This is a genomic window from Mycobacterium canetti CIPT 140010059 (assembly GCF_000253375.1).
GTDB classification, from domain to species: domain Bacteria; phylum Actinomycetota; class Actinomycetes; order Mycobacteriales; family Mycobacteriaceae; genus Mycobacterium; species Mycobacterium tuberculosis.
Window position 1 is genome coordinate 3,683,396 of record NC_015848.1, and the last position, 57,671, is coordinate 3,741,066.

Consider the following 57,671-nt stretch of genomic DNA (forward strand, 5'->3'; position numbering starts at 1 on the left):
GCGTACTGGTAGGCGGCCTGCCCGGCCTTGACGAAGCCGCGCAGCGCGTTGGGCACCTGATCGACGGGTCCGGCAGTAGAGGCAGCGCGCGGCCCATCACCCGGCACCATCAGCACCGCATCGAACGCACCGGCGAGGCCAGCCCCCGAAGCGGGGTCGGTTTTCGACGTCAGAGTGTTGCGCGCAAGCTGCAGGCTACTGTCCAGTGAGCGCGTCTCCTCACCGTTGACGATCCCGCTGACGGTGGTGCGTGCCCGCTCGATCTGGTCGATCGCCGCCCTGACCTTGATGTCGAGGACACGATTGGTGACCTGGCTGGTCAGCACAAAGCCAAGCGCCAGGATGACGGCCAGCGACAGTCCAAGGGTCAGCGCCACGACCCGCAGCTGCAGCGATCGGCGCCACGCGACAGCTACGGCTCGACTCAACGCACTGAGGCCCCGTGTCATCGGGCCAGAGCGACCCCGGCGACCCCGAATGCGTCGGCGCGAGCCGAAGATCATCGGCGCCGCTCCTTAGCATCGCTGCGCTCTGCATCGTCGCCGGCGCGGATCACGGAGGTCCGGCCTTGTACCCCACTCCTCGAACGGTCAGCACCACAGTCGGGTTCTCGGGATCCTTTTCGACCTTGGCCCGCAGACGCTGGACATGCACGTTCACCAGCCTGGTATCGGCTGGGTGCCGGTAACCCCATACCTGTTCGAGCAGCACATCACGAGTAAACACCTGGCGCGGCTTGCGCGCCAATGCGACCAACAGGTCGAATTCCAGCGGTGTCAACGAGATCTGCTCACCGTTGCGAGTGACCTTGTGCGCCGGTACGTCGATTTCTACGTCGGCGATGGACAGCATCTCGGCGGGTTCGTCGTCGTTGCGGCGCAGCCGCGCTCGCACCCGCGCAACCAGCTCCTTGGGCTTGAACGGCTTCATGATGTAGTCGTCGGCGCCCGACTCCAGACCCAGCACCACATCCACGGTGTCGGTCTTTGCGGTGAGCATCACGATCGGAACACCGGAATCGGCGCGCAACACCCGGCACACGTCGATGCCGTTCATACCGGGCAGCATCAAATCCAATAGCACCAGATCGGGGCGCAGCTCGCGCACCGCGGTCAGAGCCTGAGTACCGTCGCCGATGACCGCGGTGTCGAAGCCTTCCCCCCGCAGCACGATGGTGAGCATCTCAGCCAACGAAGCGTCGTCGTCAACGACCAAAATCCTTTGCCTCATGGTGTCCATGGTGTCACCACATCGGGACAAAACTGGCGCACCACACGGGCGTTTCTTGCTTGATTAGGGCAAATACCCTCAACTTGGCACGTCTGGAGGCGCCAAAGTCGCCGCTAGTCGGCCCGGATCAACATCGGCGCCGACAACCAGCCACCGGCCGCCCCACCCTTGGGCCGCCAACTCGGCGTAGACCGCACCGGTGCGCTGCTGAAGTTCAGCGTCGCGTTCGTAATTGTCGCGCGCCCGACCGGGGTCACGCTGGGCACGGCCGCGGGATCGTTCCCCGGCGAGCTCGGCAGAGACCGCAAGGAGCACCTGCCAGTCGGGCTTGGGCAACCCGAGTCTTGCAAATTCGATCCGCTGAACCCAGGCCGTTGCCTTCCCGGCCGCGTTCTCATGTAGGCGCGCCGCGCTGTAGGCCGCGTTGGAGGCGACGTAGCGATCCAGGATCACCACGTCGTGGCCGCGACACAGCCCCTGGATCGTGTGGGCCGCGCCGGCGCGGTCGAGCGCGAACAGCGTCGCCATCGCATACACCGACGATGCGAGGTCACCGTGCTCGCCGTGCAGCGCCTCCGCTGCGATGTCGGCGGCCACCGACTGTCCGTAGCGCGGGAACGCCAGTGTGGCCACCGATCTCCCGGCTGCTCGAAAGGCCCCGGACAGCTTTTCCACCAACGTCCGCTTGCCAGCGCCGTCAACACCCTCAATCGCGATTAGCACGGCGCGGCCCTGTCGGTGGCGGCGCGAGCAGACGCAAAATCGCCCTTTTCGTCATGAAAATGGGCGATTTTGCGTCTGCTCGCGGGTGGGAGGCACTCAGTAGCGGTAGTGGTCCGGCTTGTAGGGACCCTCGACGTCGACGCCGAGGTATTCGGCCTGCTCCTTGGTCAGCTTGGTCAGGTGACCGCCAAGGGCCTCGACATGGATTCGAGCCACCTTCTCGTCGAGGTGCTTGGGCAGCCGGTACACCTCGTTGTCGTACTCGTCGTTCTTGGTCCACAGCTCGATCTGGGCGATCGTCTGGTTAGCGAAGCTGTTGCTCATCACGAACGAGGGGTGCCCGGTGGCATTGCCCAGGTTCAGCAGCCGCCCCTCGGACAGCACGATGATCGAGCGGCCCGTGTCGCCAAAGGTCCACAGGTCGACCTGAGGCTTGACGTTGACCCGTGTCGCCCCGGAGCGCTCCAGCCCGGCCATGTCGATCTCGTTGTCGAAGTGGCCGATATTTCCCAGGATCGCGTGGTCCTTCATCGCCTTAATGTGCTCGAGCATGATGATGTCTTTGTTGCCGGTCGCGGTTACGACGATGTCGGCGTCCCCGATGGCCTCCTCGACGGTGACCACGTCGAAGCCCTCCATCATGGCCTGCAGCGCGTTGATCGGGTCGATCTCGGTGACGGAGACCCGCGCTCCCTGGCCCTTCATCGCCTCCGCACAGCCCTTACCGACGTCGCCGTAGCCGCAGATGAGGACCTTCTTACCGCCGATCAGCGCGTCGGTGCCGCGGTTGATGCCGTCGATCAGGGAGTGCCGAGTGCCGTACTTGTTGTCGAATTTGGACTTGGTCACCGAGTCGTTGACGTTGATCGCCGGGAAGGCCAGATCCCCGGCCGCGGCGAATTGGTAGAGCCGCAGCACGCCGGTGGTGGTCTCCTCGGTGACGCCCTTGACCGACTCGGCTATCTTGGTCCACTTGTCCTTGTCGGTCTCGAAGCGGGTCCGTAGCAGGTTCAGGAAGACCTTCCACTCGGCGGGGTCGTCCTCCTCGGCGGGCGGCACCACGCCGGCCTTCTCATACTGCATGCCGCGCAGCACCAACATGGTGGCGTCACCGCCGTCATCGAGGATCATGTTGGCCGGCTTGTCGGGGTCCGGCCAGGTGAGCATCTGCTCGGCGGCCCACCAGTACTCTTCGAGCGTCTCGCCCTTCCACGCGAACACCGGGACACCCTTGGGCTCGTCGGGGGTGCCGTGCGGGCCGACCACGACGGCGGCGGCGGCGTGATCCTGGGTGGAGAAGATGTTGCACGAGGCCCAGCGGACTTCGGCGCCCAGCGCGGTGAGGGTTTCGATCAACACCGCGGTCTGCACCGTCATGTGCAGCGAACCCGAGATCCGGGCCCCCTTCAGGGGTTGCACCTCGGCATACTCGCGCCGCAGCGACATCAGGCCGGGCATCTCGTGCTCGGCGATCCGGAGTTCTTTGCGGCCGAAATCCGCTAGTGACAGGTCGGCGATCTTAAAGTCGATGCCGTTACGAACGTCAGGGGTCAGCGAATTTTTGGTCACCAAATTTCCGGTCATAGGGGCTTTCATCCTTCTTTGGGGGCTCACAGGGATCCGAGCGGGCTACTTAGCCTAGGTACGCTCTTGCAGTCACTGTAGCCGCCGTCGGTCAGCCCCGCAGGTCAGGGGACATTGATCACACCGTGACGCTCCGCGAACGGCGTTATCAGCCGTGCTAGGTCCGCTGCGACATCATGGTCGGCCTCGGGCGGCATCGACACGTAGCTCAAGCACAGCCGCACGATCGCACGCGAGAGCACATTGGCGTCGTTATCGGTGGTGGCCACCCAGGTATCGGTGAAGGCCGGCGCCAGCCGGGCCGACGCGCGGGTGATGATCGGCGCGCTGTCGGTGGTGATCAGTTGCAGCAGATCGGGCTTGGCGACACCGGTCAACAGCGAGATGACCAACGGATCTGCCGCCGACTCGGCGAAGAACGACCGAAAGCCCTGCAGGAACGCTTCGTAGAAGTTGCCGACGTTGGCGTCCAACGATGCATGGACGTTGTCCACTAATCGGTCGGCCAGGCGCAGCGCGTATCCCTGCGCCAGGCCTTGCCGGGAACCGAATTCGTTGTAGATGGTCTGCCGGCTGATGCCCGCCGCGCGGGCCACGTCGGACAGCGTGATGGCGGACCAGTCGCGGGTCAGCAGCAGATCCCGCATCGCATCCAGCACCGAATCCCGCAACAGGGCCCGCGAGGCCTCGGCATAGGGTATCCGCTTCACAGGCGCGACAGTAGCGCTTGGAGTGCTCACGAGCGAGCCACCTCCACCATCTCGAAATCCGACTTTGCCGCACCGCAATCCGGGCAACTCCAGTCATCGGGGATGTCGTCCCAGCGGGTGCCGGCCGCGATGCCGTCCTCCGGCCAACCCAGCGCCTCATCGTACTCAAAGCCGCATTGGATACAGCGGAACAGTTTGTAGTCGTTCACTTAGTTACCCTCCTATCTTTTCGAAATCGACCTTCTCGCGCACCGCGCAGTCCGGGCAGCACCAGTCGTCGGGAATTTGATCCCAGCCTGTGCCGGCTGGGAAGCCTTCCCTGGCATCACCGTTGGCCTCGTCGTAGACGTAGTCGCAGACCGGGCACCGGTAGGCGGCCATCATGCCGAGGCTCCGTAACGGGCGAGTGCCTTCTCCCGCACGCGCGGGTGCAGGTTAACCCGAGTGATATCGCCGCCGTAGTGCTCCAGCACCCGGTGATCCATTACCTTGCGCCACAACGGCGGGAAGTAGGTCAGCGAGATCATCGATGCATACCCACTGGGCAGGTTGGGCGCACCCGCCATGCTCCGCAGTGTCTGATAGCGGCGAGTGGGGTTGGCGTGGTGATCGCTGTGTCGCTGCAGGTGGTAGAGGAACAGGTTGGTGACGATGTGGTCGGAGTTCCAGCTGTGCACCGGGGCGCAGCGCTCGTAGCGGCCGTTGGCGCTCTTCTGCCGTAGCAGTCCGTAGTGTTCGAGGTAGTTGACGGCCTCTAACAGGCTGAAGCCGAAGACTGCCTGGATGATGACGAACGGGATCAGCGCCGGGCCGAAGACCGCGATCAGCCCACCCCACAACACCACCGACATCAGCCACGCGTTGAGCACGTCGTTGCGCAGATACGTCATGGGATTCCAGGGGCTGACGCCGAGCCGACGCAGCCGTTGGGCCTCCAAATGAACGGCCGAGCGCAAGCCGCCGATAACACTGCGGGGCAGGAACTCCCACAATGTCTCGCCGAACCGCGCCGACGCCGGGTCCTCCGGTGTGGACACCCGGACGTGATGGCCACGGTTGTGCTCGATGTAGAAGTGCCCGTAGCAGGTCTGGGCGAGGGTGATCTTGGACAGCCACCGCTCCAGCGAATCCTTCTTGTGCCCCATTTCGTGGGCGGTGTTGATACCGACGCCGCCAAGCACACCGACCGACAGCGCCACCCCAAGCTTGCCCGCCCAGCTCAAGGCGCCGTCAAAGCCGAGCCAACTGAGGTTTGCGGCGGTGAACAGGTATGCGCCCAGCACCACGCTGAGGTACTGGAACGGGATGTAGATGTAGGTGCAGTAGCGGTAGTACTTGTCATTCTCCAGCCGGTCGGTCACCTCGTCGGGCGGGTTCTGCCCGTCGGGCCCGAAGCGTAGGTCAAGAAGCGGCAACAAGACGTAGAGCAGGATCGGTCCGATCCACAGCGGCGCCTGCGCGGCGGCGTGCCAGCCGAGCTGGTTCATCCCCCAGATCAGCGGCAGCATCACCACCAAGGCCGTCGGGGCGATGAGGCCCATAAGCCACAGGTAACGCTTCTTGTCCCGCCACTCCTCGACTTCGGGCGGCCGGGGGGCTTCGGGTCCACCAGAGCCGATTTGCGTGGTCATATGCCAGACCTCCTCATGAGCCACACCACGTTGGGATTTGACAATAGAGCAGATTACGTCTTATGTCTAGACATATAACGCAATTTGTAAATACGCGGCGAAGCTAGTTCAACACCTCCGGGTCGCGCTCTCTCGAGCTTGCCGAAGGCCCTGCGCCGAGTGCCGGCGCCCGTAGCCGACATAAATCGCGGTTCCGGCCACCAGCCAGATCCCGAACCGGATCCAAGTCAACGCGGTGAGGTTCAGCATCAGCCACAGGCACGCGCACACTGCGGCGATCGGAAGTAACGGCACCCACGGAGCTGTGAACCCCCGCTGAAGGTCGGGCCGGGTCCGGCGCAGCACGACCACTCCGGCCGAGACGAGGATGAACGCGAACAGTGTCCCGACGTTGACCATCTCCTCAAGCTTGGTGATCGGAAACACCGACGCCGTCGTGGCCACCAACACCGCGACCAGCACCGTGACCCGGACCGGGGTGCCGCGCGAACCGGTCTTGGCCAATTGCCGCGGCACCAAGCCGTCGCGCGCCATGGCGAACAGCACGCGGCATTGCCCAAGCATCAACACCATCACCACCGTGGTAAGCCCGGCCAGCGCGCCGACGGAGATGATGCCGCTGGCCCAGTACACCCCGTTGGCCTGGAACGCGGTGGCCAGATTTGCCGGCCCGCGGCCCGGTACGGTCCGCAGTTGGGTGTATGGAACCATGCCCGACAGCACCACCGATACCGCGACGTAGAGAAGGGTCACGACCCCCAGCGACGCGAGAATCCCTCGAGGGACGTCTCGTTGAGGACGCTTGGTCTCCTCGGCCATGGTGGCCACGATGTCAAACCCGATAAACGCGAAGAACACGATCGATGCCCCGGCCAGCACGCCGTACCATCCGTAGTGGCTGCCTTGGGCTCCGGTCAGCAACGAGAAGACGGATTGATCGAGCCCGCCGCCGTGGTGCTGGACTTCGGGCTCGGGAATGAACGGCGAGTAGTTGGCGGCCCTGATGTAGAAGGCACCGACGACCACCACCAAGACGACCACCGACACCTTGATTGCGGTGACCACCGCGGAAAATCTCGACGACAATTTGGTGCCCAACGCGATCAGGGTCGCCACCAACGTGACGATCACGAGCGCACCCCAGTCGAGCTGCAGCGATCCGAGATGGCCTGTGCCATTACCGAATCCGAACACGGTGCCCAAGTAGCTGGACCAGCCTTTGGCGACCACGGCCGCACCCATCGCCAGTTCCAGCACCAGATTCCAGCCGATCACCCAGGCCAAGAACTCCCCGAAGGTGGCATAAGAGAAGGTATAGGCGCTGCCGGCCACCGGCAGCGTCGAGGCGAACTCGGCGTAGCACAGCGCGGCCAGCGCACAGGTCGCCGCCGCGATCAGAAACGATATCCAGATGGCCGGGCCGGTGATATCGCCAGCGGTCGACGCGGTAACCGTGAATATTCCGGCGCCAATCACCACCGAGACGCCGAAAACAACCAGGTCCCACCAGGTGAGGTCCTTGCGCAGCCGAGTGGTGGGCTCGTCGGTGTCGGCGATTGACTGTTCTACCGACTTCATGCGCCGTCGACCGGCCATGCACCCGTCCTCTCGCACTCGTTGTGACCGCACAGTACTGGGTACTCTGCGAGGATGACGGGTCGCGTAGGGAACCCGAAGGACCACGCCGTGGTGATCGGAGCTAGCATCGCCGGGTTGTGCGCCGCGCGGGTGCTCTCGGACTTCTACTCCACGGTGACGGTTTTCGAGCGCGACGAGTTGCCGGAAGCGCCGGCGAACCGGGCCACGGTCCCTCAAGACCGACACCTGCACATGTTGATGGCCCGCGGGGCGCAGGAATTCGACAGCCTGTTCCCCGGCCTGTTGCACGACATGGTGGCCGCGGGCGTGCCCATGCTTGAGAACCGGCCGGACTGTATCTACTTGGGCGCCGCCGGCCATGTCCTCGGGACGGGGCATACCCTGCGCAAGGAGTTCACCGCCTACGTGCCCAGCCGGCCGCACCTGGAATGGCAGCTGCGGCGACGGGTCCTGCAGCTCTCCAACGTCCAGATTGTGCGGCGCCTGGTCACCGAGCCACAGTTCGAGCGCAGGCAGCAGCGAGTGGTCGGCGTGCTGCTGGATTCCCCTGGTAGCGGCCAAGATCGGGAACGCGAAGAGTTCATAGCTGCCGACCTTGTCGTCGACGCAGCCGGCCGGGGTACCCGACTGCCGGTTTGGTTGACGCAGTGGGGATATCGGCGGCCGGCCGAAGACACCGTGGACATCGGCATCAGCTATGCCAGCCACCAATTTCGCATTCCCGACGGGCTGATCGCCGAGAAGGTGGTGGTCGCCGGCGCCTCACACGATCAGTCGCTGGGGCTAGGCATGCTGTGCTACGAGGACGGCACCTGGGTCCTCACCACCTTCGGGGTGGCCGATGCCAAACCGCCGCCGACTTTCGACGAGATGCGTGCACTCGCGGACAAACTGCTGCCGGCCCGCTTCACCGCCGCGCTGGCGCAAGCCCAACCGATCGGCTGTCCGGCGTTTCATGCTTTCCCAGCCAGCAGATGGCGTCGCTACGACAAGCTGGAACGTTTCCCGCGCGGAATCGTCCCGTTCGGCGATGCGGTGGCCAGCTTCAATCCCACCTTCGGGCAGGGCATGACGATGACCTCACTGCAAGCCGGCCACCTACGACGGGCGCTCAAAGCCCGCAACTCAGCTGTGAAAGGCGACCTGGCCGCCGAACTCAATCGGGCCACCGCCAAGACCACCTATCCGGTGTGGATGATGAACGCAATCGGCGACATCAGTTTCCACCACGCCACCGCTGAGCCCCTTCCCCGATGGTGGCGCCCAGCCGGTTCGCTGTTCGACCAATTCCTCGGGGCCGCAGAAACCGATCCTGTTCTCGCCGAATGGTTTCTGCGACGGTTTTCGCTGCTGGACAGCCTGTACATGGTGCCGTCGGTACCGATCATCGGTCGCGCCATTGCTCACAATCTGCGATTGTGGCTAAAAGAGCAGCGTGAGCGCCGGCAACCCGTCACAACCCGACGGTCGCCCTGAACAGCTTGGCGGGTTGGCCGGCGGTCAGCCGGATCGGGCCGTCGTCGGCCGCCACCCAGGCGGCCGTGCCGCGCTGTAGCGTGAGCGACCCGCACTTCCCGTGCACCGTCGCCGAACCCTCGGTGCATAACAAGATCTGTGGACCGTCATGGCCGGACGACGCGTCGACCTCGTGGCCGAGGTGATCGCCGTCGAGCACCAGTAGCGTGGCCGCGAACTCATCGGTGGGCGTCTCAAAGACCAGCCCCAGCCCCTCGCGCCGGATCGGGGGCCGCAGCCGAGCCTTCGGCGTGGGGGCGAAGTCCAGCACCCGCAACAACTCGGGCACATCGACGTGCTTAGGGGTAAGTCCACCGCGTAACACGTTGTCGGAGTTGGCCATCACTTCCACACCGAAACCACGCACATAGGCGTGCAGGTTGCCGGCCGGCAGGAAGATCGCCTCCCCAGGAGCCAAGCTGATGCGGTTGAGCAACAACGCCGCCAGCACACCGGCGTCGCCGGGATAACGTTCGCCGAGTTCCAGCACTGTCTTGGCTTCGGCGCCAAATTCCGTTGCGCCGGAGCTGACGTACTGGATAGCGCCGTCCAGCACGGCAGGCACCAGCACGTCGATGTCGGGCTGGGGTGCGGTAATCCAGGTGGTGAACAGCGCACGCAAACCATCGGCATCGGACCCCTCGCTCAGCAAGTCGATGAACGGGTCGAGGTCGGATACGGCCAGCGCCCGCAGCAGCTCGGTGGTGCGAGCCGCCTCCCGGAATCCGGCCAGCGCCTCGAACGGCTGCAGCGCCACCAATAACTCTGGCTTGTGACTGGTGTCGCGGTAGTTGCGGACGGGTGAGGACACCGGAATGCCCATTCGCTCTTCCCGCAGGTAGCCCTCAACCGCCTGCTCGGCGCTCGGATGGGCCTGCAACGATAGTGGCTCGTCGGCCGCCAACACCTTGACCAAGAACGGCAACACATCGCCGAATCGCGCGCGCGACGCGGAGCCGAGCTGCCCCTCCGGATCCGCGACCAACGCTTCGAGCAACGAGGTTTGGCCATGCGGCGTCTGCAGCCAAGCCGGATCACCCGGGTGTGCACCGAACCATAGTTCGGCCTCGGGGTGAGCGGCCGGCACCGGACGCCCGGTGAATTCGGCGATAGCGGTGCGCGATCCCCAAGCGTAGGTGCGTAACGCGCCACGTAGCAGTTCCACCGGCGATCTATCCTCGCACCAGTCGCAGATACACGGCGGCCATCTCCAGCCGAACGGCCAATACCGCCCCCCCGGATCCCACGGGGGCGTCGAGCAGCTCCGGCACATCCTCAGCCGCGACCAGATAGGCGTCATCGAGCCCGGCAACCCGAGCGGCCACCACCGTCCGCTCGCCGGCCAGCGCCAGCGCCAACACCCGCAGCCGCTGCGGTGCCGGCCCATCGATTTCCTCGTCATGGAACAGCGCATCCGGCGGCGTCCCGGCACGTAGCGCCACAACCGCATCCGAAAGCCTGGTAGCGGCCACAACCTGGTTTGCGATCCGCAGCATGACCGAACTCCCATGCCGGGCCAGCGCCAGCGTCGCGGCATTGTCTCCAGCCAGGGCCAGCTGGCAACCGGAAACGCGAGCGGCAAGTGCCTTGGCCGGGTTGGTGAACACCTCTCGGCCGGCGCTGTTGCGGAGCGCCTCAGCATCCAGCTCGTCTGCCAGCGACGCCAGATCGATGCGCAGCTTGGGATCCACGGTTTGCAAGGCCGCCAGACCCGCGGCCAGGTACCGGGACAACCCGAACTCGTCAGGAACCCGCAGCCGCGGTTCCAGCACCGCGACGCGACCGGCCGTGCTGTCCCGCAGCGGACCCTCATACGGTGCCACCACGACAACCCGCGCGCCCCTGCGCACCCCGATCGCGGCGGCCCCGACCAGCGCCGGGTCGCCGGGGTCGTCGCCGGCAACGATCAGCACGTCAAGCGGCCCGACCCAGGGCGGCGCCGCACTGGCGAGCACGATCGGCTCGGCGGCCCCGGCACCTAGCGTCGAGGCCAGGATGGTCCCGGCGGTCTCAGCGGTCCCCCGGCCGGTCACCCAGATCACCGAGCGGGGACGGTCACTACCGCGCAGCAAGTCCAGTTCGCCCTCGTCGGCCGCGGCAGCGATGGCACGCACCTGTGCGCCGGCCATCGATGCGGCCCGCAGCAGGGCACCCCGGTCGGCAGCGATCAGGCCTTCGGTGTCCTCGAGATCGATCGCCCGGGCGACGTTCACGGTCCGGCCTTCGCATGTGCGCTCTGGGCAGCGATTTCAGCGCTGACCTGACGTACCACCGCGTCAACGTCCCCGACGCTGCGGCCCTCCACATTGAGCCGCAGCAACGGCTCGGTGTTTGAGCTGCGCAGGTTGAACCAGCTGTCGTCGCCTAAGTCAACCGTCACGCCATCGAGGTGATCAATACTGACAATCCGGTTGCCGAACGATTTCAACACGGCCTCCACACAGGCCGAAGAGTCGACCACGGTGAAGTTGATCTCGCCGGAGGATTCATAGCGTTGGTAGTCCGCGGTCAACTCCGACAGCGGTCTGCTCTGCTCACCGAGGGCGGCCAGCACATGCAGTGCGGCCAGCATTCCGGAATCGGCACCCCAGAAGTCACGGAAGTAATAGTGCGCCGAATGTTCACCACCGAAAATCGCCCCGGTCTCGGCCATCAGTGCCTTGATATAGGAGTGCCCAACCCGCGAACGCAGCGGCGTACCGCCGCGCTCGGCGACCAGCTCGGGCACCGCGCGGGAGGTGATCACGTTGTGGATGATGGTGGCGCCGATCTCCCGGTTGAGTTCCCGCGCGGCCACCAATGCGGTAACCGTCGACGGCGAGACCGGCTGGCCGCGTTCGTCGACCACGAAGCAGCGGTCGGCGTCGCCGTCGAAAGCAAGCCCGATATCGGCGCCGGTGTCACGCACATAGGCCTGCAGATCCACCAGGTTCGCCGGGTCCAGCGGATTGGCCTCGTGATTGGGAAACGATCCGTCGAGCTCAAAATACAAGGGCAACAAGGTGATCGAGTCGATCACCCCAAGGACCGCCGGCGCGGTGTGACCGGCCATGCCGTTGCCGGCGTCCACGGCCACCCGCAACGGACGTAGCCCCGAGGTGTCCACCAGCGATCGCAGGAACGCCCCGTAGTCGACCAGCACGTCCTGGTCGGCAATGGTTCCGGGCGTCCCGTCGTATCGTGCGACGCCGGCGATCAGGTCGTCACGGATGGCGGTCAGCCCGGTATCGGCTCCGACTGGTTTGGCGGCGGCCCGACACATCTTGATGCCGTTGTATGCCGCCGGGTTGTGGCTCGCGGTGAACATCGCTCCCGGGCAGTCCAACAGCCCCGAGGCGAAATAAAGCTGATCGGTGGACGCCAAACCAACTCGCACCACGTCGAGGCCCTGCCCGGTCACCCCGGCCGCGAACGCGTCGGCCAGCGACGGCGAACTGTCCCGCATGTCGTGACCGATCACCACTGGTCGCGCATCCTCGGTCCGCATCAACCGCGCGAATGCGGCGCCGAGATCGGTAACCAGCGACTCGTCGATCTCTTCGCCGACCAGCCCGCGTACGTCGTAAGCCTTGATAACGCGGTCCACAGCCGCGGCGGGCCAAGACATGCGCGGGCTCCTGACAACCTAGATTTTCTGCGACTCTTGGCCGCCAGCCTATCGGCCCGCGAACGACGCGGGCCGAATCGGTCTCGAACAGCATGGGAAGACTAGTCGGCGGGGTCGGGCAACACCCGTAGATGTCCGCGCCGGCGCCCGGCCCCAGGCTCGGGCGGCGCAAGCACGCCACCCCCGGTGGGCGCTCCGGTCGCCGCAGCGGGAAAATCGTCGAAACCATGCAGTGGCGCGCCATTTCCGCCTGGATGATGCCGGCGCCCCGCGCTCGGGCCACCCTCGCGCACCGCGTCCGCCAGGGCCACCAGGTCGTCCTCGTCGGGGTGGCTGGGCAGCGGCCCGGCGTGACGCACGAGTTCCCACCCGCGCGGTGCAGTGATGCGACCGGCATGGCCGACACACAGATCCCACGAATGGGGCTCCCGCGCAGTGGCAAGCGGACCGATCACCGCCGTCGAGTCCGAGTAGACGAACGTCAACGTCGCCACTGCATAGTGCGGACACCCGGGCCGGCAGCAGCGACGGGGTACGTTCACGACCGAAAGGCTATCGTGCACCAACGCCGCCGAAGCGCCGGACACGCGCATCCGTCCACGCCGCGATGTTTAACCGTTACCATCGGCGCGTGAGCGATTCCCGCAGCTCCTCGTGGAGCCGTCGGTCGCGGGGCGGGTCGGTAGCGCGGCGAGCAATCCGGCGGGGCCGCGAGATGCGCGGGCCACTGCTGCCGCCGACAGTCCCGGGGTGGCGCAGCCGGGCCGAGCGGTTCGACATGGCAGTGCTGGAAGCCTACGAACCCATCGAGCGACGCTGGCAGGAGCGGGTGTCGCAGCTGGACATCGCGGTCGACGAGATCCCGAGGATCGCAGCCAAAGATCCCGAAAGTGTGCAGTGGCCGCCGGAAGTCATCGCCGACGGACCGATCGCGCTGGCCCGGCTCATCCCGGCCGGCGTGGACGTCCGCGGAAATGCGACGCGCGCGCGAATCGTCTTGTTTCGCAAACCAATTGAACGACGGGCCAAGGACACCGAGGAACTTGGTGAATTGCTGCACGAAATCCTGGTGGCCCAGGTGGCCATCTACCTGGACGTCGACCCATCCGTCATCGACCCGACGATCGACGACTAGTTCGCGCCGCCGACTCCGGCGGCCGGGTCAGATGATCCCGCGTTTGAGGCGGCGGCGCTCGCGTTCGGAAAGACCACCCCAGATGCCGAACCGCTCGTCATGAGCCAGGGCGTACTCCAGACACTCGTGCCGCACCTCGCAGCCCATGCAAATCTTCTTGGCCTCACGCGTGGAGCCGCCCTTCTCCGGGAAGAACGCTTCGGGATCCGTTTGCGCACATAGCGCACGGTCCTGCCATTGGTCGGTGGCTTCCGGCGACAGAGGTTCCTCGAATGGCGCCGGCGCCTCGGGAACCAAACTCAGATGCGGTCGCAAAACTGCCGTTGCTGATGCGGTAGCCGATCCGGTAGTGGTATGCGGTGTGCCTCCCATTACACCCCGAAGGTGTTCATAGGACATGCCTCCGCCTCCTCACTCGATAGATAGTGAAATGGTTTCCCACTGTTTTGATGTACAGTTAACCCAATTCGAACAAGTGATCGAATCTCGGTCTGCGACACCGAAACCGGCCGGCCAACCGCGAAATGACACTGATGTGATTAGACACAAGTTGGGGACGCGGGTCAAGTGTGCCGGCGCATTTCCATATCATCTCGTAATAAAATTTCCGCGGTTCTGTTGTGGTTGGGTCCCGGCGTGTCGAGCGTGACTCGTAACCAACGTTTGGTGATGGGCGCCGGGAGGTACTGTCCTGCGATGTGAAGGTCACCGTTCTGGCCGGTGGAGTCGGCGGCGCCCGCTTCCTGCTCGGGGTCCAGCAGCTGCTCGGCCTGGGCCAGTTTGCTGCCAATTCTGCCCACTCGGACGCCGACCACCAACTGAGCGCTGTCGTCAACGTCGGCGACGACGCCTGGATCCACGGGCTGCGTGTCTGCCCGGATCTGGACACCTGCATGTATACCCTGGGCGGCGGGGTGGACCCCCAGCGCGGCTGGGGCCAGCGTGACGAAACTTGGCACGCCATGCAGGAACTGGTGCGCTATGGCGTGCAGCCCGACTGGTTCGAGCTCGGGGACCGCGATCTGGCCACCCATCTGGTGCGCACCCAGATGCTGCAGGCCGGCTACCCCCTGTCACAGATCACCGAGGCCCTATGCGATCGCTGGCAACCGGGCGCCCGCTTGCTGCCTGCCACCGACGACCGTTGCGAAACCCATGTAGTGATCACCGACCCGGTCGACGAAAGCCGCAAGGCGATCCATTTTCAGGAGTGGTGGGTGCGCTACCGTGCCCAGGTGCCGACGCACAGCTTTGCTTTTGTCGGCGCTGAAAAGTCCAGCGCTGCAACCGAAGCGATCGCCGCCCTGGCCGACGCCGACATCATCATGCTGGCGCCGTCTAATCCGGTGGTCAGCATCGGCGCCATCCTGGCCGTCCCCGGGATTCGCGCGGCGTTGCGGGAAGCAACCGCACCGATCGTCGGCTACTCGCCGATCATCGGCGAAAAGCCGTTGCGCGGCATGGCCGATACGTGCCTTTCGGTTATCGGGGTGGATTCCACCGCGGCCGCTGTGGGCCGGCACTACGGCGCGCGGTGCGCCACCGGGATACTGGACTGCTGGCTGGTGCACGACGGCGACCACGCTGAGATTGACGGGGTGACGGTGCGGTCGGTGCCGCTGCTGATGACCGACCCGAACGCGACGGCTGAGATGGTTCGCGCCGGGTGCGACCTTGCGGGAGTGGTAGCTTGACCGGCCCCGAACATGGCTCCGCCTCGACCATCGAGATCCTGCCCGTCATCGGGCTGCCCGAATTCCGTCCCGGCGACGATCTGAGCGCCGCCGTCGCCGCGGCGGCACCGTGGCTACGCGACGGTGACGTCGTGGTGGTTACCAGCAAGGTGGTGTCCAAATGCGAGGGCCGGCTGGTTCCGGCTCCCGAAGACCCCGAGCAAAGAGACCGATTGCGCCGCAAGCTGATCGAGGATGAGGCAGTGCGCGTGTTGGCGCGCAAGGACCGCACGTTGATCACCGAGAATCGACTCGGGCTGGTCCAGGCGGCCGCCGGCGTGGACGGATCCAACGTCGGCCGGTCCGAGTTAGCGCTGCTGCCGGTCGATCCTGACGCCAGTGCCGCAACCTTGCGCGCCGGGCTGCGCGAGCGGCTCGGCGTCACCGTCGCCGTGGTCATCACCGACACCATGGGACGCGCCTGGCGCAACGGCCAGACCGATGCCGCAGTCGGCGCTGCCGGTCTGGCGGTGCTGCGCAACTATGCCGGTGTCCGCGACCCATACGGCAATGAGTTGGTGGTCACCGAGGTCGCAGTCGCCGACGAGATCGCCGCGGCCGCCGACTTGGTCAAAGGCAAACTGACCGCGACGCCGGTGGCGGTGGTGCGTGGGTTCGGCGTGTCCGACGACGGCTCGACAGCCCGGCAACTGCTGCGGCCGGGCGCCAACGACCTATTCTGGCTCGGGACCGCCGAAGCGCTCGAGCTGGGTCGCCAGCAAGCCCAACTGTTGCGCAGGTCCGTTCGCCGGTTTAGCACCGATCCGGTGCCGGGCGACCTCGTCGAGGCTGCGGTCGCCGAGGCCCTCACCGCGCCAGCCCCACATCACACCCGGCCGACCCGATTCGTGTGGCTGCAGACACCGGCCATCCGCGCGCGGCTGCTAGACCGGATGAAAGACAAGTGGCGGTCTGATCTCACCAGTGACGGCTTGCCCGCCGACGCGATAGAACGCCGGGTGGCACGCGGCCAGATCCTCTATGACGCACCCGAAGTCGTCATACCGATGCTGGTGCCCGACGGAGCACACAGCTACCCCGATGCCGCCCGCACCGACGCCGAGCACACCATGTTCACGGTCGCCGTCGGAGCGGCCGTACAAGCCTTGCTGGTCGCGCTGGCCGTGCGCGGGCTGGGCAGTTGCTGGATCGGCTCGACGATCTTTGCCGCTGACCTGGTCCGCGACGAGCTGGACCTGCCAGTCGACTGGGAGCCGTTGGGCGCCATCGCGATCGGATATGCCGACGAGCCGTCCGGGTTGCGCGACCCGGTGCCTGCCGCCGATTTGCTGATCCTGAAGTGACATTCGCTCTAGCGACGATAGGCTGCCCAGACGTGGCGGTCCTGCAGCCGACGCCAGCCATCAACCTCCCGACGGATCAATTCACCGCGTTCGGTCAAAAGTGGCTCCTCGGCTCGAAATTCTCCAAGAAGGACGGCAGGACTTAGGCGCCGTGATAGATGCCGCTGTGGGCGGCGCACTGTCGGTGATGCTCGGCAACATCCCATTGGTGGTTCCGACGCCAACCAGCTGCAACCTTCCCAAGCGCCGACGTGTACCGCTGCTATCAGGCCCGATTCCAGGGACAGCCACCCCGTGCAACCTAGTCATCCGACGCGCCCTGGTGCGGTCATCAGATATGTCGGTAGCTCCCCTGATACTTGTCCCATGACGACGTTCGCCGGCAAAACGGCTGCGTCCGCTGACAAGGTGCGCGGGGGCTACTACACGCCGCCGGCGGTGGCCCGATTCCTTGCCCACTGGGTCCACCAGGCGGGGCCGAAGATCCTCGAACCATCCTGCGGCGATGGCCGAATCCTGCGCGAACTCTCCGCCATCACAGACCACGCGCACGGTGTGGAACTCGTTGCGCGCGAGGCGAAAAAGTCGCGGGACTTCGCGTCCGTCGACACTGAGAACCTTTTTACCTGGCTGCACAAGACCCAACTCGGCAGCTGGGATGGCGTTGCCGGCAACCCCCCCTACATCCGCTTCGGAAACTGGGCATCCGAACAACGGGATCCGGCACTCGAATTGATGCGGCGTGTGGGCCTACGACCGACCAAACTGACCAATGCCTGGGTCCCGTTTGTCGTGGCGAGCACGACGCTAGCGCGTGACGGCGGCCGAGTGGGCCTGGTGGTCCCGGCGGAATTGCTTCAAGTCACCTACGCGGCGCAGCTACGCGAATTCCTGCTGAGCCGCTATCGGGAGATCACCCTGGTTACCTTCGAGCGGCTGGTGTTCGACGGAGTCCTGCAGGAAGTTGTGCTGTTCTGCGGCGTCGTCGGTCCTGGTCCTGCACACATACGCACCGTCAGGCTCGGCGATGCGAACGATCTGAGCGCGCTGGGGGACAAGGACTTCACCAATGAGTCAGCGCCGGCGCTTCTCCACGAAAAGGAGAAGTGGACCAAGTATTTCCTCGACCCCGCTCAAATCCGGCTACTGCGAGGACTCAAACAGTCCGCCACTATGATCAGGCTCGGCGAACTGGCCGACGTGGATGTGGGCATCGTGACCGGCCGCAACAGCTTCTTCACGTTCACCGATGCCAAGGCACAAGCGCTGGGATTGCGAGCGCACTGCGTTCCCCTGGTCTCTCGCAGCGCCCAACTCAGCGGGCTGATCTATGACGAGGATTGCCGGGCATGCGATGTCGCCGGCAACCACCGAACGTGGCTACTCGACGCCGCGGACTATCCAACCGATCCAGCTCTCGTCGCTCACATCACCGCGGGTGAAGCGGCCGGCGTCCACCTCGGCTACAAGTGCTCGATCCGCAAGCCATGGTGGAGCACACCATCGCTGTGGATGCCCGACCTCTTTATGCTGCGCCAGATCCACTTCGCCCCGCGGCTGACCGTCAACGCTGCCGCGGCGACCAGCACCGATACCGTGCACCGGGTCCGGCTCGACCCGAACGTCGATCCGGCAACTCTTGCCGCGGTGTTCCACAACAGCGCGACATTCGCGTTCGCCGAGATTATGGGCCGCAGTTATGGGGGCGGCATCTTGGAGTTGGAGCCTAGGGAAGCCGAGCAACTACCTATGCCACCGCCGGCGTACGGGAGCGCAGAACTTGCCCAGGATGTTGATCTCCTGCTGAAAGCAAACGAGATCGACAAGGCGCTCGACGTCGTGGACCGTCACGTTCTGATCGACGGGCTCGGCTTGTCGCCGCGCCTGGTCGCAGGTTGCCGAGCGGCATGGCTCACGCTCCGCGACCGCAGGACCAAGCGCGGATCTCGGCGATAACCGGGGCGGGTGAGCGCCTCGCGTGCCCGGCCAACGATGTCGATCTCGGCGCAAGAAGCTCAAACGTCGGACGAGTAACGGATCCCGCCGTCGGGAAGAAAGACACCGGGCCATACCCGGGCACCACTCAACAACTCGCAGCGCGCGCCGATGTCGGCCCCGTCACCGATCACACCGTCGCGGATCAACGCCCGCGGTCCGATGCGAGCACCGAAGCCGATGATCGAACGCTCGATCACGCACCCGGCCTCCACCCGGACACCATCGAAGATGACCGCGCCGTCCAATCTGGTGCCGGGGCCGATTTCGGCACCACGCCCCACGACGGTGCCGCCAATCAGCAACGCACCGGGAGATACCGCCGCACCGTCGTGCACCAACTGCTCACCGCGGTGACCACGCAAGGCCGGAGACGGGGCGATGCCGCGCACCAGATCCGCCGATCCGCGAACGAAGTCTTCCGGTGTGCCCATGTCCCGCCAATAGCTGGCATCGACATAGCCGTAGATCTTGCAGTCGCCGTCGGCGAGCAAGGCCGGGAACACCTCGCGTTCCACCGAAACCTCCCGGCCCTGCGGAATCCGGTCGATGACGTTGCGTTCGAAGACATAGCAGCCGGCATTGATCTGGTCGGTCGGCGGATCCTCCGTCTTCTCCAGAAATGCGACTACGCGGTCCTCCTCGTCGGTGGGTACGCAGCCGAATGCCCGCGGGTCGCCCACCCGCACCAGTTGCAGCGTGACATCGGCTCGATTGCTTTGGTGGAAGTCCAGCAGTTGGGCCAGATCCGCGCCCGAGAGCACATCGCCGTTAAACACCATCGCGGTGTCGTTGCGCAGCTTGCCGGCAACGTTGGCGATGCCGCCGCCAGTCCCCAAGGGATGCTCCTCGGTCACGTACTCGATCTGTAGGCCCAGTGCGGACCCGTCGCCGAACTCCGCTTCGAAGACTGCGGGTTTGTAGGACGTACCCAGGATCACGTGCTCGATGCCCGCTGCGGCGATCCGCGACAGCAGATGGGTGAGGAACGGCAGTCCGGCGGTAGGCAGCATTGGCTTGGGCGCCGACAGCGTCAACGGCCGCAGTCGGGTGCCCTTGCCACCGACCAGGACCACCGCATCGACTTGGTGAGTTGCCAACTCAGTGCCGCCCTTCTACCAACTTCAGTTTCCGTCTGCGGGACCTGCGCAGTGAACTGCGCACCATGAGGTGGGAACGCAGCGCCAGTGATCCCCGCAGGGTCCAGCGCAGCGGAGCCCGCCACCAACCAGAATGTCGGTCGGCTAAGAAGATATAGGTGCTTTTGTGATGGGCGGCCAGATGGCTTGCCGGGTCGCGACCCGTCGAATGCGCCTTGTGGTGCAGAACCTCGGCTGACGGCACATACACCGACAGCCAACCGGCTTTGCCAAGCCGGTCGCCAAGGTCGACGTCCTCCATGTACATGAAGTAACGTTCGTCGAATCCGCCGACCTGGCCAAACGCCGACCGGCGCACCAGTAGGCAAGACCCCGACAACCAACCCACCGGCCGTTCACTGGGCTCCAGCCGCTCCTGCCGGTAGGCCGTCGTCCACGGATTGCGCGGCCAGAACGGCCCGAGCACTGCGTGCATGCCGCCGCGGATCAGGCTGGGCATCTGCCGCGCCGACGGGTACACCGACCCGTCGGGGTCCCGAATCAGCGGGCCCAGCGCGCCCGCGCCGGGCCAGCGGGAGGCGGCGTCCAATAGTGCATCGATACTGCCCGGGCCCCATTGCACGTCCGGGTTGGCCACGATCACCCAGTCATCGACCCAGGGTTCGCCGGCATCGCCCGCTATTTCACCGAGCTGGGCGATCGTCCGATTCACCGCGGTTCCGTACCCGAGGTTGGCCCCTGTGGGCAGCAGCCGCACGTTGGGGTAGCGCTGCACCGCGGCCTGCGGGGTGCCGTCGGTGGAGCCGTTGTCTGCCAACAGCACACTGACCGGCCGCTCGGTGGCCAGCGACAACGACGCCAGGAACCGCTCTAGATGGGGCCCCGGCGAGTAGGTCACCGCTACCACCGGCAGGACGTCAGTCACGCGTTGAGGGTAACCGTCGATCGATCGAAGTTGAGTTCGCAGGTGCTGCCAGCGCCGTGGCCAGTGCACTGCGCCAGTGCCGTAGCGGCGTCAAGCCCGCCAGCGCCCACTGCCTGCTCGACAGCGCGGAATAGCTCGGACGCGGCGCGGGCCGCGGAAACTGCGCGCTGCTGACCGGAAGCACCCGCTGGGGGTCGGCACCGCATTCTTCGAACACCGCGCGGGCTTGACCGAACCGGGAGACCACGCCCTCGTTGGCGGCGTGTAACACGCGTCCGCGCACGCCCGCGTCGGCCAACGCCAGCAGCGCCTCGGCCAGGTCGGCGACGTAGGTCGGCGACCCGGTCTGGTCGTCGACCACATCCACCCGACCGTGTCCGGCGGCCAGCCGGCGCATGACGGCGACGAAATCCTTGCCGGTCCCGCCGGTGTAGACCCAGGCGGTCCGTACCACGGCAGCCTCCGGGAACGCTGCCAGCACAGCCTGCTCGCCGGCGAGTTTGCTGCGGGCATACACGCCCTGCGGCGCGGTTTCATCGGTGGGCTCGTAGGGCCGGGGCTCGGCGCCGCCGAAGTCGCCATCGAATACGTAGTCGGTGGAGACGTGGATTAACCGAGCACCCACACGAGCGCACGCACGGGCGAGGTGTTGCGGGCCAGTGGCATTGACCGCATAGGCGACTGCCTCATTGCTCTCGGCGCCGTCGACGTCGGTGTAGGCGGCGCAATTGATCACCACGTCACCGTGTCGGATGATCCGCTCGGCCGCAGCGGGGTCGGTGATATCCCACTGCGAGGAAGTCAGCGCCAGCATATCGCGGCCTTCCCGGGCGGCCTGTGCCGTCAGATGGCTGCCCAGCTGCCCGCCCGCACCGGTGATGACTAGCCTTTCTGACCTGCCCGCCATGTGTTTGAGTCTGGCACGCCTCGGGCACGCCGGGGTTGGCTACCCGACAGGGCGCCGTTACACAAGTAGTCTAGTGTGATGTCTGCGCAACGTGTGGTTCGTACGGTTCGTACCGCTCGGGCTATTTCCACGGCACTGGCCGTCGCGATCGTCCTTGGCACCGGGGTGGCGTGGAGCAGTGTCCGGTCGTTCGAAGACGGCATCTTCCACATGTCGGCGCCCTCGCTGGGGCACGGCGGCGACGATGGCGCGATCGACATACTGCTGGTGGGCCTCGACAGCCGCACCGATGCGCACGGCAACCCGTTGTCGCCCGAAGAACTGGCGACCTTGCATGCCGGTGACGAGGAAGCCACCAACACCGACACCATCATCCTGATCCGGGTACCCAACAACGGAAAGTCGGCGACCGCAATCTCGATACCGCGGGACTCCTACGTCGCGGCTCCCGGTCTGGGTAAGACCAAGATCAACGGCGTCTACGGGCAAACCAGAGAGACCAAGCGGGCCGGCCTGGTCCAAGCCGGTGCCTCGCCGACCGAAGCGGCCGCCGCCGGCACCGAGGCGGGGCGTGAGGCGTTGATCAAGACGGTCGCCGATCTGACCGGCGTCACCGTCGACCACTACGCCGAGATCGGGCTGCTCGGTTTCGCGTTGATCGCCGACGCACTCGGCGGCGTCGACGTCTGCCTCAAAGAGCCTGTATACGAACCACTTTCGGGTGCCGATTTTCCAGCCGGGCGGCAAAAGCTCAACGGTCCGCAAGCGCTCAGCTTCGTTCGCCAGCGGCATGATCTGCCCCGCGGCGACCTGGACCGGGTGGTACGTCAGCAGGCGGTGATGGCGGCGTTGGCCCACCGGGTCATCTCCGGACAGACGCTATCCAGCCCCGCCACGCTGAAGCGGTTGGAGCAGGCCGTGCAGCGCTCGGTGGTGCTGTCCTCCGGGTGGGACATCATGGATTTCGTCCGCCAATTGCAGAAGCTGGCCGGCGGTAACGTTGCCTTCGCCACCATCCCGGTGCTCGACGGCGCCGGCTGGAGCGACGACGGCATGCAAAGCGTGGTGCGGGTGGATCCGCGTCAGGTGCAGGACTGGGTCGTCGGCCTGCTGCACGAGCAGGACCAGGGCAAGACCGACGAGCTGGCCTACACACCCGCCAAGACCACGGCCAACGTGGTCAACGACACCGATATCAACGGGCTTGCGGCAGCGGTGTCAAAGGTGTTGAGCTCCAAGGGGTTTACCACCGGATCCGTCGGCAACAACGACGGCGACCACGTGCCTGGCAGCCAGGTGCGGGCCGCAAAGGCCGACGACCTGGGCGCACAGCAGGTCGCCAAGGAACTGGGCGGGTTGCCGGTGGTCGCCGATGCGTCAATCGCGCCTGGGTCGGTGCGGGTGGTGCTGGCCAACGACTACAGCGGTCCGGGCTCCGGGCTGGGGGGTGGCGATCCGAACGGCGTCGTATCGCCGGCCCGCGCGTCCAACCTCGGGTCCGCCGACGACACGACTCCCCCGCCGTCGCCAATCCTTACCGCCGGCTCCGACGCGCCGGAGTGCATCAACTGACCACACCGACCACCCTGAGCGGGGCGATCCTGGATCCGATGCTGCGCGCCGACCCGGTCGGCCCGCGCATCACCTACTATGACGATGCCACCGGTGAGCGCATCGAGCTATCCGCGGTGACACTGGCTAACTGGGCCGCCAAGACCGGCAACCTGTTGCGCGACGAGCTGGCGGCCGGACCCGCCAGCCGAGTCGCGATCCTATTACCGGCCCATTGGCAGACCGCGGCGGTGTTGTTCGGCGTGTGGTGGATCGGTGCGCAAGCGATACTCGACGATTCTCCCGCCGATGTGGCACTGTGCACCGCCGACCGTCTGGCCGAAGCCGACGCCGTCGTCAACAGCGCGGCGGTAGCCGGCGAGGTAGCCGTGCTGTCGCTGGATCCATTCGGTCGACCGGCAACCGGCCTGCCGGTCGGCGTCACCGACTATGCGACCGCGGTGCGGGTACACGGCGACCAGATAGTTCCCGAACACAACCCCGGTCCGGTGCTTGCCGGTAGATCCGTCGAGCAGATCCTGCGCGACTGCGCGGCGTCCGCGGCCGCCAGGGGTTTGACGGCAGCGGATCGGGTGCTGTCCACCGCTTCCTGGGCCGGACCCGATGAGTTGGTGGACGGCCTGCTGGCGATCCTGGCCGCCGGTGCGTCGTTGGTGCAGGTGGCCAATCCCGATCCGGCGATGCTGCAGCGCAGGATTGCGACCGAAAAGGTCACCCGCGTCCTGTGACGCAGGCCGCGTCCAGCCGGTCGGCGCACCGGAGCAATACATGTTGATATCGCGATATATAGATGTTAATGTCACTGCAACGAGCTGCCGCTGCAATTACAGACCCGGAAGAAAGGTACAGGCAATGGCGATACAAGTGTTCTTGGCGAAGGCGACAACGACGGTGATCACCGGCTTGGCCGGCGTGACCGCCTACGAGATCTTGAAAAAGGCCGCGGCCAAAGCGCCGCTTCGTCAGACCGCGGTATCGGCAGCAGCGCTGGGTCTGCGCGGAACCCGCAAGGCCGAGGAAGCCGCGGAATCGGCCCGCCTAAAGGTGGCCGACGTGATGGCCGAGGCTCGTGAGCGCATCGGCGAGGAATCGCCCACTCCAGCGATCAGCGACCTGCACGACCACGACCACTGAGCGCCTCGCCATGACCCTGGAAGTGGTATCGGACGCGGCCGGACGCATGCGGGTCAAAGTCGACTGGGTCCGTTGCGATTCCCGGCGCGCGGTCGCGGTCGAAGAGGCCGTTGCCAAGCAGAACGGTGTGCGCGTCGTGCACGCCTACCCGCGCACCGGGTCCGTGGTCGTGTGGTATTCACCCAGACGCGCCGACCGCGCGGCGGTGCTGGCGGCGATCAAGGGCGCCGCGCACGTCGCCGCCGAACTGATCCCCGCGCGTGCGCCGCACTCGGCCGAGATCCGCAACACCGACGTGCTCCGGATGGTCATCGGCGGGGTGGCACTGACCTTGCTCGGGGTGCGCCGCTACGTGTTCGCGCGGCCACCGCTGCTCGGGACCACCGGGCGGACGGTGGCCACCGGTGTCACCATTTTCACCGGGTATCCGTTCCTGCGTGGCGCGCTGCGCTCGCTGCGCTCCGGAAAGGCCGGCACCGATGCGCTGGTCTCCGCGGCGACGGTGGCAAGCCTCATCCTGCGCGAGAACGTGGTCGCACTCACCGTCCTGTGGTTGCTCAACATCGGTGAGTACCTGCAGGATCTGACGCTGCGGCGGACCCGGCGGGCCATCTCGGAGCTGCTGCGCGGCAACCAGGACACGGCCTGGGTGCGCCTCACCGATCCTTCTGGAGGCTCCGACGCGGCCACCGAAATCCAGGTCCCGATCGACACCGTGCAGATCGGTGACGAGGTGGTGGTCCACGAGCACGTCGCGATACCGGTCGACGGTGAGGTGGTCGACGGCGAAGCGATCGTCAATCAGTCCGCGATCACCGGGGAAAACCTGCCGGTCAGCGTCGTGGTCGGAACGCGCGTGCACGCCGGTTCGGTCGTGGTGCGCGGACGCGTGGTGGTGCGCGCCCACGCGGTAGGCAACCAAACCACCATCGGTCGCATCATTAGCAGGGTCGAAGAGGCTCAGCTCGACCGGGCACCCATCCAGACGGTGGGCGAGAACTTCTCCCGCCGCTTCGTTCCCACCTCGTTCATCGTCTCGGCCATCGCGTTGCTGATCACCGGCGACGTGCGGCGCGCGATGACCATGTTGTTGATCGCATGCCCGTGCGCGGTGGGACTGTCCACCCCGACCGCGATCAGCGCAGCGATCGGCAACGGCGCGCGCCGTGGCATCCTGATCAAGGGCGGATCCCACCTCGAGCAGGCGGGCCGCGTCGACGCCATCGTGTTCGACAAGACCGGGACGTTGACCGTGGGCCGCCCGGTGGTCACCAATATCGTTGCCATGCATAAAGATTGGGAGCCCGAGCAAGTGCTGGCCTATGCCGCCAGCTCGGAGATCCACTCACGTCATCCGCTGGCCGAGGCGGTGATCCGCTCGACGGAGGAACGCCGCATCAGCATCCCACCACACGAGGAGTGCGAGGTGCTGGTCGGCCTGGGCATGCGGACCTGGGCCGACGGTCGGACCCTGCTGCTGGGCAGTCCGTCGTTGCTGCGCGCCGAAAAAGTTCGGGTGTCCAAGAAGGCGTCGGAGTGGGTCGACAAGCTGCGCCGCCAGGCGGAGACCCCGCTGCTGCTCGCGGTGGACGGCACGCTGGTCGGCCTGATCAGCCTGCGCGACGAGGTGCGTCCGGAGGCGGCCCAGGTGCTGACGAAGCTGCGTGCCAATGGGATTCGCCGGATCGTCATGCTCACCGGCGACCACCCGGAGATCGCCCAGGTTGTCGCCGACGAACTGGGGATTGATGAGTGGCGCGCCGAGGTCATGCCGGAGGACAAGCTCGCGGCGGTGCGCGAGCTGCAGGACGACGGCTACGTCGTCGGGATGGTCGGCGACGGCATCAACGACGCCCCAGCGCTGGCCGCCGCCGATATCGGGATCGCCATGGGCCTTGCCGGAACCGACGTCGCCGTCGAGACCGCCGATGTCGCGCTGGCCAACGACGACCTGCACCGCCTGCTCGACGTCGGGGACCTGGGCGAGCGGGCAGTGGATGTAATCCGGCAGAACTACGGCATGTCCATCGCCGTCAACGCGGCCGGGCTGCTGATCGGCGCGGGCGGTGCGCTCTCGCCGGTGCTGGCGGCGATCCTGCACAACGCGTCGTCGGTGGCGGTGGTGGCCAACAGTTCCCGGTTGATCCGCTACCGCCTGGACCAAACCCCGCTACGGGCGCGTCAGCTTTAACTGCTGGGCTTGCGTCAATCGGGTTCGTCGTCGTCGTCGTGGAGCAGCTTCTCGGGGTGATGAAAGGTGTTGGTGCGGGGTTGGCCGTGGTCGAGGTGGGGTGGTGGGAGCCATTCGGTGTGGCCGTGGGTGTTTTTGCGGGTGATCCAGCCTTTTTCGGCGAGTCGGTTGTCGGGGCCGCAGGCCAGGGTCAGGTCGGTGATGTCGGTGCGACGAGTGCTGGCCCAACCTTGCACGTGGTGGGCTTGGCTGTGGTAGGCCGGTGCATCGCAACCGGGTTTGGTGCAGCCCCGGTCCCTGGCGAACAGCATGATCCGCTGCGCGGGGGAGGCTAGGCGTTTGGTGTGATACAGCGCCAACGGTGTGCCGTGGTCGAAGATCGCGAGGTAGTGATGCGCGTGACTAGCCATACGAATCACATCGGCCATCGGCAATAGCGTGCCGCCGCCGGTGAAGCCCTTACCCGCGCCGGTTTGCAGGTCGGTCAGGGTGGTGGTGACCACGATCGAGACGGGAAGCCCGTTGTGTTGGCCCAGTTTCCCGGAGGCGATCAGCGCGCGCAGCCCGGCCAGCAGTCCATCGTGGTTGCGTTGGGCTTGGCTGCGGGTGTCGCGGTCGATGGCGGCCGCATCGGGGGTGGTGTCGATGACCGGGGTGTGGTCGTCGGGGTTGCACATCCCGGGGGCGGCCAGTTTGGCTAGCACGGCTTCAAAGGTGGCCCGCGTTTCGGGGGTCAGGTAGCCACTTAGCCGTGACATGCCGTCGTATTCCTGGTTGCCCAGGGTGATGCCGCGTTTGCGGGCGCGTTCGGTGTCGGTGAAGTCGCCGTCGGGGTGTAGCCAGTCCATGACCCGGCGGGCGTAGCGGGCCAGCTCGTCGGGACGATACTGAGCGGCCTTGCCGGCCAGGTCGGCTTCGGCGGCCTCTCGGGTGGACACATCCACCTCGGCGGGCAGGTGGGCGAAAAAGCTACGGATCACTTTGATGTGCGCCTCGCCGATCAGGCCCTGGCGTTGGGCGGTGGCGGTGGCGGTCAACTGTGGGGCTAGCGGTTCACCGGTGAGTGCCCGACGAGGCCCGAGATCGGCGGCGTCGGCGATGCGCCGGGCGGCTTCGGGCTTGGTGATGCGTAACCGGTTGGCCAGCGCGCAGCACAGCGTGCCGCCCAGTTCTTCCTCGCTGGCTTGGGCGTCGAGTTGGTTGATCAACGCGTGCCCGACCGCCGGTAGCCGGCGCACCAGCCCTTCCAGGCGCTCCAACATCGCTAGCCGTTCTGGGCTGGTCAGCACCTCAAAGGACACCTCGTCCAAGCGGTCCAGCTCGGCATCCAGCGCATCAAAGGCCTCGACAAGCTCCTCCCGGCTATTCGCAAGCATGTTCGAATGCTATCGCGGTCCACCGACATTGATTCCGTTCAACGGGTTCGGGTGAGGATGGTCTTGCTCGTTCGGCGCTGGTGATGACTCAGCCTCTGACTGGCGCCATGGTGGGTTGTCTGCCAATTGATTTGTCTCACCGGCGACGTGCGGGCAAATACCACAACAGCCCTGGTAGGGCGGACATGACTTAATTAGGAGCCTGTCCGCTGCCTCATCAATGTCTTGTCTGCCCGCCCTACCGGGTTGTCACTCATCGCACGGTTCACAGCACGGAGAGGACATCACCATCGTGACAGCCAAACGCCGCGTCGTCATCGGCACCGACACCCACCTCGACACCATCCACGTGACCGCGATCACCGACACCGGCGGACTGCTCGGCAATGCCGAGTTCCGCACCAACCCGACCGGCTATTGGGCCGCGACCTGCTGGGCGCGTAGTTTCGGTGAGGTCGTCGCTGTCGGTGTGGAGGGCACCAGCTCCTACGGCGCGGGACTAACACAGACCTTGCAGGCCAACAACATTCACGTCGTCGAGGTCAACCGTCCCGACCGGTCGGCGCGACGCCGGCAAGGCAAGTCCGACCCTCTCGATGCTTACAGCGCAGCCCGTGCGGTGTTGGCCGGCCACAGCTGTCCGTGCCCAAAGACCCGCACACCGGGGCCCTCAAAGCGCTGCTAATCGCACGGCGCGGCGCGATCAAGGCCCGCACCGCGGCTATCCAGCAGATCAAGGACCTGCTCGTGACTGCCGTTGCGAGTGAGTGGGTCTTTAGTGATCACGCGACTCGCACCCCATCTCGGGGTTGTTCGCCGGCCGGGTGGCCGGTTGCCTTCCGCGCTTCATCGCCACCTGTCCGGCCAGGCCGGGTCTTAGGGTCGGCTGCACGCTTAACGGCGGCCCCAACTGGGCCGACGACGCTAACGGGTTCCTCGTAGCGTGCGAGGTTGATCGCGGCGCAATCGTCGCGTTGGTGGGTGACCCCGCAGCCACCATCAGTGGGGTCACAGATCCACTTTTCGTCCCACCCGATGTCTTGCACATGCCCGCAGCCATGGCAGGTTTTCGACGACGGGAACCAGCGGTCGGCGACCACCAGTTCTGACCCGTACCAGCCTGTCTTGTAAGACAAATGCCGGCGCGGTGTGCCCAGAGCCGAATCCGACAGTCCGCGCCGTCTGGCGCGGGCACCGGGCAGCCCCTTTTGTCGCAGCATCCCTGCCGCATCCAGACCTTCGACAACGATGCGGCCGTGGGTTTGAGCCAATCGTGTTGTCAGGACGTGCAGATGATGGGTGCGGACATCGTTGACCCGGCGATGCAGCCGGGACATCTCGGTGGTGCGCTCACGATATTGACGTGAGCCGTTCGTGCAGCGCGAGCGGGCACGGGAAACATGCCGCATCGCGCAGCGCCGCGGCCAGCGGTTGCGGGTTGGCCACCTGCTCGATCACGACGCCATCAGCGTCGGCGACGGTGGCCAGACGCCGCACACCCACATCGACACCGACGCGGGAGTCAGGCAGCCAGACGTTAGGCCGGCTAGGGCGTTGGACAAGCACTCGCACGCTCGCATCCAACCGAGTACCGTTACGCCGCACGCTGATTGCCAACACCCGCGCTCGGCCTTTGGCGATCAGCCGTTCGATACGGCGGGTGTTCTCGTACGAACGGTCCCAATGACCGGCAGCGTCAGGTGCCGGCGATCAGGCTCGACGCGCATCGCCCCAGTTGTGAACGTCACGCGGGCCGGCCCGAGTTTCGTGACGAGGTTGTCAGCAGCGCGTTAGCAGCCCGCTAGCAGCCGCAGCCGTGACCACGCCAGGTGCGGATGCCCTGCCAGACCGCGATACCGGCGATGGCCAGCCCGATCGCGGGGTCAATCCACCAGCCGTTCGACCACACGGCAGTGATCGCCAGCCCAAGCAGAACCGCGGCGGCCTGAGCAGCACACAGGTAGTTCTGGGTGCCCTCGCCCGCGGTGGCCCCCGATCCCAGCCGCTCACCCACTCGGTGGTTGGCCCAGCCCAGGACCGGCATCAGCAGCAGGGCGATGGCCGTCAGTCCGATGCCGATCACCGAGGTCTCGGCACGATGCTCTCCGGCTAGGTGGCGGATGGATTCGGCAACGAGGTAGGGGGCCGTCAGCCAAAAAGACACCGCAACTCCACGCTGTGCGCGGTGCTCCGCGGTCGCGGACCAAGTGCGGTCGCCGGTGAACCGCCAGAGCACCATCGCGCTGGCCAGGCCCTCGGATCCGCCACCCAGCGCCCACCCGGTCAACGCGACGGATCCGACCGCAATACCCTGCCACAGCCCCACGGCACCTTCGGTGAGCAATACCGCCAGGCTGACCCACGCCAGCCAGCGGGCCCACCGAACGTTCCGCTGCCATTCGGCCTCTCGCGCCACCGACACGGGCGAATCCAGCGTGGATTCATCGCGGTGTTCCGTCGTCGTCTCCATCCCGACGATGGTAGAGGCAAGACATGCCGGGCGGTCGCCGCGGCGTCGCGAACCCGTATGGTTCAGGGAGGATGCCGCACGCCAGGGAAGGTCACCACCGATGCCGACCAGCAACCCCGCCAAACCACTTGACGGGTTTCGGGTATTGGATTTCACCCAGAACGTGGCCGGGCCGCTGGCCGGGCAGGTGCTGGTCGACCTGGGGGCTGAAGTCATCAAGGTGGAGGCGCCCGGCGGTGAAGCGGCCCGTCAGATCACCTCGGTGCTACCCGGACGCCCGCCCCTGGCCACCTACTTTCTGCCCAACAATCGTGGCAAGAAGTCGGTGACGGTGGACCTAACCACCGAGCAGGCCAAGCAGCAGATGCTGCGGCTCGCGGACACCGCCGACGTTGTCTTGGAGGCGTTTCGGCCCGGCACCATGGAAAAGCTGGGCCTAGGCCCTGATGACTTGCGCTCTCGTAACCCCAAACTGATCTACGCGCGCCTAACCGCTTACGGCGGCAACGGCCCGCACGGCAGCCGGCCGGGAATCGACCTGGTGGTGGCCGCCGAGGCCGGCATGACCACCGGAATGCCCACGCCTGAGGGCAAGCCACAGATCATCCCATTTCAGCTCGTCGACAACGCCAGCGGTCACGTGCTGGCCCAGGCCGTGCTGGCCGCGCTGCTGCACCGCGAGCGGAACGGGGTGGCCGACGTCGTCCAGGTCGCGATGTACGACGTCGCGGTGGGACTGCAAGCCAACCAGCTGATGATGCATCTCAATCGGGCCGCTAGCGACCAGCCGAAGCCTGAACCGGCGCCGAAGGCCAAGCGGCGCAAGGGAGTCGGCTTCGCTACCCAGCCATCGGACGCGTTTCGCACCGCCGATGGGTACATCGTCATCAGCGCATACGTGCCCAAACACTGGCAGAAGCTGTGCTACCTCATCGGCCGGCCTGACCTCGTTGAAGATCAACGATTTGCCGAACAACGCTCCCGGTCGATCAACTACGCCGAGTTGACCGCCGAGTTGGAATCGGCACTGGCCAGCAAGACCGCCACCGAATGGGTCCAGTTGCTGCAGGCAAACGGCCTCATGGCCTGCCTCGCCCATACCTGGAAACAGGTCGTCGACACCCCCCTTTTCGCCGAGAACGACCTCACCCTGGAAGTCGGTCGCGGGGCGGACACCATCACGGTGATCCGCACACCGGCGCGCTACGCCAGCTTCCGCGCGGTCGTCACCGATCCCCCGCCCACCGCCGGCGAACACAATGCCGTGTTTCTGGCCCGGCCCTGACGCTGTGACCATTCCGAGGAGTCAACACATGAGCACCGCAGTCAACAGCTGCACCGAGGCGCCCGCATCACGATCACAGTCGATGCTGGCTAATCTGCGGCACGATGTTCCCGCATCACTTGTCGTCTTCCTTGTTGCGTTGCCACTTTCGCTGGGGATCGCGATCGCCTCCGGGGCCCCGATAATCGCCGGTGTGATCGCCGCCGTCGTAGGCGGCATTGTCGCCGGGGCGGTCGGTGGGTCGCCGGTTCAGGTCAGCGGCCCGGCCGCGGGTCTGACCGTGGTGGTCGCCGAGCTGATCGATGAGCTCGGTTGGCCGATGTTGTGTCTGATGACGATCGCCGCGGGTGCACTGCAGATCGTGTTCGGCCTAAGTCGGATGGCGCGCGCCGCGCTGGCCATCGCCCCGGTTGTGGTGCACGCCATGCTGGCGGGCATCGGTATCACCATCGCCTTGCAGCAGGTTCATGTCTTGATGGGCGGCTCGTCGCACAGTTCGGCGTGGCAGAACATCGCGGCGTTGCCGGACGGCATCCTCCATCACGAACTGCATGAAGTGATCGTCGGCGGGACGGTTATCGCGATCTTGTTGATGTGGTCAAGGCTGCCCGCCAAGGTGCGTATCATTCCCGGCCCACTGGTAGCCATTGCGGGCGCGACCGTGCTTGCGTTGCTATCGGGGCTACAGACCGAACGAATCGACCTGCAGGGCAACTTCTTCGACGCGATTGGCTTGCCCAGACTTGCCGAGATGTCCCCGGGAGGACAGCCGTGGTCTCATGAGATCAGCGCCATCGCGCTCGGTGTCCTCACCATTGCGCTGATCGCAAGCGTCGAATCGCTGCTGTCGGCGGTCGGTGTCGACAAGCTGCATCACGGCCCGCGCACCGACTTCAACCGGGAGATGGTCGGGCAGGGCAGCGCGAACGTGGTGTCCGGATTGCTCGGCGGGCTGCCCATCACCGGTGTCATCGTGCGCAGCTCGGCCAACGTGGCCGCCGGCGCCCGAACCCGGATGTCGACGATCCTGCACGGAGTGTGGATCCTGCTGTTTGCGTCACTGTTCACCAACCTGGTGGAACTGATTCCCAAGGCGGCGCTGGCCGGCCTGCTCATCGTCATCGGCGCCCAGCTGGTCAAGCTGGCGCACATCAAACTAGCTTGGCGCACAGGAAATTTCGTAATCTACGCCATCACCATCGTGTGTGTGGTGTTCCTCAATCTGCTGGAAGGCGTGGCCATCGGGCTGGTCGTGGCGATCGTATTCCTGCTGGTGCGGGTGGTACGCGCGCCCGTCGAGGTCAAGCCGGTCGGCGGCGAGCAGTCCAAGCGATGGCGGGTCGATATCGACGGCACGTTGAGCTTCCTGCTGCTGCCCCGCCTGACCACGGTGCTCTCGAAGCTGCCGGAAGGGTCGGAGGTGACGTTAAACCTGAACGCAGACTACATCGACGACTCCGTTTCCGAGGCCATCTCCGATTGGCGGCGCGCCCACGAGACGAGGGGCGGAGTGGTAGCGATCGTGGAAACGTCGCCGGCCAAACTGCACCACGCACACGCCCGACCACCGAAGCGCCACTTCGCGTCTGATCCGATTGGACTGGTTCCGTGGCGATCAGCGCGCGGCAAAGACCGCGGCAGCGCTTCGGTTCTCGACCGCATCGACGAGTATCACCGCAATGGCGCGGCCGTGCTGCACCCGCATATCGCCGGGCTGACCGATTCACAGGACCCGTATGAGCTGTTCCTCACCTGTGCCGACTCGCGGATTCTGCCGAACGTCATCACCGCCAGCGGCCCCGGCGACCTGTACACCGTCCGCAACCTCGGCAACCTGGTGCCGACCGATCCGGACGACCGATCGGTTGACGCGGCACTCGACTTCGCCGTCAACCAGCTCGGCGTCAGCTCGGTTGTCGTCTGCGGACATTCGTCGTGTGCTGCGATGACGGCGCTCCTGGAAGACGACCCGGCCAACACGACGACTCCCATGATGCGTTGGCTCGAGAATGCCCACGACAGCCTGATGGTGTTCCGCAATCACCACCCGGCACGCCGCAGCGCCGAATCCGCCGGTTACCCCGAAGCCGACCAGCTGAGCATCGTAAACGTTGCCGTTCAGGTGGAAAGGCTGACCCGCCACCCGATCTTGGCGACCGGGGTCGCCGCTGCTGATCTACAGGTCATCGGCATATTCTTCGACATCTCGACCGCCCGGGTATACGAGGTGGGTCCGAACGGCATCATCTGCCCGGACGAGCCGGCCGACCGCCCCGTCGACCACGAATCAGCGCAGTAGCGCCCGCGACATCACTACCCGCTGAATCTGATTGGTGCCCTCATAGATCTGGGTGATCTTGGCGTCGCGCATAAACCGCTCGACCGGGAAGTCGGTGGTGTAGCCGGCGCCGCCGAACAGTTGTACGGCGTCGGTGGTGACCTCCATCGCGACGTCGGAGGCGAAGCACTTCGAGGCCGCCGAGATGAAGCCCAGATCCGGCTCACCGCGTTCGGCGCGGGCGGCGGCGGAGTAAACCATCAGCCGAGCCGCCTCCACCTTCATCGCCATGTCGGCCAGCATGAACTGCACGGCCTGAAACGTACTGATCGACTCACCGAACTGCTTGCGGTCCTTGGTGTAGGCGATGGCAGCATCCAGCGCGCCCTGGGCGATACCCACGGCCTGCGCGCCAATCGTGGGACGGGTGTGGTCCAACGTGGCCAGCGCGGTCTTGAAACCGGTACCGGGCTCACCGATGATGCGATCGCCGGGGATGCGGCAGTTCTCGAAGTACAGCTCGGTGGTCGGTGACCCCTTGATCCCGAGCTTGCGTTCTTTCGGACCGACGGTGAACCCCTCGTCGTCCTTGTGCACCATGAACGCCGAGATGCCGTTGGCGCCCCGGTCGGGATCGGTCACCGCCATCACCGTGTACCAGGTCGACTTGCCGCCGTTGGTGATCCAGCACTTGGCGCCGTTGAGAATCCAGTGATCCCCATCGGCCTTGGCCCGCGTCCGCATGGACGCCGCGTCACTGCCGGCCTCGCGTTCACTCAATGCATAGGAAGCCATCGCCCCTTCGGCGGCCAACGCCGGCAGCACCTGCTTCTTCAGCTCTTCGGAGCCCCGCAGGATCAGGCCCATGGTGCCCAGCTTGTTGACCGCGGGGATCAACGACGCGGACGCGTCGACGCGGGCCACCTCTTCGATCACGATGCAGGTAGCTACCGAGTCGGCACCCTGACCGCCGTACTCCTCCGGAATGTGGACGGCGTTGAAACCGGAGGAATTGAGCGCCACTAGCGCTTCTTCGGGGAACCGCGCCTTCTCGTCCACCTCGGCGGCATGCGGAGCGATCTCCTTTTCCGCCAAAGCCCGTATCGCCAATCGCATTTCGTCGTGTTCCTCGGGCAGCTTGAACAGATCGAACGACGGGTTTCCGGCCCATCCAGCCATGTTGCGAGCCCTCCTCGTCTCCTTGCTAGTCGCGGGTTAACTTACCCGCAAGCCGCTGCAGTTCCGCATCCTTGGCCGCCACGACGTCGGCCAGCCGGTCCTGGAATGCGACGATCCGGGCCCTCAGCTGGGGGTCGGCGGCTCCTAGCATCCGCACCGCCAGCAGGCCGGCATTACGGGCGCCGCCGATGGACACCGTGGCCACCGGAACCCCGGCCGGCATTTGCACGATCGACAGCAGGGAGTCAAGGCCGTCCAGCCTGCCCAGCGGTACCGGCACCCCGATCACCGGCAGCGGCGTCGCGGCGGCGACCATACCGGGCAGGTGCGCGGCCCCACCCGCTCCGGCGATGATCACCTCGAGACCGCGCTCGGCCGCGCCGCGCGCATAGCTGAACATCGCCTCAGGGGTGCGATGGGCCGAAACAACCCGAACCTCGGCCGGAATGTCGAACTCGGCCAGCGCCGCCGCAGCGTCGGCCATCACCGGCCAGTCGCTGTCGCTGCCCATGATCACCCCGACCCGGGGCCGCTCGCTGGCGGGAGTCATAGGCGCCGCTCTCCCCCGCAAGCGGGAGGTGCCCCCACCTCATCGCTTCGTCCCCCGCAAGCGGGTGGTACCCCCACTGCATCGTCGCTGGCGCGGTGTGGGTCCCATCCGTCAGTCCACCGCCCATGGGACAACCAGTGTGCCGCCAGCTCAGCGCGTTCACACAACTGGGCGACATCGGAGCCAAGGAAGTTGATATGCCCCACCTTGCGACCGGGTCGCTCGGCCTTGCCGTAGAGGTGAACCCGGGCGTCGGGCATTCGCGCAAACAGATGGTGCAGCCGCTCGTCGACGCTCATGGCCGGCGGCTGCGCGGCGCCGAGCACATTGGCCATCACCGTCACGGGCACCACGGCGTCGCTGTCGCCGAGCGGGTAGTCCAAGACCGCGCGCAGATGCTGCTCGAACTGGCTGGTGCGCGCCCCGTCGATGGTCCAGTGCCCGGAATTATGTGGCCGCATCGCGAGCTCGTTGACCAGCAACGCCCCGTCGGTCGTCTCGAACAGCTCGACGGCGAGCACGCCGACCACACCGAGTTCGTCGGCCAGCTGCAACGCCAACCGTTGCGCCGCGGTGGCCAGGTCGTCGGGCAGCGCCGGCGCCGGCGCGATCACCAGCACACACGTGCCGTCACGTTGCACCGTCTGGACCACCGGCCACGCCGCACCCTGGCCGAACGGCGAACGCGCCACCAGTGCCGACAGCTCGCGGCGCAGGTCCACCCGTTCCTCGACCAGCACCGCCACGCCGTCAGCCAGGCATTCGCGAGCGAAATCACGGGCATCCGCCAGATCACGTGCCATCCGAACGCCCCGGCCGTCGTAACCCCCGCGCACTGCCTTGACCACGATCGGGGCGTCGACACGTGCGGCGAAGACGTCGATTTCGTCGGGGTCTTTGATGCCCGCGTAGCGGGGCATGGAGACGCCTGCTGCAGCCAGACGCTGCCGCATGACGAGTTTGTCCTGGGCGTGCACCAGCGCCTGCGGCGACGGTGCGACATTGACGCCATCGGCGACCAGCTTCTCCAACAGCTCGTTCGGGACGTGCTCGTGGTCAAAGGTCAGCACGTCGGCGCCGGCCGCAACGCGGCGCAAGGCGGCAAGATCGGTGTGCGAGCCGATCACCACGTTGGGGGTGACCTGCGCGGCAGGGTCATCTGCCGAGGTGACCAATACACGGAGGTTCTGCCCCAGCGCGATGGCAGCCTGATGGGTCATCCGGGCCAGCTGACCGCCACCGACCATCGCAACGAGGGGGGCAACGAACGAGGTGACCGCCGGGGTGCGTGAGCTCGCCACGGCCATCATGGTGTCACGGCATCTGACCGGCGTACTTGCCGGCCACGGCAGCCAAACCGTTACGTATCATTTTGCGTCGATTTTGTGTTCGTCCGTACACTCACGTGTTGTGTCCTTTGCCGATGCCACCATCGCGCGCCTTCCCGGGGTGGTCCAGCCCTATGCGCAGCGCCACCATGAGCTGATCAAATTTGCCATCGTCGGCGGCACCACATTCATCATCGACACAGCAATTTTCTACACCCTCAAGCTGACGGTTCTCGAACCCAAGCCGGTGACCGCGAAGGTGATCGCCGGCATCGTCGCCGTCATCGCGTCCTACGTGTTGAACAGGGAGTGGAGCTTCCGCGACCGCGGCGGTCGCGAGCGCCACCATGAGGCGCTGCTGTTCTTTGCGTTCAGCGGCGTGGGCGTGCTGCTGAGCATGGCGCCGTTGTGGTTTTCCAGCTACATCCTGCAGCTACGGGTGCCAACGGTGTCACTGACCATGGAAAACATCGCCGACTTCATCTCGGCCTACATTATTGGCAACTTGCTGCAAATGGCGTTCCGCTTCTGGGCGTTTCGGCGCTGGGTGTTCCCCGACGAGTTCGCCCGCAACCCCGACAAGGCCCTGGAATCCGCCCTTACCGCGGGCGGCATCGCCGAAGTCTTCGAGGACGTCTTGGAGGGCGGCTTCGAGGACGGCAACGTCACCCTGCTGCGGGCCTGGCGTAACCGGGCCAACCGGTTCGCTCAGCTGGGCGACTCGTCGGAGCCCAGGGTGTCGAAAACCTCGTGATACAGCAGCGCATGCACCTCCCGCAGGCGCGGAATGTTGTAGAACTCGAGCGGATCTTGTGACGCGGACTCGATAATCAACGTCCCGGTGCGAAAAATCCGCTCGAAGATCCGGTCCCGGAACTCCACGCTGTTGATCCGTGCTAGCGGTATGTCGATCCCGCTGCGGGTCAGCACACCATGCCGGAACATCACCCGCCGGTTGGTCACCACGAAATGTGTGGTCAGCCAGCTCAGGAATGGCCACAGCGTGAGCCAGCCGACGATCACCAACCAGATCCCCCAGATGACCGCGTGAATCACGTTCTTAGCGATCTGCTGCCAAGGTGTCGAGTTGACGAATCCGGACCCGAACGCCGCCAACCCGGTCAGCAAGACCAGCACCACGACGGGCCAGATCAAGCGATTCCAGTGCGGATGGCGGTGCAGAACGACCTGCTCGCCAGCGGCCAGGACATTCTCCGGATAGCTCATGCCCGCGACCTTAATCTTTTGGGGACGCCAGCTCCGCGCGAGTTAACGCAAATGCACCACGTCGCCCGCTGAAACAACTACCGTTCGACCCCCGACGTCCAGACACAGCCGACCCTGGTCATCGATGTCACGCGCGATCCCGACAACGTCCCGGCCACCGGGGAGCTCGACGCGCACGCCCGACCCAATGGTCAGGCTGCGAGCACGGTAGTCGACCGCCAGTTGTGGGTTGGCGTTGCGCCACTGGATGATCCGGGCTTCGAGCTCGCGCAACAGCCTGCTGGCTATGCGGTTGCGGTCCGGCGCCGCCACTCCGAGATCCAGCAATGAGGTCGCGCCGGGATCAACCTCTTCGGGGGCCTGGGTGATGTTGAGTCCCACACCGAGTACCACAAACGGCTGCGCGACCTCGGCCAGGATGCCGGCTAACTTGCCACCCCGGGCCAGCACGTCGTTGGGCCACTTGAGGCCCGTTTCGGCCGGCGGGACTGCAATCAGGGGGGCCACCGAATCGAGCACCGCCAGACCCGCGGCCAGTGACAGCCAGCCCCACGCTTGCACCGGGACGTCGACCACACGCACACCGACCGACAGGATGATCTGCGCTCGGTCAGTGGCCGCCCAGCCGCGGCCATGACGCCCCCGCCCAGCGGTCTGATGCTCGGCGATCAACACCACCCCATCGATATCGGCCCCGGATGCCGCCCGGGCCAGCAAGTCGGCGTTGGTGGAACCGGTTTGGGCCACGACGTCAAGTTGGCGCCACCCGGATCCAGCACCGATCAGCTGGTCGCGCAGTGAGCGTTCGTCCAAGGGCGGCCTGAGCCGATCGCGGTCGGTCACCGCCCCAGCCTAAGGAAGTAGTGTGCGGCAGCCGATAACATCGACTCCCATGACAAGCGTTACCGACCGCTCGGCTCATTCCGCAGAGCGGTCCACCGAGCACACCATCGACATCCACACCACCGCGGGCAAGCTGGCGGAGCTGCACAAACGCAGGGAAGAGTCGCTGCACCCCGTCGGTGAGGATGCTGTCGAAAAAGTACACGCCAAGGGCAAGCTGACGGCTCGCGAGCGTATCTACGCGTTGCTGGATGAGGATTCGTTCGTCGAGCTGGACGCGCTGGCCAAACACCGCAGCACCAACTTCAATCTCGGTGAAAAACGCCCGCTCGGCGACGGCGTGGTCACCGGCTACGGCACCATCGACGGGCGCGACGTGTGCATCTTCAGCCAGGACGCCACGGTGTTTGGCGGCAGCCTCGGCGAGGTGTACGGCGAGAAAATCGTCAAGGTCCAGGAACTGGCGATCAAGACCGGCCGTCCGCTCATCGGCATCAACGACGGTGCTGGCGCGCGCATCCAGGAAGGTGTCGTCTCGCTGGGCCTGTACAGCCGGATCTTTCGCAACAACATCCTGGCCTCCGGCGTCATCCCGCAAATCTCGTTGATCATGGGAGCCGCCGCCGGTGGGCACGTCTACTCCCCCGCCCTGACCGACTTCGTGATCATGGTCGATCAGACCAGCCAGATGTTCATCACCGGGCCCGACGTCATCAAGACCGTCACCGGCGAGGAAGTCACCATGGAAGAACTCGGCGGCGCCCACACCCACATGGCCAAGTCGGGTACGGCACACTACGCCGCATCGGGCGAACAGGACGCCTTCGACTACGTTCGCGAGCTGCTGAGCTACCTGCCGCCCAACAACTCCACCGACGCGCCCCGATACCAAGCCGCAGCCCCGACAGGGCCCATCGAGGAGAACCTCACCGACGAGGACCTCGAATTGGATACGCTGATCCCGGACTCGCCCAACCAGCCCTATGACATGCACGAGGTGATCACCCGGCTCCTCGACGACGACGAATTCCTGGAGATACAGGCCGGTTACGCCCAAAACATCGTGGTGGGGTTCGGGCGCATCGACGGCCGGCCAGTCGGCATTGTCGCCAACCAGCCGACACACTTCGCCGGCTGCCTGGATATCAACGCCTCGGAGAAAGCGGCCCGGTTTGTGCGGACCTGCGACTGCTTCAATATCCCCATCGTCATGCTGGTGGACGTCCCGGGCTTCCTGCCGGGCACCGACCAGGAATACAACGGCATCATCCGGCGCGGCGCCAAGCTGCTCTACGCCTACGGCGAGGCCACCGTGCCAAAGATCACGGTCATCACCCGCAAGGCCTACGGCGGTGCGTACTGCGTTATGGGCTCCAAAGACATGGGCTGCGACGTCAACCTGGCGTGGCCGACCGCGCAGATCGCGGTGATGGGCGCCTCCGGCGCAGTGGGCTTCGTGTACCGCCAGCAGCTGGCCGAGGCCGCCGCCAACGGCGAGGACATCGACAAGCTGCGGCTGCGGCTCCAGCAGGAGTACGAGGACACACTGGTCAACCCGTACGTGGCCGCCGAACGCGGATACGTCGACGCGGTGATCCCGCCGTCGCATACTCGCGGCTACATCGGGACCGCGCTGCGGCTGCTGGAACGCAAGATCGCGCAGCTGCCGCCCAAAAAGCATGGGAACGTGCCCCTGTGAGTCGAGTGAGCGGAACGAACCTGTGAGTCGAGTGAGCGGAACGAACCTGTGAGTCGAGTGAGCGGAACGAACGAAGTGAGTGACGGGAACGAGACGAACAATCCGGCAGAAGTGAGTGACGGGAACGAGACGAACAATCCGGCAGAAGTGAGTGACGGGAACGAGACGAACAATCCGGCAGAAGTGAGTGACGGGAACGAGACGAACAATCCGGCCCCTGTGACCGAGAAGCCGCTGCATACGCACGAGCCCCACATCGAGATACTGCGGGGACAACCCACCGATCAGGAGCTGGCCGCGTTGATCGCGGTGCTGGGCAGTATCAGCGGTTCAACCCCGCCCGCGCAACCCGAGCCCACCCGGTGGGGGCTGCCGGTCGACCAGTTGCGGTACCCCGTCTTCAGTTGGCAGCGCATCACACTGCAAGAAATGACGCACATGCGCCGATGACCCGGCTGGTGCTCGGGTCCGCCTCCCCTGGCCGGCTCAAAGTCCTTCGTGATGCCGGCATTGAGCCGCTGGTCATCGCCTCGCACGTCGACGAGGATGTCGTCATCGCGGCGCTGGGGCCGGACGCGGTCCCGAGCGATGTGGTGTGCGTACTGGCCGCGGCAAAGGCCGCGCAGGTCGCGACCACGCTGACCGGAACGCAACGCATTGTGGCCGCGGATTGCGTTGTCGTTGCCTGTGATTCGATGCTCTACATCGAAGGCAGGCTACTCGGCAAGCCAGCGTCAATCGACGAGGCGCGCGAGCAGTGGCGGTCGATGGCGGGCCGGGCCGGCCAACTCTATACGGGCCACGGTGTTATCCGGTTGCAGGACAACAAAACCGTGTACCGTGCTGCTGAAACAGCAATAACCACAGTATATTTCGGAACACCTTCGGCCTCCGATCTGGAGGCTTACCTGGCCAGTGGGGAGTCGCTGCGGGTCGCGGGTGGATTCACCCTGGACGGTCTGGGCGGCTGGTTCATCGACGGTGTGCAGGGCAATCCGTCGAATGTGATCGGCTTGAGCCTGCCGTTGCTGCGGTCGCTCGTGCAGCGATGCGGGCTGTCCGTCGCCGCACTGTGGGCAGGAAATGCGGGCGGCCCAGCGCACAAGCAGCAGTAGCTTCGGACTGGGCCAGGTCGCCAGCGGTAGGCTCGATGATGTGCCGCTTCCCGCAGACCCTAGCCCCACCTTGTCGGCCTACGCCCATCCCGAACGGCTCGTGACCGCCGACTGGTTGTCGGCACACATGGGCGCGCCGGGCCTGGCGATCGTCGAATCCGACGAGGACGTCTTGCTCTACGACGTCGGCCATATTCCCGGCGCCGTCAAGATCGACTGGCACACCGACCTCAACGACCCACGGGTGCGCGACTACATCAACGGCGAGCAGTTCGCCGAATTGATGGACCGCAAGGGCATCGCCCGCGATGACACCGTGGTGATCTATGGCGACAAGAGCAATTGGTGGGCCGCCTATGCGTTGTGGGTGTTCACGCTGTTCGGTCACGCCGACGTGCGACTCCTCAACGGCGGCCGTGACCTCTGGCTCGCCGAGCGCCGGGAAACCACCTTGGACGTCCCGACCAAGACCTGCACCGGTTATCCCGTCGTGCAGCGCAACGATGCACCCATCCGCGCATTCAGAGACGACGTGCTGGCCATCCTGGGCGCTCAGCCGCTGATCGACGTACGCTCTCCCGAGGAGTACACCGGCAAGCGCACCCATATGCCCGATTACCCCGAGGAAGGGGCGCTGCGGGCCGGTCACATCCCCACGGCGGTGCACATTCCGTGGGGGAAGGCCGCCGACGAAAGTGGACGGTTTCGCAGCCGCGAGGAATTGGAACGGCTCTATGACTTCATAAACCCGGACGACCAAACCGTCGTCTATTGCCGCATCGGTGAACGCTCCAGCCATACCTGGTTCGTGCTCACACACCTGCTGGGCAAGGCAGATGTACGGAACTACGACGGCTCGTGGACCGAGTGGGGCAACGCCGTGCGAGTGCCGATCGTCGCGGGCGAAGAACCAGGAGTGGTACCCGTCGTATGACCGCGCCCGCGAGCCTGCCCGCGCCGCTAGCAGAGGTGGTATCCGACTTCGCCGAAGTCCAGGGTCAAGACAAGCTGAGGCTGTTGCTGGAATTCGCCAACGAGCTGCCGGCGCTTCCGTCGCACCTGGCCGAGTCCGCTATGGAGCCGGTCCCCGAGTGCCAGTCTCCGCTGTTTTTGCACGTCGACGCGAGTGACCCCAACCGGGTGCGCCTGCATTTCAGCGCGCCGGCCGAAGCGCCAACCACGCGCGGGTTCGCCTCGATCCTGGCCGCCGGCCTAGACGAGCAACCGGCCGCCGACATCTTGGCGGTGCCCGAGGATTTCTACACCGAGCTGGGTCTGGCTGCCTTGATCAGCCCACTGCGGTTGCGGGGAATGTCGGCGATGCTGGCCCGGATCAAGCGCCGGCTGCGCGAAGCGGACTGAATCGAGGAACCGCGTGAGCGGGTCAGCGGCGCGACGCTTAAACTTCCCCCGACAAGACTTGTAAGAAAATCTCTTAGAGACGAAGAATCAGCCCGACAGGAGGCGCAGTGGCTAGTCACGCCGGCTCGAGGATCGCTCGGATCTCTAAGGTTCTCGTCGCCAATCGCGGCGAGATCGCAGTGCGGGTGATCCGGGCGGCCCGCGACGCCGGCCTGCCCAGCGTGGCGGTGTACGCCGAACCCGACGCCGAGTCCCCGCATGTTCGGCTGGCCGACGAGGCGTTCGCGCTGGGCGGCCAGACCTCGGCGGAGTCCTATCTGGACTTCGCCAAGATCCTCGACGCGGCAGCCAAGTCCGGGGCCAACGCCATCCACCCCGGCTACGGCTTCCTAGCGGAAAATGCCGACTTCGCCCAGGCGGTGATCGACGCCGGCCTGATCTGGATCGGCCCCAGCCCGCAGTCGATCCGCGACCTGGGCGACAAGGTCACGGCCCGTCACATCGCGGCCCGCGCTCAGGCGCCCCTGGTGCCGGGTACCCCCGATCCGGTCAAAGGCGCCGACGAGGTGGTGGCATTCGCCGAGGAGTACGGCCTGCCGATCGCGATCAAGGCCGCCCACGGCGGCGGCGGCAAGGGCATGAAGGTGGCCCGCACCATCGACGAGATTCCGGAGCTGTACGAGTCGGCGGTGCGCGAGGCCACGGCCGCGTTCGGCCGCGGTGAGTGCTACGTGGAGCGCTATCTCGACAAGCCGCGCCACGTCGAAGCACAGGTGATCGCCGACCAGCACGGCAACGTCGTCGTCGCCGGCACCCGGGACTGCTCGCTGCAGCGCCGCTACCAGAAGCTGGTCGAGGAGGCGCCCGCACCGTTCCTGACCGACTTTCAACGCAAAGAGATCCACGACTCGGCCAAACGGATTTGCAAAGAGGCCCATTACCACGGCGCCGGCACCGTCGAATACCTGGTCGGTCAGGACGGCTTGATCTCGTTCTTGGAGGTCAACACGCGCCTTCAGGTAGAACACCCGGTCACCGAGGAAACCGCGGGCATCGACTTGGTGCTGCAGCAATTCCGGATCGCCAACGGCGAAAAGCTGGACATCACCGAGGATCCCACCCCGCGCGGGCACGCCATCGAATTCCGGATCAACGGCGAGGACGCGGGGCGTAACTTCCTACCGGCGCCCGGGCCGGTGACAAAGTTCCACCCGCCGTCCGGCCCCGGTGTGCGGGTGGACTCCGGTGTCGAGACCGGCTCGGTGATCGGCGGCCAGTTCGACTCGATGCTGGCCAAGCTGATCGTGCACGGTGCCGACCGCGCCGAGGCGCTGGCGCGGGCCCGGCGCGCGCTGAACGAGTTCGGTGTCGAAGGCCTGGCGACGGTCATCCCGTTTCACCGCGCCGTGGTGTCCGACCCGGCATTCATCGGCGACGCGAACGGCTTTTCGGTACATACCCGCTGGATCGAGACCGAGTGGAATAACACCATCGAGCCCTTTACCGACGGCGAACCTCTCGACGAGGACGCCCGGCCGCGTCAGAAGGTGGTCGTCGAAATCGACGGTCGCCGCGTCGAAGTCTCGCTGCCGGCTGATCTCGCGCTGTCCAATGGCGGCGGTTGCGACCCGGTCGGTGTCATCCGGCGCAAGCCCAAGCCGCGCAAGCGGGGTGCGCACACCGGCGCGGCGGCCTCCGGTGACGCGGTGACCGCGCCTATGCAGGGCACCGTAGTTAAGGTCGCGGTCGAAGAAGGGCAAGAGGTCGTGGCCGGCGACCTAGTGGTGGTCCTCGAGGCGATGAAGATGGAAAACCCGGTCACCGCGCATAAGGATGGCACCATCACCGGGCTGGCGGTCGAGGCGGGCGCGGCCATCACCCAGGGCACGGTGCTCGCCGAGATCAAGTAAGCCCGGCGGCTACTCCAACTGATCCCGTAGCCGTGCCAATGACTTGGCCAGCAGCCGCGACACGTGCATCTGTGAGATACCGACGCGCTCGGCGATCTGCGTTTGGGTCATCGAGTCGAAGAACCTGAGCACCAAGACCGTTCGTTCCCGCTCGGGCAACGCCTCGAGCAACGGACGAAGCACCTCCCGATTCTCGATCTGGTCAAGACCCGCATCCACGTCGCCCAGGGTGTCTGTGATTGCGCGGGCATCGTCGTCGCTGCCGCCACCGCTGTCGATGGACAAGGTGTGGTAGGAACTACCCGCCAGCAAACCTTCGATAACCTCAGCGCGGTCCATCCCGAGCTCCGCGGCGAGCTCCGATGCCGACGGCGCCCGCCCGAGCCGCTGCGACAAATCGGCGGTGGCGGTACCTAGCCGCAGATGCAGTTCCTTGAGACGCCGGGGAACCTTGACCGACCAGCTGTTGTCGCGGAAGTGTCGTCGGACCTCGCCCATGATGGTAGGAACCGCGAAGGAGACGAAGTCCGACCCGGTCTTCACGTCGAAGCGAACCGCGGCGTTGACCAGCCCGACCCGCGCGACCTGAATGAGGTCGTCACGCGGTTCGCCGCGACCCTCGAACCGCCGCGCGATGTGATCGGCCAGCGGCAAGCACCGCTGAACGATCTTGTCCCGGTGCCGCTGGAATTCCGGTGAGCCGGCAGGCAAACCAACCAGCTCGCGAAACATCTCCGGAACGTCGGCGTATTCGTTAGCTCGCGATGCAGAACCGCCGGCAGCGCGCGCCGTCACCTGCTGGATGCCGCCCGTCGGGCGGTCAACGTGATGCCGAAGACACTGCCGGCTACATCGGGCTGGCGACCGTCGTGGAAGGTCTGGACGTCGTCGGCCAGCGCGGTCAGGACATGCCAGCTAAAGCTGCCCGGTGCCACCACGTCGTGGGTGTCGCAGGCAGCAGAAGCCTCCACCACAACTTCGTCTTTTCGCGGATCGACCACCAGGCGCAGGGTGGCATCCGGCAAGGCCGAGCGAATCAACCTGGTGCACACCTCGTCCACCGCCAACCTCAGGTCGGCCACGGCGTCGAAATCCAGGTCCTCGAAGGTGCCGATGGCGCCGACCAGGGTGCGCAGCAGCGCCAGGTTCTCCAGGCGGGCAGCAACGTTCAGCTCGACGGCGCGGACACCGCGTTGGCGCCCCTTGGTGGGTAAATCCGAGTCGGCCATGCACCCTCCCGGCAAGCTTCGATCGACAGTACTCCCGCCTTGGGTCTGGTCTTCGAGCTGGTCGGTCATGGTCGGACCTGCTGGTAGTGGGGATCTAACGCAACATGGTCGGGATTCATCATGGTGTACCCGTGATACCCATTTGCAGCTGCCGGTGAAACCCCGCGATGCCGGGATTTCCAGCCGCACTAGGATGTCTAGCCGGCCAGCCGCTGCCGCCGGACTTCGGGATGTTCGGTATACCAGCGATCGGCAATCTTGCGTATCCGCCGATGCTCGAACGCTAGCCACGCCAAACCAACCACTGTCACGACAATCGCCACCACACCAAAGGTCATGCCCTCGGCGTGATGTCCGGTGCCGAAAGCCGCAAGAGCTCCGACGCCGCCGACGACACCGGCCACAATCAACAGATACCCAGGCCAATGCACCACGTCGATCAGCGACTCGCCGGCAAGCGGCCGCGTCGTCCGCAAGTGGTCGACGGGGTCACGATAGGTGTCGCCCATGGCCTCCTCCGTTTCCGTCCTATTCCGCCATTTCTGCCCATTACCAGGCACTACCATCAACGGTAGAACTCGTCGAACGGGTTGTGGAGGGATCGGACCCATTTATTTGTTGACCGCGGCCGACCTGGCCGACGGCTCACGGTGCCATGACCGGGCCGGCGATCGGTGGGACGCCTATGCAGAGCGTCAGCACCATCAGCGTCAACAAAAACCAGCCGGCGCCGTGCCATCCCCACCAGGTACCTTCCGCACGCCATACCCGGTAGGTGCGCAGAAACGCCCACAGCCCGGCCGCACACAGGATCAGCGGGCCCCCCAGCGCCAGCAGGATCCGCTGGGGCGGGCCGCAGGCCGCGGTGTCGACGCCGCTGCACGTGCTGACCAACAACGCTCCCATAATGAGGAAACCGACCCCGACGACAGCGGCCACAACAGCAAACCGAATCGCCGAGTGCACCTCGCTGTCATCCTGGCCTAGCCGATCGCCGCGTGACGGCCCACCTACTTCGTGCATCGGCGAATCTCCATCCCGCTCTTGGCGGCTGCCTTACGTCACCACCGGTAACGCGCTGCGCACCGTGGCTATCGCGGCGTCGATCTCGGCGGTTGAAACCGTCAGCGGTGGACGGAATCGCACGGTGTCTGCACCGGCCGGCAACACAATCACCGCACGTTGCCACAGCTGGCGGATCAACTCGTCACGGTCGGCGGTGGTCGGCAGGCTAAACGCACACATCAGCCCGCGGCCGCGCGGATCGAGAACCACTGCCGGGAAGTCCGCGGCGAGTTCGTCAAGCCGGGCGCGCAGATACTTACCGTGCTGCACCGCCCGCTCGAACAGGCCCTCGGCTTCGATGACCTCCAAGATGCGGCGGGCGCGCACCATGTCGGTAAGATTGCCACCCCATGTCGAGTTGAGCCGTGATGGGACCGCGAACACATTGTCGGCGACCTCGTCCACCCGCCGACCGGCCATCACTCCGCATACCTGCGTCTTCTTGCCGAACGCCACGATGTCGGGTGCGACATCCAACTGCTGGTATGCCCAGGCGGTTCCGGTCAACCCGCAGCCGGTCTGTACTTCGTCGAAGATCAGCAGTGCATCAAACTCGTCGCACAGCTCGCGCATCGCAGCGAAAAACTCCGGGCGGAAATGGCGGTCGCCACCCTCGCCCTGGATGGGTTCGGCCACAAAACACGCGATGTCGTGCGGGCGGGTCTCGAATGCCGCGCGGGCCTGGCGTAGCGCCTCGGCCTCTAGCGCGGCCATAGCGGGCTCATCCAGGCCGGGCCGCATGTACGGCGCATCGATGCGTGGCCAGTCGAATTTCGGGAACCGGGCGGTAATGGTCGGCTTGGTGTTGGTCAGCGACAGGGTATAGCCGCTGCGGCCGTGAAATGCCCCGCGCAGGTGGAGCACTTGAGTGCCCAGCGCCGGGTCGATCCCATGGGCTTGGTTGTGCCGACTCTTCCAGTCGAACGCGGCTTTGAGCGCGTTCTCCACCGCCAGGGCGCCCCCTTCGACGAAGAACAGATGCGGCAGCGCCGGGTCGCCCAAGACACGGGCGAAGGTCTCGACGAAGCGGGCCATCGCCACCGAGTACACGTCGGAATTGCTGGGCTTGTTCAGCGCGGCCTGCATGAGTTCGGCATGGAACTCCCGGTCGTCCACCAGCGCCGGGGGATTCATACCCAGTGCCGAGGAGGCAACGAATGTGAACATGTCCAGGTAGCGCCGACCCGTTATAGCGTCGACCAGATATGAACCGCCCGAACGGGTCAGATCGAGCACTATGTCCAGACCGTCGACCAGCATGCTGCGCCCTAGCACCTCATGAACCCGGTCTGGTGTTGTTGGTCTACCGGCAAGAGCGACGGACTTCACGACGGCGGCCATGACGCTATGATAGCAGGATTTACGGAATATTGATATTTATGCTGGAAAAATTATGGTATATGCTGCCTATCGCTGTAAAAAGTGTTCAGAATGATCGTGCTTCGCGTCCGCACGTTCGCCGTTGTCCGGATCCGTTGCAACAGGTCCTCGAGCGCCCGTGCGGACGCGACGCGCACCAGCAAGACGTAGCTCTCTTCGCCGGCCACCGAGTAACAGGACTCGACCTCCTCGATATGTTCTAGGCGCGCGGGGGCATCATCTGGTTGAGACGGATCAAGAGGAGTGATAGCCACGAACGCCGACAACAAATGCCCAACCGCCTCGGGATTGATTCGCGCCGAATATCCCTGGACCACACCACGAGACTCCAGCCGGCGCACTCGCGATTGGACCGCCGAGACCGACAGCCCGGCTCGCGTGGCCAACTCTGACAGCGTCGCACGTCCGTCGGCGGCCAGTTCGCGCACCAGGATCCGATCGATATCGTCGAGCGCCTCGTTCATGGCCGGAGACTATCGCAACGGCAGTGCCGCATGAGCCGCTCGAAAAGACTGCAGACTGGCCAGCTGCGCGCGCGCTTCGCCGCCGGGTTGTCAGCCATGTACGCCGCTGAGGTGCCCGCCTACGGCACGCTGGTCGAGGTATGCGCACAAGTCAACTCCGATTACCTGACCCGGCATCGGCGAGCCGAGCGGCTGGGGTCGCTTCAGCGCGTCACCGCCGAGCGCCACGGCGCCATCCGAGTGGGCAACCCGGCCGAACTCGCTGCGGTCGCCGACCTGTTCGCCGCGTTCGGGATGCTGCCGGTCGGCTACTACGATCTGCGCACCGCTGAGTCACCAATTCCAGTGGTGTCCACCGCATTTCGCCCAATCGATGCGAACGAGCTGGCACACAACCCGTTTCGGGTGTTCACCTCGATGCTGGCCATCGAGGATCGGCGGTACTTCGATGCCGACCTACGCACCCGAGTGCAGACCTTCCTCGCGCGCCGGCAACTCTTTGACCCCGCGTTGCTCGCCCAGGCGCGGGCAATCGCGGCTGACGGCGGCTGCGATGCCGACGACGCACCGGCTTTCGTCGCCGCGGCGGTGGCCGCGTTTGCGCTGTCGCGGGAACCGGTCGAGAAATCCTGGTACGACGAGTTGTCCAGGGTGTCGGCGGTGGCCGCTGATATCGCTGGAGTCGACTCCACACACATCAACCATCTGACGCCTCGGGTGCTCGACATCGACGATCTGTACCGTCGGATGACCGGGCGCGGCATCACCATGATCGACACCATCCAAGGCCCTCCCCGCACCGACGGACCCGATGTGTTGTTGCGGCAAACCTCATTTCGCGCGCTGGCCGAACCACGCATGTTTCGCGACGAGGACGGTACCGTGACGCCGGGAATCCTGCGGGTGCGGTTCGGTGAGGTCGAGGCGCGCGGTGTCGCGCTGACCCCGCGAGGGCGCGAACGCTACGAAGCCGCGATGGCGGCCGCAGATCCGGCCGCGGTCTGGGCCACTCACTTTCCCTCGACGGATGCGGAGATGGCCGCTCAAGGCTTGGCCTACTACCGAGGTGGTGACCCGTCAGCGCCGATCGTCTACGAAGACTTCCTGCCCGCTTCGGCCGCGGGCATCTTCCGCTCCAACCTGGATCGCGACTCGCAAACCGGTGACGGACCCGACGATGCCGGCTACAACGTCGATTGGTTGGCCGGGGCAATCGGCCGACACATTCACGACCCGTATGCGCTCTATGACGCGCTTGCCCAGGAGGAGCGGCGCTGATAACCACTGACGCGTTACGAGCCCAGGTGCTCGAAGCCTGCCAAGCGATCGGCGTAACCGCCGCCCTTGGCGAGCCGGGCGAACACAGCCTGCCCGCGAGCACACCGATCACCGGCGACGTGCTGTTCAGCATCGCACCGACCACCCCGGAGCAGGCCGACCACGCGATCGCCGCGGCGGCCGCAACATTTACGGCATGGCGATGCACGCCGGCCCCGGTGCGCGGCGCGCTCGTGGCCCGGCTCGGCGAGCTGCTCACCGCACACCAGCAGGACCTCGCGACACTGGTCACAGTCGAAGTAGGCAAGATCACCGCCGAGGCGCGCGGCGAAGTGCAGGAAATGATCGACGTCTGCCAGTTCTCGGTGGGTCTGTCACGCCAGCTCTACGGCCGCACCATCGCGTCAGAGCGCGCTGGGCACCGGCTCCTGGAAACCTGGCATCCGCTGGGAGTGGTGGGCGTGATCACCGCGTTCAACTTCCCGGTCGCGGTCTGGGCGTGGAACACTGCGGTGGCACTGGTCTGCGGCGACACGGTGGTGTGGAAACCCTCGGAGCTGACGCCGTTGACGGCGCTGGCCTGCCAGGCGCTGCTCAGTCGGGCCGCCGCTGATGTCGGCGCGCCGGCCGCGGTGGGCGGCCTGCTGTTGGGCGGCGCCGAGCGTGGTGCGCAACTCGTCGACGACCCGCGGGTTGCGTTGTTGTCGGCGACGGGTTCGGTGCGGATGGGCCGGCAGGTCGGTCCACGCGTCGCCCGGCGCTTCGGGCGGGTGCTGCTGGAGTTGGGCGGCAACAACGCGGCCATTGTGGCGCCGTCGGCCGACCTGGAGCTGGCGGTGCGCGGCATCGTGTTCGCCGCGGCCGGCACCGCAGGTCAGCGCTGCACCAGCCTGCGCCGGCTGATCGTGCACCGCTCGGTGGCTGACGATGTGGTGGCACGCGTCGTCGGCGCCTATCGCCAGCTGGCGATCGGTGACCCGTCGGCCCCGGACACGCTGGTAGGCCCACTCATCCACGAGGCCGCCTACCGCGACATGGTGGCAGCGCTCGAGCGGGCACGCACCGACGGCGGCGAGGTCATCGGCGGTGATCGTCGCGAGGTGGGCTCACCGGGCGCCTACTATGTCGCGCCCGCTGTGGTCCGAATGCCGTCCCAGACCGCCATCGTGGCGACCGAAACGTTCGCACCAATCCTGTACGTGCTCACCTACGACGACCTCGACGAGGCGATAGCCCTCAACAACGCGGTACCACAAGGGCTTTCGTCGTCGATCTTCACGACCGACCTGCGTGAGGCCGAGCACTTCCTCGACCAGTCCGACTGCGGTATCGCCAACGTCAACATCGGGACGTCGGGAGCGGAGATCGGTGGTGCCTTCGGCGGCGAGAAGCAGACCGGCGGCGGCCGCGAGTCCGGGTCCGACGCGTGGAAGGCCTACATGCGCCGGGCCACCAACACCGTCAACTACTCGAGCGAGCTGCCGCTGGCGCAGGGCGTGAAGTTCGGGTAACCATGCCCGTGGGTGCGTCTGGGCATCATCGACGCGCGCTTGGGGTTGGGCGGGGTGGAATTCATCCATTTCAGTCAGTGCCCGTTGCGAATCCCCAAGCTACCCCGACGGCGACCAGAGGATGTCGATGGGGACGGCGGCGAGGCGGTCGCCGAATGGCTGGGCTTGTGGGCCGGTGTGCAGGATCACGCCGCCGGCGAAGCGTGCGCCGACTTTGTCGCGGAGTCTGCTGATCGAGCGGGTGTCTCTACCACGGAGGGTTGCCGCCGACTTGATTTCGATCGCGGCAATGAGGCCGTCTGCGGTTTCCAGTATGAGGTCTACTTCGGCGCCGTCTCGATCGCGGTAGTGGAACAGTCGAGGTGCCTGTTGCGACCATCCGAGTTGTCGCCGGAGTTCTGCGATCACGAAAGTTTCGATGATGGCTCCGGCCGCGTTGGGGTTGGCATGTGGACCGGCTCCGGTAGGCGAGACATTGACGAGGCGAGCGGCCAGTCCGGAGTCGAGGAGGAGGATTTTGGGTCGATCGACGACCCGCTTGGAAAGGTTGGTCGACCACGCGGGTATGCGGTCGATGAGATACAGGGTCTCGAGGAGGTCGAGGTACGGCGGCAGGGTACGCACGGGGATTTCGGCGTCGGTAGCTAGGGAGCTCAGGTTGAGTTCGGACGCGCTGCGTGCGGCTAGAAGTCGGATGAGGCGTGGCAGGTCGGCGATGCGTTGGAGATTGGAGACGTCGGCCGCGTCACGTTTGACGACGCGGTCGACGTAGTTATCCAGCCATGCATTTCGGCGCCTGGTCGACTTTCGGCTGACAGCTTCGGGATAGCCACCGGAACAGGCCCGGGCGAGATAGTCGTGACGTGCCAGGTCACTTTCGTGACCGAGGAAGAGGTCGCCGGCGAACAGTCGGTCGATGAAGGTCTCAGTGACTCCTTCGACTTCGCCTTGGCTAAATCCGAAGAGTTCGAGGCTCTCCGCCCTGCCGGCGAGGCTGTCCTCGGTCGCTGGGAGCTGCAAGAGGTTGGCGGACCCGGTGAGTAGATACCGGCCCGGGCGATGGTTGGCGTCAACGGTGGCCTTGAGCGCAAGGACCAGTTCTGGAACCCGTTGTACTTCGTCGATCGTGAGTAGTCCGTCTGGAAACTGGCGCACGAAGCTGTAAGGATCTGTGGCCGCAGTTGTTCGGGTCAGGTCATCGTCAAGCGTGACCAATCGCCCGCCGAGGCGGCCCGTGATCTCGGCCGCAAGGGTTGACTTGCCAACCTGTCGCGCGCCCTGAACGACGACGATCCGTGTGTCGATCAGTGCCTCTGCAACCCTCGGAAGCAGGTTTCGGGCGATGCGAGACGGCGGATTCACCCTCAACAGCTTACCTAGCTTTCGCCGATTCGCGACAAAGCCGTCGCCGATACGCGGCGCTATCTTCGCCAATTCGCGGATATCTCCTCACCGATTCGCGATATCTGGCGGAGCCGGTGGTGTCGCAGCAGGGACGTCGGGGCAGACCCACCCCACCGAAAGAACCACCACCACCTGCTCGCCTAGCCGAACGTGTGGTCTACGTGAGTAATATCTGTCACATGGCGACAGCCAGAAGGCGGTTATCCCCGCAGGACCGCCGCGCTGAACTGCTCGCTCTGGGGGCGGAGGTCTTTGGGAAGCGGCCTTACGACGAGGTTCGCATCGATGAGATCGCCGAGCGCGCTGGGGTGTCGCGGGCACTGATGTATCACTACTTCCCGGACAAGCGGGCGTTCTTCGCCGCGGTCGTCAAGGACGAGGCCGACCGGCTGTACGCGGCGACCAACAAGGCGCCCGCCCCTGGGATGACGATGTTCGAAGAGATACGAACCGGCGTGCTGGCCTATATGGCCTACCACCAACAAAACCCCGAGGCGGCGTGGGCCGCCTACGTCGGCCTCGGCCGATCGGACCCGGTTCTGCTCGGTATCGACGACGAAGCCAAGAACCGCCAGATGGAACACATCATGTCCCGCATCGCCGAGGTCGTGAGCGGGATTGACCGCGATAACACCCTGGACCCAGAGGTCGAGCGCGACCTGCGGGTGATCATCCACGGCTGGCTGGCGTTCACCTTCGAGCTGTGTCGTCAGCGGATCATGGACCCGTCGACCGACGCTGAACGGCTCGCCGATGCTTGCGCACACGCGCTGCTGGACGCCATCTCCCGGCTGCCGCAGATCCCTGCCGAACTGGCTGACGCGATGGCAACCGCGCGAATGTGAGCGGTAGGCGGTTTTTGTCGGTGCCTGTTGGCACGATGGCTAGGTGAGGTTCGCGCAGCCTTCAGCACTGAGCCGATTCAGCGCGCTCACCCGAGACTGGTTCACCAGCACTTTCGCCGCGCCCACCGCCGCCCAGGCCAGCGCCTGGGCGGCCATCGCAGACGGCGACAACACGCTGGTCATCGCTCCCACCGGATCCGGGAAGACCCTGGCGGCGTTCCTGTGGGCCCTGGATAGCTTGGCCGGTTCGGAACCTATGTCCGAGCGGCCGGCGGCCACCCGCGTGCTGTATGTGTCGCCGCTCAAAGCGTTGGCCGTCGACGTCGAGCGCAACCTGCGCACTCCGCTGGCCGGACTGACCCGACTCGCCGAACGCCAGGGTCTGCCCGCGCCCCAGATCAGGGTGGGCGTCCGTTCGGGCGACACCCCGCCCGCACTTCGCCGCCAGCTCGTCAGCCAGCCGCCCGACGTGCTGATCACCACCCCGGAGTCATTGTTTTTGATGCTCACTTCGGCCGCACGCCAAACTCTGACCGGTGTGCAGACCGTCATCCTCGACGAAATTCATGCCATCGCCGCCACCAAGCGCGGCGCACACCTGGCACTATCCCTAGAACGGCTCGACGACCTGTCTAGCCGGCGACGGGCGCAGCGCATCGGGCTGTCGGCGACCGTACGTCCTCCCGAGGAACTCGCAAGGTTCCTGTCCGGACAGTCCCCGACGACCATTGTGGCGCCCCCGGCCGCCAAGACCGTTGAGCTGTCCGTGCAGGTGCCGGTGCCCGACATGGCCAACTTGACCGACAACACCATCTGGCCGGATGTGGAGGCTCGGCTGGTCGACCTGATCGAATCACACAACTCGACCATCGTGTTCGCCAATTCGCGACGATTGGCCGAGCGACTTACCGCACGGCTCAACGAAATTCACGCCGCGCGCTGCGGGATTGAGCTCGCGCCAGACACCAACCAGCAGGTTGCCGGCGGCGCCCCGGCGCACATCATGGGCTCGGGCCAGACGTTCGGAGCGCCGCCGGTGCTGGCCCGCGCCCACCATGGCTCGATCAGCAAGGAGCAGCGCGCCGTTGTCGAAGAGGACCTCAAACGCGGGCAACTCAAAGCGGTGGTGGCGACGTCCAGCCTGGAGCTGGGCATCGACATGGGCGCGGTCGATCTGGTGATCCAAGTACAGGCACCACCATCGGTGGCCAGCGGGCTGCAGCGCATTGGCCGGGCCGGTCATCAGGTCGGCGAGATTTCGCGGGGGGTGCTGTTTCCCAAGCATCGCACCGACCTACTCGGCTGCGCGGTCAGCGTGCAGCGCATGCTTGCCGGTGAGATCGAGACCATGCGGGTGCCGGCCAACCCACTCGACATTCTGGCCCAGCACACGGTGGCGGCGGCTGCGCTGGAACCGTTGGATGCCGACGCGTGGTTCGACACCGTGCGGCGGGCCGCCCCGTTCGCGACCCTGCCGCGTAGCCTGTTCGAGGCCACCCTGGACCTGCTGTCCGGCAAGTACCCATCCACCGAGTTCGCTGAGCTGCGGCCGCGGCTGGTGTATGACCGCGATACCGGCACGCTGACCGCGCGACCCGGAGCCCAGCGACTGGCCGTCACCTCCGGCGGCGCCATTCCCGATCGCGGGTTGTTCGCCGTCTACCTCGCTACCGAGCGGCCGTCGCGGGTAGGCGAACTCGACGAGGAAATGGTTTACGAGTCCCGCCCCGGTGACGTGATCTCGCTGGGTGCCACCAGCTGGCGAATCACCGAGATCACCCACGACCGGGTGCTGGTGATCCCCGCGCCGGGCCAGCCGGCCCGATTGCCGTTCTGGCGCGGAGACGATGCCGGCCGCCCCGCCGAGCTCGGCGCCGCACTCGGCGCCCTCACCGGCGAGCTGGCCGCCCTGGACCGTACGGCATTCGGCACACGTTGTGCGGGTTTGGGTTTCGACGACTATGCCACCGACAACCTGTGGCGACTGCTGGACGACCAACGCACCGCTACCGCAGTGGTACCCACCGACAGCACATTGTTGGTCGAGCGGTTTCGTGACGAGCTGGGCGATTGGCGGGTGATCTTGCATTCGCCGTATGGGCTGCGGGTGCACGGACCGCTCGCGCTCGCAGTCGGCCGGCGGCTGCGCGACCGCTATGGCATCGACGAGAAGCCGACCGCCTCCGACAACGGCATAGTGGTGCGCCTACCGGACACCGTGTCCGCTGGCGAAGACAGCCCGCCGGGTGCCGAACTGTTCGTTTTCGACGCCGACGAGATCGACCCGATCGTCACCACCGAAGTGGCCGGTTCGGCGCTGTTCGCGTCACGGTTCCGGGAATCGGCGGCCCGGGCTCTGCTGCTGCCCCGCCGGCACCCCGGCCGCCGCTCGCCGCTGTGGCAGCAGCGGCAGCGCGCCGCCCGGCTGTTGGAAGTGGCCCGCAAATACCCCGACTTCCCGATTGTGCTGGAGACGGTCCGCGAGTGCCTGCAGGACGTCTATGACGTCCCGATCTTGGTCGAGCTGATGGCGCGGATCGCCCAGCGGCGGGTGCGTGTCGCCGAAGCCGAGACCGCCAAACCCTCGCCATTTGCGGCATCGCTGTTGTTCGGCTACGTCGGCGCCTTCATGTACGAGGGCGATACGCCGCTGGCCGAACGGCGCGCCGCCGCGCTCGCGCTGGACGGCACGTTGCTGGCCGAGCTGCTAGGCCGGGTGGAGCTGCGCGAGCTGCTCGATCCTGACGTCATCGCCGCTACCAGCCGCCAGCTCCAGCATCTGGCGGCCGACCGGGTAGCCCGTGACGCCGAAGGGGTTGCCGATCTGCTGCGGCTGCTGGGTCCGCTCACCGAAGACGAGATCGCTGCCCGGGCGGGCGCGCCCGAGGTCAGCGGCTGGCTGGACGGCTTACGCGCCGCCAAACGCGCGCTCGTGCTGTCCTTCGCCGGCCGCAGCTGGTGGGTTGCCGTCGAGGACATGGGCCGGCTGCGCGACGGCGTTGGCGCGGCGGTTCCGGTGGGGCTGCCGGCCAGCTTCACCGAGGCGGTAGCCGACCCGCTGGGCGAACTACTGGGCCGCTACGCACGCACCCACACACCGTTCACCACCGCTGCGGCCGCAGCCCGGTTCGGTCTTGGGCTGCGGGTGACCGCCGACGTGCTGGGCCGGCTGGCCAGCGATGGCCGGCTGGTGCGCGGCGAATTCGTGGCCGCGGCCGAAGGATCCGCCGGCGGCGAGCAGTGGTGTGACGCCGAGGTGTTGCGAATTCTGCGGCGCC

Annotated in this window: 52 protein-coding genes and 3 pseudogenes (2 of these 55 running past the window's edge); 23 read left to right on the forward strand and 32 right to left on the reverse strand. The window is 65.9% G+C overall.

Features of this window, described 5'->3' with window-relative positions; all coding sequences use genetic code 11:
- The 9 genes and pseudogenes from mtrB to MCAN_RS17215 form a co-directional block, all read right to left on the reverse strand.
- Nucleotides 1-503: the beginning of a two-component system sensor histidine kinase MtrB gene (gene mtrB / locus MCAN_RS17175; protein WP_003416988.1), read on the reverse strand. Its footprint begins 1,201 nt before the window's first position; 503 of the gene's 1,704 nt are visible here — the first part of the coding sequence; it begins with the start codon at nt 501-503; the stop codon falls past the left edge of the window.
- A gap of 49 nt (nt 504-552) precedes the next feature.
- Complete coding sequence (gene mtrA, locus MCAN_RS17180; protein ID WP_003899985.1) at nt 553-1,239, reverse strand: two-component system response regulator MtrA; 687 nt, start codon at nt 1,237-1,239, stop codon at nt 553-555.
- 69 nt (nt 1,240-1,308) lie between these two features.
- Nucleotides 1,309-1,959: pseudogene (locus MCAN_RS17185) on the reverse strand (dTMP kinase); the annotation flags it as partial.
- A 90-nt stretch (nt 1,960-2,049) separates the two neighbouring features.
- Nucleotides 2,050-3,537 carry an adenosylhomocysteinase gene (gene ahcY, locus MCAN_RS17190; protein WP_003417039.1) on the reverse strand — a complete coding sequence of 496 codons (1,488 nt, stop codon included), beginning with the start codon at nt 3,535-3,537 and terminating at the stop codon, nt 2,050-2,052.
- Between the two features lie 104 nt (nt 3,538-3,641).
- On the reverse strand, nt 3,642-4,277 hold the full coding sequence (gene alkX, locus MCAN_RS17195; RefSeq protein ID WP_003417042.1) for a TetR family transcriptional regulator AlkX: 636 nt from the start codon (nt 4,275-4,277) through the stop codon (nt 3,642-3,644).
- Nucleotides 4,274-4,456, reverse strand: coding sequence for a rubredoxin RubB (gene rubB / locus MCAN_RS17200; protein WP_003417044.1), 183 nt, complete (start codon nt 4,454-4,456; stop codon nt 4,274-4,276). Before rubB ends, alkX begins: the two co-directional genes overlap by 4 nt.
- 4 nt (nt 4,457-4,460) lie before the next feature.
- Nucleotides 4,461-4,628 carry a rubredoxin gene (locus MCAN_RS17205; protein WP_003417045.1) on the reverse strand — a complete coding sequence of 56 codons (168 nt, stop codon included), beginning with the start codon at nt 4,626-4,628 and terminating at the stop codon, nt 4,461-4,463.
- On the reverse strand, nt 4,628-5,878 hold the full coding sequence (locus tag MCAN_RS17210; RefSeq protein WP_014001641.1) for an alkane 1-monooxygenase: 1,251 nt from the start codon (nt 5,876-5,878) through the stop codon (nt 4,628-4,630). Before MCAN_RS17210 ends, MCAN_RS17205 begins: the two co-directional genes overlap by 1 nt.
- A 108-nt stretch (nt 5,879-5,986) precedes the next feature.
- Nucleotides 5,987-7,474: an amino acid permease gene (locus tag MCAN_RS17215; RefSeq protein ID WP_003417049.1), complete on the reverse strand. Its 1,488-nt coding sequence runs from the start codon at nt 7,472-7,474 to the stop codon at nt 5,987-5,989.
- 90 nt (nt 7,475-7,564) lie between these two features.
- Here MCAN_RS17215 and MCAN_RS17220 point away from each other — a divergent pair, with 90 nt between their 5' ends.
- Nucleotides 7,565-8,953, forward strand: coding sequence for an FAD-dependent oxidoreductase (locus MCAN_RS17220; protein ID WP_014001642.1), 1,389 nt, complete (start codon nt 7,565-7,567; stop codon nt 8,951-8,953).
- Here the strand turns inward: MCAN_RS17220 and manA are convergent.
- The 4 genes from manA to MCAN_RS17240 all read right to left on the reverse strand — a co-directional run bounded on the left by manA (nt 8,931) and on the right by MCAN_RS17240 (nt 13,141).
- Nucleotides 8,931-10,157 (reverse strand): mannose-6-phosphate isomerase, class I, encoded by a 1,227-nt coding sequence (manA, locus tag MCAN_RS17225; protein ID WP_003417054.1) that lies wholly within the window; start codon nt 10,155-10,157, stop codon nt 8,931-8,933. The genes MCAN_RS17220 and manA overlap by 23 nt on opposite strands.
- A 7-nt stretch (nt 10,158-10,164) precedes the next feature.
- Nucleotides 10,165-11,205, reverse strand: coding sequence for a hypothetical protein (locus MCAN_RS17230; protein WP_003417056.1), 1,041 nt, complete (start codon nt 11,203-11,205; stop codon nt 10,165-10,167).
- On the reverse strand, nt 11,202-12,599 hold the full coding sequence (locus MCAN_RS17235) for a phosphomannomutase/phosphoglucomutase (protein WP_003901581.1): 1,398 nt from the start codon (nt 12,597-12,599) through the stop codon (nt 11,202-11,204). The genes MCAN_RS17230 and MCAN_RS17235 overlap by 4 nt, the downstream gene beginning before the upstream one ends.
- 101 nt (nt 12,600-12,700) lie before the next feature.
- The gene (locus MCAN_RS17240; protein WP_180744027.1) at nt 12,701-13,141 is read right to left on the reverse strand and encodes a DUF3499 domain-containing protein; all 441 of its coding nucleotides are present in this window, start codon (nt 13,139-13,141) and stop codon (nt 12,701-12,703) included.
- 173 nt (nt 13,142-13,314) lie between these two features.
- Here MCAN_RS17240 and MCAN_RS17245 point away from each other — a divergent pair, with 173 nt between their 5' ends.
- Nucleotides 13,315-13,734, forward strand: coding sequence for a metallopeptidase family protein (locus MCAN_RS17245; protein WP_003417076.1), 420 nt, complete (start codon nt 13,315-13,317; stop codon nt 13,732-13,734).
- A gap of 27 nt (nt 13,735-13,761) precedes the next feature.
- Here MCAN_RS17245 and MCAN_RS17250 read toward each other — a convergent pair whose 3' ends face one another.
- Complete coding sequence (locus tag MCAN_RS17250) at nt 13,762-14,106, reverse strand: WhiB family transcriptional regulator (RefSeq protein WP_041180147.1); 345 nt, start codon at nt 14,104-14,106, stop codon at nt 13,762-13,764.
- 326 nt (nt 14,107-14,432) lie between these two features.
- Here MCAN_RS17250 and cofD point away from each other — a divergent pair, with 326 nt between their 5' ends.
- The 3 genes from cofD (at nt 14,433) to MCAN_RS17265 (ending at nt 18,727) form a co-directional block, all read left to right on the forward strand.
- Entirely contained in the window at nt 14,433-15,428 is a 996-nt protein-coding gene (gene cofD / locus MCAN_RS17255) for a 2-phospho-L-lactate transferase (protein WP_003417087.1), read from the forward strand.
- On the forward strand, nt 15,425-16,771 hold the full coding sequence (locus tag MCAN_RS17260) for a coenzyme F420-0:L-glutamate ligase (RefSeq protein WP_003900663.1): 1,347 nt from the start codon (nt 15,425-15,427) through the stop codon (nt 16,769-16,771). The genes cofD and MCAN_RS17260 overlap by 4 nt, the downstream gene beginning before the upstream one ends.
- A gap of 294 nt (nt 16,772-17,065) precedes the next feature.
- Nucleotides 17,066-18,727, forward strand: coding sequence for an Eco57I restriction-modification methylase domain-containing protein (locus MCAN_RS17265; protein WP_014001644.1), 1,662 nt, complete (start codon nt 17,066-17,068; stop codon nt 18,725-18,727).
- Between the two features lie 59 nt (nt 18,728-18,786).
- Here MCAN_RS17265 and manB read toward each other — a convergent pair whose 3' ends face one another.
- From manB to rfbD, 3 genes are read right to left on the reverse strand one after another with little or no spacing between them, the layout of a single operon-like run.
- Nucleotides 18,787-19,866, reverse strand: coding sequence for a mannose-1-phosphate guanylyltransferase (gene manB, locus MCAN_RS17270; RefSeq protein ID WP_014001645.1), 1,080 nt, complete (start codon nt 19,864-19,866; stop codon nt 18,787-18,789).
- A gap of 1 nt (nt 19,867) precedes the next feature.
- Nucleotides 19,868-20,773 (reverse strand): N-acetylglucosaminyl-diphospho-decaprenol L-rhamnosyltransferase, encoded by a 906-nt coding sequence (gene wbbL, locus MCAN_RS17275; RefSeq protein WP_014001646.1) that lies wholly within the window; start codon nt 20,771-20,773, stop codon nt 19,868-19,870.
- Nucleotides 20,774-20,783: 10 nt separating this feature from the next.
- The gene (rfbD, locus tag MCAN_RS17280) at nt 20,784-21,698 is read right to left on the reverse strand and encodes a dTDP-4-dehydrorhamnose reductase (protein WP_014001647.1); all 915 of its coding nucleotides are present in this window, start codon (nt 21,696-21,698) and stop codon (nt 20,784-20,786) included.
- A gap of 75 nt (nt 21,699-21,773) precedes the next feature.
- Here rfbD and lcp1 point away from each other — a divergent pair, with 75 nt between their 5' ends.
- From lcp1 to ctpC, 4 genes are all read left to right on the forward strand, one after another.
- A complete protein-coding gene (lcp1, locus tag MCAN_RS17285; RefSeq protein ID WP_014001648.1) occupies nt 21,774-23,270 on the forward strand; it encodes an arabinogalactan--peptidoglycan phosphotransferase Lcp1 in 1,497 nt (498 codons plus the stop codon).
- Complete coding sequence (locus MCAN_RS17290) at nt 23,258-23,998, forward strand: TIGR03089 family protein (protein WP_003899994.1); 741 nt, start codon at nt 23,258-23,260, stop codon at nt 23,996-23,998. The genes lcp1 and MCAN_RS17290 overlap by 13 nt, the downstream gene beginning before the upstream one ends.
- Nucleotides 23,999-24,122: 124 nt before the next feature.
- Nucleotides 24,123-24,404, forward strand: coding sequence for a DUF1490 family protein (locus MCAN_RS17295; protein WP_003417115.1), 282 nt, complete (start codon nt 24,123-24,125; stop codon nt 24,402-24,404).
- 10 nt (nt 24,405-24,414) lie between these two features.
- On the forward strand, nt 24,415-26,595 hold the full coding sequence (gene ctpC, locus MCAN_RS17300) for a manganese-exporting P-type ATPase CtpC (protein WP_014001649.1): 2,181 nt from the start codon (nt 24,415-24,417) through the stop codon (nt 26,593-26,595).
- 14 nt (nt 26,596-26,609) lie between these two features.
- Here ctpC and MCAN_RS17305 read toward each other — a convergent pair whose 3' ends face one another.
- On the reverse strand, nt 26,610-27,971 hold the full coding sequence (locus MCAN_RS17305; RefSeq protein WP_014001650.1) for an HNH endonuclease signature motif containing protein: 1,362 nt from the start codon (nt 27,969-27,971) through the stop codon (nt 26,610-26,612).
- 292 nt (nt 27,972-28,263) lie between these two features.
- On the opposite strand from MCAN_RS17305, the gene MCAN_RS17310 reads away from it, so the two are divergent.
- Nucleotides 28,264-28,656, forward strand: a complete 393-nt coding sequence (locus MCAN_RS17310) for an IS110 family transposase (RefSeq protein WP_225038074.1) — start codon at nt 28,264-28,266, stop codon at nt 28,654-28,656.
- Nucleotides 28,657-28,753: 97 nt separating this feature from the next.
- Here the strand turns inward: MCAN_RS17310 and tnpB are convergent.
- Both tnpB and MCAN_RS17325 read right to left on the reverse strand, forming a co-directional pair.
- A pseudogene (gene tnpB / locus MCAN_RS21910) lies at nt 28,754-29,722 on the reverse strand (IS607 family element RNA-guided endonuclease TnpB); the annotation flags it as partial.
- A 50-nt stretch (nt 29,723-29,772) separates the two neighbouring features.
- Nucleotides 29,773-30,441, reverse strand: a complete 669-nt coding sequence (locus MCAN_RS17325) for a cation transporter (RefSeq protein WP_003417119.1) — start codon at nt 30,439-30,441, stop codon at nt 29,773-29,775.
- Between the two features lie 100 nt (nt 30,442-30,541).
- On the opposite strand from MCAN_RS17325, the gene MCAN_RS17330 reads away from it, so the two are divergent.
- Both MCAN_RS17330 and MCAN_RS17335 read left to right on the forward strand, forming a co-directional pair.
- Nucleotides 30,542-31,726, forward strand: a complete 1,185-nt coding sequence (locus MCAN_RS17330; RefSeq protein WP_014001654.1) for a CoA transferase — start codon at nt 30,542-30,544, stop codon at nt 31,724-31,726.
- A 28-nt stretch (nt 31,727-31,754) separates the two neighbouring features.
- The gene (locus MCAN_RS17335) at nt 31,755-34,025 is read left to right on the forward strand and encodes a SulP family inorganic anion transporter (protein ID WP_041180148.1); all 2,271 of its coding nucleotides are present in this window, start codon (nt 31,755-31,757) and stop codon (nt 34,023-34,025) included.
- On the opposite strand, the gene MCAN_RS17340 is transcribed toward MCAN_RS17335, so the two are convergent.
- The 3 genes from MCAN_RS17340 to MCAN_RS17350 are packed head-to-tail and all read right to left on the reverse strand — an operon-like array spanning nt 34,014 to nt 37,043.
- Entirely contained in the window at nt 34,014-35,183 is a 1,170-nt protein-coding gene (locus MCAN_RS17340; RefSeq protein ID WP_014001656.1) for an acyl-CoA dehydrogenase, read from the reverse strand. The two genes, MCAN_RS17335 and MCAN_RS17340, sit on opposite strands and share 12 nt — an antisense overlap.
- Before the next feature lie 25 nt (nt 35,184-35,208).
- Complete coding sequence (gene purE, locus MCAN_RS17345; RefSeq protein ID WP_014001657.1) at nt 35,209-35,733, reverse strand: 5-(carboxyamino)imidazole ribonucleotide mutase; 525 nt, start codon at nt 35,731-35,733, stop codon at nt 35,209-35,211.
- Nucleotides 35,730-37,043 carry a 5-(carboxyamino)imidazole ribonucleotide synthase gene (locus tag MCAN_RS17350; protein ID WP_041180149.1) on the reverse strand — a complete coding sequence of 438 codons (1,314 nt, stop codon included), beginning with the start codon at nt 37,041-37,043 and terminating at the stop codon, nt 35,730-35,732. The genes purE and MCAN_RS17350 overlap by 4 nt, the downstream gene beginning before the upstream one ends.
- Nucleotides 37,044-37,143: 100 nt before the next feature.
- On the opposite strand from MCAN_RS17350, the gene MCAN_RS17355 reads away from it, so the two are divergent.
- Entirely contained in the window at nt 37,144-37,815 is a 672-nt protein-coding gene (locus tag MCAN_RS17355; protein ID WP_003417128.1) for a GtrA family protein, read from the forward strand.
- Here MCAN_RS17355 and MCAN_RS17360 read toward each other — a convergent pair.
- Nucleotides 37,770-38,288, reverse strand: coding sequence for a PH domain-containing protein (locus MCAN_RS17360; RefSeq protein ID WP_003417130.1), 519 nt, complete (start codon nt 38,286-38,288; stop codon nt 37,770-37,772). The genes MCAN_RS17355 and MCAN_RS17360 overlap by 46 nt on opposite strands.
- Nucleotides 38,289-38,330: 42 nt before the next feature.
- On the reverse strand, nt 38,331-39,131 hold the full coding sequence (locus MCAN_RS17365) for a biotin--[acetyl-CoA-carboxylase] ligase (RefSeq protein ID WP_014001660.1): 801 nt from the start codon (nt 39,129-39,131) through the stop codon (nt 38,331-38,333).
- A 49-nt stretch (nt 39,132-39,180) separates the two neighbouring features.
- Here MCAN_RS17365 and MCAN_RS17370 point away from each other — a divergent pair, with 49 nt between their 5' ends.
- The 6 genes and pseudogenes from MCAN_RS17370 (at nt 39,181) to MCAN_RS17395 (ending at nt 45,217) form a co-directional block, all read left to right on the forward strand.
- Nucleotides 39,181-40,830 carry an acyl-CoA carboxylase subunit beta gene (locus MCAN_RS17370; RefSeq protein WP_014001661.1) on the forward strand — a complete coding sequence of 550 codons (1,650 nt, stop codon included), beginning with the start codon at nt 39,181-39,183 and terminating at the stop codon, nt 40,828-40,830.
- Nucleotides 40,811-41,280 (forward strand): annotated as a pseudogene (locus MCAN_RS17375) (acyl-CoA carboxylase subunit epsilon). Before MCAN_RS17370 ends, MCAN_RS17375 begins: the two are co-directional and overlap by 20 nt.
- Nucleotides 41,277-41,945 carry a nucleoside triphosphate pyrophosphatase gene (locus tag MCAN_RS17380; protein ID WP_003417146.1) on the forward strand — a complete coding sequence of 223 codons (669 nt, stop codon included), beginning with the start codon at nt 41,277-41,279 and terminating at the stop codon, nt 41,943-41,945. Before MCAN_RS17375 ends, MCAN_RS17380 begins: the two are co-directional and overlap by 4 nt.
- A gap of 40 nt (nt 41,946-41,985) precedes the next feature.
- Nucleotides 41,986-42,879 (forward strand): sulfurtransferase, encoded by an 894-nt coding sequence (locus MCAN_RS17385; RefSeq protein ID WP_003417149.1) that lies wholly within the window; start codon nt 41,986-41,988, stop codon nt 42,877-42,879.
- A complete protein-coding gene (locus tag MCAN_RS17390; protein ID WP_003417152.1) occupies nt 42,876-43,307 on the forward strand; it encodes a SufE family protein in 432 nt (143 codons plus the stop codon). The genes MCAN_RS17385 and MCAN_RS17390 overlap by 4 nt, the downstream gene beginning before the upstream one ends.
- A gap of 107 nt (nt 43,308-43,414) precedes the next feature.
- Nucleotides 43,415-45,217, forward strand: coding sequence for an acetyl/propionyl/methylcrotonyl-CoA carboxylase subunit alpha (locus MCAN_RS17395; RefSeq protein WP_014001663.1), 1,803 nt, complete (start codon nt 43,415-43,417; stop codon nt 45,215-45,217).
- Between the two features lie 9 nt (nt 45,218-45,226).
- On the opposite strand, the gene sigF is transcribed toward MCAN_RS17395, so the two are convergent.
- From sigF to lrpA, 6 genes are all read right to left on the reverse strand, one after another.
- A complete protein-coding gene (gene sigF / locus MCAN_RS17400; RefSeq protein ID WP_003417158.1) occupies nt 45,227-46,012 on the reverse strand; it encodes an RNA polymerase sigma factor SigF in 786 nt (261 codons plus the stop codon).
- Nucleotides 46,009-46,446 carry an anti-sigma B factor RsbW gene (gene rsbW, locus MCAN_RS17405; protein ID WP_003417160.1) on the reverse strand — a complete coding sequence of 146 codons (438 nt, stop codon included), beginning with the start codon at nt 46,444-46,446 and terminating at the stop codon, nt 46,009-46,011. Before rsbW ends, sigF begins: the two co-directional genes overlap by 4 nt.
- A gap of 197 nt (nt 46,447-46,643) precedes the next feature.
- Nucleotides 46,644-46,955 carry a protein UsfY gene (usfY, locus tag MCAN_RS17410; protein WP_003900003.1) on the reverse strand — a complete coding sequence of 104 codons (312 nt, stop codon included), beginning with the start codon at nt 46,953-46,955 and terminating at the stop codon, nt 46,644-46,646.
- Nucleotides 46,956-47,091: 136 nt separating this feature from the next.
- Nucleotides 47,092-47,469, reverse strand: a complete 378-nt coding sequence (locus tag MCAN_RS17415; RefSeq protein ID WP_014001665.1) for a hypothetical protein — start codon at nt 47,467-47,469, stop codon at nt 47,092-47,094.
- Nucleotides 47,470-47,502: 33 nt separating this feature from the next.
- Complete coding sequence (gene lat / locus MCAN_RS17420) at nt 47,503-48,852, reverse strand: L-lysine 6-transaminase (protein ID WP_014001666.1); 1,350 nt, start codon at nt 48,850-48,852, stop codon at nt 47,503-47,505.
- Between the two features lie 50 nt (nt 48,853-48,902).
- Nucleotides 48,903-49,355 carry a transcriptional regulator LrpA gene (lrpA, locus tag MCAN_RS17425; RefSeq protein WP_003417179.1) on the reverse strand — a complete coding sequence of 151 codons (453 nt, stop codon included), beginning with the start codon at nt 49,353-49,355 and terminating at the stop codon, nt 48,903-48,905.
- Nucleotides 49,356-49,385: 30 nt separating this feature from the next.
- On the opposite strand from lrpA, the gene hglS reads away from it, so the two are divergent.
- The gene (hglS, locus tag MCAN_RS17430) at nt 49,386-50,633 is read left to right on the forward strand and encodes a 2-oxoadipate dioxygenase/decarboxylase (RefSeq protein ID WP_014001667.1); all 1,248 of its coding nucleotides are present in this window, start codon (nt 49,386-49,388) and stop codon (nt 50,631-50,633) included.
- Complete coding sequence (gene amaB / locus MCAN_RS17435; protein ID WP_041180150.1) at nt 50,633-52,144, forward strand: L-piperidine-6-carboxylate dehydrogenase; 1,512 nt, start codon at nt 50,633-50,635, stop codon at nt 52,142-52,144. The genes hglS and amaB overlap by 1 nt, the downstream gene beginning before the upstream one ends.
- A gap of 99 nt (nt 52,145-52,243) precedes the next feature.
- Here the strand turns inward: amaB and MCAN_RS21915 are convergent, their stop codons facing one another.
- On the reverse strand, nt 52,244-53,506 hold the full coding sequence (locus tag MCAN_RS21915; protein WP_041180307.1) for an ATP-binding protein: 1,263 nt from the start codon (nt 53,504-53,506) through the stop codon (nt 52,244-52,246).
- A 221-nt stretch (nt 53,507-53,727) separates the two neighbouring features.
- Here MCAN_RS21915 and MCAN_RS17445 point away from each other — a divergent pair, with 221 nt between their 5' ends.
- Both MCAN_RS17445 and MCAN_RS17450 read left to right on the forward strand, forming a co-directional pair.
- The gene (locus MCAN_RS17445; protein ID WP_003417200.1) at nt 53,728-54,393 is read left to right on the forward strand and encodes a TetR/AcrR family transcriptional regulator; all 666 of its coding nucleotides are present in this window, start codon (nt 53,728-53,730) and stop codon (nt 54,391-54,393) included.
- A gap of 43 nt (nt 54,394-54,436) precedes the next feature.
- Nucleotides 54,437-57,671: the 5' portion of an ATP-dependent helicase gene (locus MCAN_RS17450; protein ID WP_014001670.1), read on the forward strand. 1,307 nt of this gene lie beyond the right edge of the window; 3,235 of the gene's 4,542 nt are visible here — the first part of the coding sequence; it begins with the start codon at nt 54,437-54,439; its stop codon lies off the right edge, out of view.

Coding starts and splice junctions, on each gene's coding strand:
- MCAN_RS17445 (WP_003417200.1), top strand. CDS start 53,728: ATGGCGACAGCCAGAAGGCGGTTATCCCCGCAGGACCGCCGCGCTGAA.
- lrpA (WP_003417179.1), bottom strand. CDS start 49,355: ATGAACGAGGCGCTCGACGATATCGATCGGATCCTGGTGCGCGAACTG.
- hglS (WP_014001667.1), top strand. CDS start 49,386: ATGAGCCGCTCGAAAAGACTGCAGACTGGCCAGCTGCGCGCGCGCTTC.
- MCAN_RS17380 (WP_003417146.1), top strand. CDS start 41,277: ATGACCCGGCTGGTGCTCGGGTCCGCCTCCCCTGGCCGGCTCAAAGTC.
- MCAN_RS17360 (WP_003417130.1), bottom strand. CDS start 38,288: ATGAGCTATCCGGAGAATGTCCTGGCCGCTGGCGAGCAGGTCGTTCTG.
- rsbW (WP_003417160.1), bottom strand. CDS start 46,446: ATGGCCGACTCGGATTTACCCACCAAGGGGCGCCAACGCGGTGTCCGC.
- MCAN_RS17415 (WP_014001665.1), bottom strand. CDS start 47,469: ATGCACGAAGTAGGTGGGCCGTCACGCGGCGATCGGCTAGGCCAGGAT.
- MCAN_RS17325 (WP_003417119.1), bottom strand. CDS start 30,441: ATGGAGACGACGACGGAACACCGCGATGAATCCACGCTGGATTCGCCC.
- MCAN_RS17295 (WP_003417115.1), top strand. CDS start 24,123: ATGGCGATACAAGTGTTCTTGGCGAAGGCGACAACGACGGTGATCACC.
- usfY (WP_003900003.1), bottom strand. CDS start 46,955: ATGGGCGACACCTATCGTGACCCCGTCGACCACTTGCGGACGACGCGG.
- MCAN_RS17210 (WP_014001641.1), bottom strand. CDS start 5,878: ATGACCACGCAAATCGGCTCTGGTGGACCCGAAGCCCCCCGGCCGCCC.
- MCAN_RS17340 (WP_014001656.1), bottom strand. CDS start 35,183: ATGGCTGGATGGGCCGGAAACCCGTCGTTCGATCTGTTCAAGCTGCCC.
- MCAN_RS17305 (WP_014001650.1), bottom strand. CDS start 27,971: ATGCTTGCGAATAGCCGGGAGGAGCTTGTCGAGGCCTTTGATGCGCTG.
- mtrA (WP_003899985.1), bottom strand. CDS start 1,239: ATGGACACCATGAGGCAAAGGATTTTGGTCGTTGACGACGACGCTTCG.
- purE (WP_014001657.1), bottom strand. CDS start 35,733: ATGACTCCCGCCAGCGAGCGGCCCCGGGTCGGGGTGATCATGGGCAGC.
- MCAN_RS17330 (WP_014001654.1), top strand. CDS start 30,542: ATGCCGACCAGCAACCCCGCCAAACCACTTGACGGGTTTCGGGTATTG.
- MCAN_RS17335 (WP_041180148.1), top strand. CDS start 31,755: ATGAGCACCGCAGTCAACAGCTGCACCGAGGCGCCCGCATCACGATCA.
- lat (WP_014001666.1), bottom strand. CDS start 48,852: ATGGCCGCCGTCGTGAAGTCCGTCGCTCTTGCCGGTAGACCAACAACA.
- ahcY (WP_003417039.1), bottom strand. CDS start 3,537: ATGACCGGAAATTTGGTGACCAAAAATTCGCTGACCCCTGACGTTCGT.
- MCAN_RS17205 (WP_003417045.1), bottom strand. CDS start 4,628: ATGGCCGCCTACCGGTGCCCGGTCTGCGACTACGTCTACGACGAGGCC.
- ctpC (WP_014001649.1), top strand. CDS start 24,415: ATGACCCTGGAAGTGGTATCGGACGCGGCCGGACGCATGCGGGTCAAA.
- rfbD (WP_014001647.1), bottom strand. CDS start 21,698: ATGGCGGGCAGGTCAGAAAGGCTAGTCATCACCGGTGCGGGCGGGCAG.
- MCAN_RS17350 (WP_041180149.1), bottom strand. CDS start 37,043: ATGATGGCCGTGGCGAGCTCACGCACCCCGGCGGTCACCTCGTTCGTT.
- MCAN_RS17235 (WP_003901581.1), bottom strand. CDS start 12,599: ATGTCTTGGCCCGCCGCGGCTGTGGACCGCGTTATCAAGGCTTACGAC.
- MCAN_RS17250 (WP_041180147.1), bottom strand. CDS start 14,106: ATGGGAGGCACACCGCATACCACTACCGGATCGGCTACCGCATCAGCA.
- MCAN_RS17215 (WP_003417049.1), bottom strand. CDS start 7,474: ATGGCCGGTCGACGGCGCATGAAGTCGGTAGAACAGTCAATCGCCGAC.
- MCAN_RS17245 (WP_003417076.1), top strand. CDS start 13,315: ATGCGCGGGCCACTGCTGCCGCCGACAGTCCCGGGGTGGCGCAGCCGG.
- MCAN_RS17370 (WP_014001661.1), top strand. CDS start 39,181: ATGACAAGCGTTACCGACCGCTCGGCTCATTCCGCAGAGCGGTCCACC.
- MCAN_RS17390 (WP_003417152.1), top strand. CDS start 42,876: ATGACCGCGCCCGCGAGCCTGCCCGCGCCGCTAGCAGAGGTGGTATCC.